The 57,671-nt window shown below is 31.1% G+C and carries 49 protein-coding genes; 34 read left to right on the top strand and 15 right to left on the bottom strand.

Features of this window, described 5'->3' with window-relative positions; all coding sequences use genetic code 11:
• Positions 1-91: 91 nt before the first annotated feature.
• Together OIU80_RS00245 and OIU80_RS00240 are read right to left on the bottom strand one after the other, a co-directional pair.
• Positions 92-1,348, bottom strand: coding sequence for a dihydroorotase (locus OIU80_RS00245; protein WP_264285107.1), 1,257 nt, complete (start codon positions 1,346-1,348; stop codon positions 92-94).
• A 130-nt stretch (positions 1,349-1,478) separates the two neighbouring features.
• Complete coding sequence (locus tag OIU80_RS00240; protein ID WP_264285106.1) at positions 1,479-3,407, bottom strand: vWA domain-containing protein; 1,929 nt, start codon at positions 3,405-3,407, stop codon at positions 1,479-1,481.
• A gap of 183 nt (positions 3,408-3,590) precedes the next feature.
• Here OIU80_RS00240 and OIU80_RS00235 point away from each other — a divergent pair, with 183 nt between their 5' ends.
• Positions 3,591-4,700 (top strand): lactonase family protein, encoded by a 1,110-nt coding sequence (locus tag OIU80_RS00235; protein WP_264285105.1) that lies wholly within the window; start codon positions 3,591-3,593, stop codon positions 4,698-4,700.
• Between the two features lie 201 nt (positions 4,701-4,901).
• Here OIU80_RS00235 and OIU80_RS00230 read toward each other — a convergent pair whose 3' ends face one another.
• The gene (locus OIU80_RS00230) at positions 4,902-6,254 is read right to left on the bottom strand and encodes a DEAD/DEAH box helicase (RefSeq protein ID WP_264285104.1); all 1,353 of its coding nucleotides are present in this window, start codon (positions 6,252-6,254) and stop codon (positions 4,902-4,904) included.
• A gap of 982 nt (positions 6,255-7,236) precedes the next feature.
• Between OIU80_RS00230 and OIU80_RS00225 the strand changes: the two genes are divergently transcribed.
• Entirely contained in the window at positions 7,237-8,376 is a 1,140-nt protein-coding gene (locus OIU80_RS00225) for a helix-turn-helix domain-containing protein (RefSeq protein ID WP_264285103.1), read from the top strand.
• 156 nt (positions 8,377-8,532) lie between these two features.
• Complete coding sequence (locus OIU80_RS00220) at positions 8,533-10,002, top strand: serine hydrolase domain-containing protein (RefSeq protein WP_264285102.1); 1,470 nt, start codon at positions 8,533-8,535, stop codon at positions 10,000-10,002.
• A 70-nt stretch (positions 10,003-10,072) separates the two neighbouring features.
• Here OIU80_RS00220 and OIU80_RS00215 read toward each other — a convergent pair whose 3' ends face one another.
• Positions 10,073-10,837 (bottom strand): TIGR02757 family protein, encoded by a 765-nt coding sequence (locus tag OIU80_RS00215; RefSeq protein ID WP_264285101.1) that lies wholly within the window; start codon positions 10,835-10,837, stop codon positions 10,073-10,075.
• An 82-nt stretch (positions 10,838-10,919) separates the two neighbouring features.
• Entirely contained in the window at positions 10,920-11,582 is a 663-nt protein-coding gene (locus tag OIU80_RS00210) for an ABC transporter ATP-binding protein (protein WP_264285100.1), read from the bottom strand.
• A 289-nt stretch (positions 11,583-11,871) separates the two neighbouring features.
• On the opposite strand from OIU80_RS00210, the gene OIU80_RS00205 reads away from it, so the two are divergent.
• The gene (locus OIU80_RS00205; protein ID WP_264285099.1) at positions 11,872-12,186 is read left to right on the top strand and encodes a hypothetical protein; all 315 of its coding nucleotides are present in this window, start codon (positions 11,872-11,874) and stop codon (positions 12,184-12,186) included.
• Here OIU80_RS00205 and OIU80_RS00200 read toward each other — a convergent pair.
• The 6 genes from OIU80_RS00200 to OIU80_RS00175 all read right to left on the bottom strand — a co-directional run bounded on the left by OIU80_RS00200 (position 12,176) and on the right by OIU80_RS00175 (position 17,397).
• Positions 12,176-12,478 carry a DUF6787 family protein gene (locus OIU80_RS00200; protein WP_264285098.1) on the bottom strand — a complete coding sequence of 101 codons (303 nt, stop codon included), beginning with the start codon at positions 12,476-12,478 and terminating at the stop codon, positions 12,176-12,178. The genes OIU80_RS00205 and OIU80_RS00200 overlap by 11 nt on opposite strands.
• A 32-nt stretch (positions 12,479-12,510) precedes the next feature.
• A complete protein-coding gene (locus tag OIU80_RS00195) occupies positions 12,511-12,942 on the bottom strand; it encodes a DUF6146 family protein (protein ID WP_264285097.1) in 432 nt (143 codons plus the stop codon).
• Between the two features lie 387 nt (positions 12,943-13,329).
• Positions 13,330-13,890 (bottom strand): hypothetical protein, encoded by a 561-nt coding sequence (locus OIU80_RS00190; RefSeq protein WP_264285096.1) that lies wholly within the window; start codon positions 13,888-13,890, stop codon positions 13,330-13,332.
• A 101-nt stretch (positions 13,891-13,991) separates the two neighbouring features.
• Positions 13,992-14,942, bottom strand: a complete 951-nt coding sequence (locus OIU80_RS00185; protein ID WP_129537798.1) for a D-2-hydroxyacid dehydrogenase — start codon at positions 14,940-14,942, stop codon at positions 13,992-13,994.
• A 229-nt stretch (positions 14,943-15,171) separates the two neighbouring features.
• Positions 15,172-16,242 (bottom strand): 3-phosphoserine/phosphohydroxythreonine transaminase, encoded by a 1,071-nt coding sequence (gene serC / locus OIU80_RS00180; RefSeq protein ID WP_264285095.1) that lies wholly within the window; start codon positions 16,240-16,242, stop codon positions 15,172-15,174.
• A 96-nt stretch (positions 16,243-16,338) separates the two neighbouring features.
• Complete coding sequence (locus OIU80_RS00175) at positions 16,339-17,397, bottom strand: acyl-CoA reductase (RefSeq protein WP_264285094.1); 1,059 nt, start codon at positions 17,395-17,397, stop codon at positions 16,339-16,341.
• Between the two features lie 160 nt (positions 17,398-17,557).
• Here OIU80_RS00175 and OIU80_RS00170 point away from each other — a divergent pair, with 160 nt between their 5' ends.
• Both OIU80_RS00170 and OIU80_RS00165 read left to right on the top strand, forming a co-directional pair.
• The gene (locus OIU80_RS00170) at positions 17,558-17,908 is read left to right on the top strand and encodes a 4Fe-4S dicluster domain-containing protein (RefSeq protein ID WP_264285093.1); all 351 of its coding nucleotides are present in this window, start codon (positions 17,558-17,560) and stop codon (positions 17,906-17,908) included.
• Between the two features lie 150 nt (positions 17,909-18,058).
• Positions 18,059-19,222, top strand: coding sequence for a hypothetical protein (locus tag OIU80_RS00165; RefSeq protein ID WP_264285092.1), 1,164 nt, complete (start codon positions 18,059-18,061; stop codon positions 19,220-19,222).
• A 77-nt stretch (positions 19,223-19,299) separates the two neighbouring features.
• Here OIU80_RS00165 and OIU80_RS00160 read toward each other — a convergent pair whose 3' ends face one another.
• A complete protein-coding gene (locus OIU80_RS00160; protein ID WP_264285091.1) occupies positions 19,300-21,966 on the bottom strand; it encodes a TonB-dependent receptor in 2,667 nt (888 codons plus the stop codon).
• Between the two features lie 235 nt (positions 21,967-22,201).
• Here OIU80_RS00160 and ychF point away from each other — a divergent pair, with 235 nt between their 5' ends.
• The 8 genes from ychF to OIU80_RS00120 all read left to right on the top strand — a co-directional run bounded on the left by ychF (position 22,202) and on the right by OIU80_RS00120 (position 33,251).
• On the top strand, positions 22,202-23,296 hold the full coding sequence (gene ychF / locus OIU80_RS00155) for a redox-regulated ATPase YchF (RefSeq protein WP_264285090.1): 1,095 nt from the start codon (positions 22,202-22,204) through the stop codon (positions 23,294-23,296).
• Positions 23,297-23,508: 212 nt separating this feature from the next.
• Complete coding sequence (locus OIU80_RS00150; protein WP_264285089.1) at positions 23,509-24,180, top strand: hypothetical protein; 672 nt, start codon at positions 23,509-23,511, stop codon at positions 24,178-24,180.
• A gap of 381 nt (positions 24,181-24,561) precedes the next feature.
• Positions 24,562-25,473 carry a YihY/virulence factor BrkB family protein gene (locus tag OIU80_RS00145; protein WP_264285088.1) on the top strand — a complete coding sequence of 304 codons (912 nt, stop codon included), beginning with the start codon at positions 24,562-24,564 and terminating at the stop codon, positions 25,471-25,473.
• An 18-nt stretch (positions 25,474-25,491) separates the two neighbouring features.
• Positions 25,492-26,016, top strand: a complete 525-nt coding sequence (locus OIU80_RS00140) for an NADPH-dependent FMN reductase (protein ID WP_264285087.1) — start codon at positions 25,492-25,494, stop codon at positions 26,014-26,016.
• A 23-nt stretch (positions 26,017-26,039) separates the two neighbouring features.
• The gene (gene pncB, locus OIU80_RS00135) at positions 26,040-27,218 is read left to right on the top strand and encodes a nicotinate phosphoribosyltransferase (protein ID WP_264285086.1); all 1,179 of its coding nucleotides are present in this window, start codon (positions 26,040-26,042) and stop codon (positions 27,216-27,218) included.
• A 321-nt stretch (positions 27,219-27,539) separates the two neighbouring features.
• Entirely contained in the window at positions 27,540-29,411 is a 1,872-nt protein-coding gene (locus OIU80_RS00130) for a DNA topoisomerase IV subunit B (RefSeq protein WP_264285085.1), read from the top strand.
• Between the two features lie 18 nt (positions 29,412-29,429).
• Positions 29,430-30,497, top strand: a complete 1,068-nt coding sequence (locus tag OIU80_RS00125; RefSeq protein WP_264285084.1) for a PDDEXK nuclease domain-containing protein — start codon at positions 29,430-29,432, stop codon at positions 30,495-30,497.
• Between the two features lie 30 nt (positions 30,498-30,527).
• Complete coding sequence (locus OIU80_RS00120) at positions 30,528-33,251, top strand: DNA gyrase/topoisomerase IV subunit A (protein ID WP_264285083.1); 2,724 nt, start codon at positions 30,528-30,530, stop codon at positions 33,249-33,251.
• A gap of 170 nt (positions 33,252-33,421) precedes the next feature.
• Here the strand turns inward: OIU80_RS00120 and OIU80_RS00115 are convergent, their stop codons facing one another.
• From OIU80_RS00115 to OIU80_RS00105, 3 genes are all read right to left on the bottom strand, one after another.
• Complete coding sequence (locus OIU80_RS00115) at positions 33,422-33,904, bottom strand: hypothetical protein (RefSeq protein WP_264285082.1); 483 nt, start codon at positions 33,902-33,904, stop codon at positions 33,422-33,424.
• 167 nt (positions 33,905-34,071) lie between these two features.
• On the bottom strand, positions 34,072-35,439 hold the full coding sequence (locus OIU80_RS00110) for a DUF5458 family protein (RefSeq protein WP_264285081.1): 1,368 nt from the start codon (positions 35,437-35,439) through the stop codon (positions 34,072-34,074).
• A 2-nt stretch (positions 35,440-35,441) separates the two neighbouring features.
• Positions 35,442-35,897, bottom strand: a complete 456-nt coding sequence (locus tag OIU80_RS00105) for a type VI secretion system contractile sheath small subunit (protein WP_264285080.1) — start codon at positions 35,895-35,897, stop codon at positions 35,442-35,444.
• Positions 35,898-36,053: 156 nt separating this feature from the next.
• Between OIU80_RS00105 and OIU80_RS00100 the strand changes: the two genes are divergently transcribed.
• The 20 genes from OIU80_RS00100 to OIU80_RS00005 all read left to right on the top strand — a co-directional run.
• On the top strand, positions 36,054-36,473 hold the full coding sequence (locus OIU80_RS00100) for a GPW/gp25 family protein (protein WP_264285079.1): 420 nt from the start codon (positions 36,054-36,056) through the stop codon (positions 36,471-36,473).
• Between the two features lie 8 nt (positions 36,474-36,481).
• A complete protein-coding gene (locus OIU80_RS00095; protein ID WP_264285078.1) occupies positions 36,482-38,242 on the top strand; it encodes a hypothetical protein in 1,761 nt (586 codons plus the stop codon).
• A gap of 4 nt (positions 38,243-38,246) precedes the next feature.
• Positions 38,247-40,679, top strand: coding sequence for an AAA family ATPase (locus OIU80_RS00090; protein ID WP_264285077.1), 2,433 nt, complete (start codon positions 38,247-38,249; stop codon positions 40,677-40,679).
• Positions 40,680-40,682: 3 nt separating this feature from the next.
• A complete protein-coding gene (locus tag OIU80_RS00085) occupies positions 40,683-41,588 on the top strand; it encodes a hypothetical protein (RefSeq protein WP_264285076.1) in 906 nt (301 codons plus the stop codon).
• Positions 41,589-41,622: 34 nt separating this feature from the next.
• Positions 41,623-42,507 (top strand): TssN family type VI secretion system protein, encoded by an 885-nt coding sequence (locus OIU80_RS00080; protein ID WP_264285075.1) that lies wholly within the window; start codon positions 41,623-41,625, stop codon positions 42,505-42,507.
• An 87-nt stretch (positions 42,508-42,594) separates the two neighbouring features.
• Positions 42,595-43,731, top strand: coding sequence for a hypothetical protein (locus OIU80_RS00075; protein ID WP_264285073.1), 1,137 nt, complete (start codon positions 42,595-42,597; stop codon positions 43,729-43,731).
• Between the two features lie 9 nt (positions 43,732-43,740).
• Positions 43,741-44,643, top strand: coding sequence for a type VI secretion system tube protein TssD (tssD, locus tag OIU80_RS00070; protein ID WP_264285072.1), 903 nt, complete (start codon positions 43,741-43,743; stop codon positions 44,641-44,643).
• A gap of 19 nt (positions 44,644-44,662) precedes the next feature.
• A complete protein-coding gene (locus OIU80_RS00065) occupies positions 44,663-45,253 on the top strand; it encodes a DUF6714 family protein (protein WP_264285071.1) in 591 nt (196 codons plus the stop codon).
• Positions 45,254-45,284: 31 nt separating this feature from the next.
• Positions 45,285-45,776, top strand: coding sequence for a hypothetical protein (locus OIU80_RS00060; RefSeq protein ID WP_264285070.1), 492 nt, complete (start codon positions 45,285-45,287; stop codon positions 45,774-45,776).
• A gap of 9 nt (positions 45,777-45,785) precedes the next feature.
• Positions 45,786-46,256: a type VI secretion system transmembrane protein TssO gene (gene tssO / locus OIU80_RS00055; RefSeq protein ID WP_264285069.1), complete on the top strand. Its 471-nt coding sequence runs from the start codon at positions 45,786-45,788 to the stop codon at positions 46,254-46,256.
• A complete protein-coding gene (locus OIU80_RS00050) occupies positions 46,246-47,181 on the top strand; it encodes a PKD domain-containing protein (protein WP_264285068.1) in 936 nt (311 codons plus the stop codon). Before tssO ends, OIU80_RS00050 begins: the two co-directional genes overlap by 11 nt.
• Positions 47,182-47,184: 3 nt before the next feature.
• Positions 47,185-49,509 (top strand): type VI secretion system protein TssR domain-containing protein, encoded by a 2,325-nt coding sequence (gene tssR / locus OIU80_RS00045; RefSeq protein ID WP_264285067.1) that lies wholly within the window; start codon positions 47,185-47,187, stop codon positions 49,507-49,509.
• Positions 49,510-49,518: 9 nt separating this feature from the next.
• Entirely contained in the window at positions 49,519-50,295 is a 777-nt protein-coding gene (locus OIU80_RS00040) for a DUF5457 domain-containing protein (protein ID WP_264285066.1), read from the top strand.
• A 160-nt stretch (positions 50,296-50,455) separates the two neighbouring features.
• Complete coding sequence (locus OIU80_RS00035; RefSeq protein ID WP_264285065.1) at positions 50,456-51,034, top strand: hypothetical protein; 579 nt, start codon at positions 50,456-50,458, stop codon at positions 51,032-51,034.
• 544 nt (positions 51,035-51,578) lie between these two features.
• On the top strand, positions 51,579-51,974 hold the full coding sequence (gene tssD / locus OIU80_RS00030; RefSeq protein ID WP_229986988.1) for a type VI secretion system tube protein TssD: 396 nt from the start codon (positions 51,579-51,581) through the stop codon (positions 51,972-51,974).
• Between the two features lie 87 nt (positions 51,975-52,061).
• Positions 52,062-52,826, top strand: a complete 765-nt coding sequence (locus OIU80_RS00025; protein WP_264285064.1) for a hypothetical protein — start codon at positions 52,062-52,064, stop codon at positions 52,824-52,826.
• A gap of 9 nt (positions 52,827-52,835) precedes the next feature.
• The gene (locus OIU80_RS00020; RefSeq protein ID WP_264285063.1) at positions 52,836-53,774 is read left to right on the top strand and encodes a hypothetical protein; all 939 of its coding nucleotides are present in this window, start codon (positions 52,836-52,838) and stop codon (positions 53,772-53,774) included.
• Positions 53,775-53,800: 26 nt separating this feature from the next.
• Positions 53,801-55,570, top strand: a complete 1,770-nt coding sequence (locus tag OIU80_RS00015) for a type VI secretion system Vgr family protein (protein WP_264285062.1) — start codon at positions 53,801-53,803, stop codon at positions 55,568-55,570.
• A gap of 8 nt (positions 55,571-55,578) precedes the next feature.
• A complete protein-coding gene (locus OIU80_RS00010; protein WP_264285061.1) occupies positions 55,579-56,928 on the top strand; it encodes a hypothetical protein in 1,350 nt (449 codons plus the stop codon).
• Positions 56,929-56,930: 2 nt separating this feature from the next.
• Positions 56,931-57,671 (top strand): DUF6531 domain-containing protein (locus OIU80_RS00005; RefSeq protein ID WP_264285060.1); only part of this gene is annotated, 741 nt, incomplete at its 3' end.

The raw sequence follows: 57,671 nt of genomic DNA, 5'->3' as shown, positions 1-57,671 counted from the left end.
CTATGTGTTAGATAAAATTTTATGTAATCCCAACACGCTCATTAACTAAACTTAATGCCTCATTAATGCCTTAATGGCTTAAATTCAGTCTTTATTTTTTTAATACCAATTGATTCTGATTCATGATTCCATAAACAGAGCCTTGTAATTGAGTTCCCAGAAAAGCAGAATTTTTAGATTTAGATAAAATATTACTTTTTGCGAAAACACTTTCTCCACTAGGATTAAATAACGTAATGTTTGCTTTAGAACCCTCAGTAATTGTATTGTTTTCGATACCGAAAACTGATTTCCCTAATGTTAGTTTTTCGATTACAGTTTCTAAAGGCAATACAGTTGTTAATGCTCCAAAAGCACTTTCCAGACCAATAGTACCATTTTTAGCCATATCAAACTCCATTTTTTTGAATTCAATATCAATTGGGTTATGATCAGATGTAATCATATCTATGGTTCCATCAAGAACGCCATTAAGTAATGCTTGTCTGTCAGTTTCTGTTCGTAATGGTGGTGTAACTTTAAAGCGAGTATCAAAACCTTCTAGTTTTTCATCGGTTAAAACCAAATGGTGTACAGCAACGCTAGTTGTTACATTTAATCCTTTTGCTTTTGCATCTTTAATTAACTGAACCGATTTGGCAGTCGAAATAGTCGGGATATGGAGCTTTCCACCTGTATATTCCAATAAAAATAAGTTGCGGACAATTTGTAATTCTTCAGCAAGATCAGGGATTCCTTTTAAGCCTAATTTTGTCGAAACAATTCCTTCATTAGCAACACCATTTCCTTTAATGTTTTGATCTTGCGAATAAGCAATTACCAAACCATCAAAATCCTGTACATATTGTAATGCGATTTTAAGTAAATTGGCATTGTCAAGGCTTTTATTATAATCACCAAAAGCTATAGCTCCAGTTTTCTTCATGTCGAATAATTCAGCCATATCTTTTCCTTCGCTGGCTTTTGTTAAAGCTCCGATAGGGAAAAGTTCAGTAGCAAAACCATTCGCCTTATTTTTTACAAAATTTACTTGCGATTGGTTATCAATAATCGGGTAGGAGTTGGGTTGTAAAGCAATAGCAGTAAATCCGCTTTTTGCAGCTACGTTCAAACCATTTGAGATTGTTTCACGGTCTTCGTAGCCTGGTTCTCCAAATGAAACACTACTATCAAACCATCCTTGCGATATATGTAAATTATCGAGTTTTATCTCATCGGCATTTTCAGTATTAGGAAGTGAAGTTCCTATTTGTTCGATTAAACCATCTTTAATTAAGATATCTGCAGTCTTATTATGAAATGGACTTTTAGAATCTATAATTTTTGCTTCCCGGATGATTATTTTCATATGTAGATAAATTTATTTTAATTGAAATAATTAAGTTTTAAAAACATTAAAGCTTAATTTATTTGAGCCATTAAGGGATTAAGTTAATAAAGGAAAAACTTAATTTTCTTAATATCCTAATGGTGAAAAATCACTTCACAAACTTGATAATTGCCATTTCTAATGCTAGAAACAACAATGCAAAGATAACAAACCATTTCCAAATCTCATTGTCAGTTCGCTCAGTTTGTAAGGTGTTAAAAATAGTCGAAATCGTATCGGCGGTTTTGTAATCAGAAACTAGATTTGAATTGTTTTGACTTAAATCACTTTCGCTTCGTTTGTAATTAAAACTTACGTTTTCTAATGCTTCTTTTTTATTATAAATGGTATAATTACCAGCTTGTTCAGGGTAATCGTTAAAAACGATTTTTACTTTATTATTTAAAATCTGTTGAATTGGGATAAACTGTTCATCACTACCTCTTACTTCTAATATGGCATCTTTAGACAATAATGCTTCAACAAAATAAGGTTGACTATTACCAATGATTATTGCATTTATTCCAGATTTTTGATTGTTTTGTGCCATTTTATAAAAAACAGGAACAATTAATGGCGATTGCTGAAAGTTAGAATTAACGCTATTTATAGGTGCTGAAAAAACAGAAACTGCCGAAACTTGATTCTGTATCGAAGTTAGAAAAGCACTTTGATCTTCATAGGATAAAGCCGATGAATAAGAACTTGTAATAGGGAATGAAGTCTTTGTTTTTGGATATTGGAAGTTCTTAATTTTATTTTCGAAAACACCAGAGAATATTGGGTGATCAAAGTTGATTTTGGTAATCAGTTTTTCTTTATTTTCAAGCGAACCCATTTGCACTTTACCAAAATTTGATAAAAACGAATTCATATTGGCTACAACCATTTTATCTGATGGAATAATAATAACGTTTCCACCTTTTGATACAAATGATTTTAGAGTGGTTTGTAATGCTTGCGGAATTTCTTCTAGCTCATTCAGGATAATTGCATCTTGTTTGTCCAGACTATTGTAATCCAGCGAACGGATATCAAAATTATGATAATTGAATTCTTCAGCCGTATAAATTCGAGATAAGAAATTGCTTTTTGCAGGATCTCCAATACTAATAACGTTGGTCTTTTTAGGATCAGAAATACTAAAATACAATCGGTTGTCGTATTCTAAACCATTATCTTCAATAGCTAAGTAGCCATGAAAAGCTTGTTTAGGAATGGTAAAATTGACTTTCTTCTTTTTAGTATCAAAATTTACAATGGTTTTAGCGATTAGTTTGTCATTGTTAAATAAAGACATCGATATAGGCTTGAAATTATCACCATAACCAGATAAATTAATACTGATGTCATAGAAATTATCTGAGGTTTGACTGATGAAGACGCTATCAATTGCCACATTGTTTTTTTGCTCTGCTTTCGGAATTATAAAATAGGGAGCGTCTTCAGAGCTAATGTTTTTCAACTGTTTTTTATCTAGTCCAACTGCATCTGTAATAATTATAATGTCTTTTTTAAAGGCCGATTTACGAGCTTTTACCTTTGCTATTATATTATCCAGTTCAAAAGGAGTGGCGCTATAATTTAGACTTTGTAATGAGTTACGAACCGATTTTATGTCGGTATTCCAATAGTTATCAGTGTTGGTAAGTAAAGAAAATTGAGCGTTTTCGGGTGTGTTTTCTAATAACTCCTGAACGGAACGTTTTAGTAATTCACCTTTTTTACCTTTTGCCTGCATACTGAAGGAGTTATCAAGAATGATATACATTTCGTTATTGGCATTTTTACTGTCTTTTGCGGTAAAATAGGGTTGAGCAAAAGCGAAAATAAGGCAAGTAAGTAACAATAATCGTGTAGCTAGTAATAGCCATTTCTTGATTTTGGAACTTTTTCGAGTTTGGATAGAGAGTTTTGCTAAAAGTCGAACATTTGTGAAATATGACTTTTTGAAACGGCGTAATTGAAATAAATGAACCAAAATTGGAACTATCAATAAGAACAGAAAGTATAAAATTTCGGGATGTTTAAAATGCATTCTAAAGTTTAGTTTACTTCACTGATTTTATTTTCAATGGAGCTCATTGAATTTTTCGCTTGTCAAAAATACAAATTTACAATCAGTTTTTACTGATGTTGTTATATTTTTTCGAACAGGAAAATAAATCCTAACCAATATAAGGATATTATGTATTTTAGCATTTCAATAAAATTTTTACAAATGAGAAAATCGTGTGCTGTTTTGCTTTTAACTCTATTCTTTACAGGGATTCAAGCGCAAAACAAAGTCAATTTATTAGTAGGAACGTACACTAATAGTTGTGATAGCAAAGGAATTTATGTATATGAATTCGATACCAATTCGGGCGAGTTTAAATTAAAAAATGTTTCAGAAAGTACGGTGAGTCCAAGTTATTTATCTGTTTCTGCGGATAATAAATTTATTTATGCTGTAAACGAAAATGGAGCAGAAAGTACTGTAAGTGCATTTGGATATGAACCAAAATCAGGGAAAGTTACTTTTTTGAATAAGCAAAAAGCGATGGGAGCAGATCCATGTTATTTAATTAATGATGGTGAAAATGTAATTACCGCTAATTATTCCGGAGGAAACATCTCTGTGTTTAAAAAGACTGCCGAAGGACTTTCGGAAGCAAAACAAGTGATTCAGCATACAGGAAAAGGAGTTAACGCACAAAGACAAGAAGGTGCTCACGTGCATATGGTTTATTTTTCACCAGATAAGAAATATGTTATATCAAATGATTTAGGTCTTGATAAAGTTTTTATATACAAATACAATCCAAAATCCAAAGATGAAGTTTTAACATTAAAAGGAAGTGTTGATGTTAAAGCAGGAAGTGGCCCAAGACATCTAACGTTTAGCAAAGATGGGAAGTTTGTGTATTTAATTCAGGAATTAGATGCTACTCTAACTACTTTTAGTTATGACAAAAACGGGAGTTTAAAATTAATTGCGGAAACAAGTATTCTTCCTAAAGATTTTAAAGGAGGAACAGGAGCAGCTGCTATAAAAATTTCGCCAGATGGTCAGTTTTTGTATGTATCAGATCGTGTCGATGCTAATAATATCTCAGTTTATAAAATTCTTAAAAACGGCGGTTTAGAATTGCAAGAGCAAGTAAGTACGTTAGGAAAAGGACCAAGAGATTTTTCTATCGATCCTACAGGGAATTTCCTTTTAGTAGGACATCAATACACAAATAATATTGTTGTTTTTAAAAGAGATAAGGCTACTGGTAAACTTACAGATACAGAAAAGAGAATTGACCTGTGTGCGCCAGTATGTTTGGTTTTTACGAAAATTTAATTTAAAGGTTCAAAGGTTCAGAGTTACAAAGGTTAACTATCTTGTGCGTAAAATATAAAAGGCTCAAAGATGTAAAGTTTCAAGTTATTAACTTAATTCTACATCTTTGAGCCTTTTTGTTTTTTTAACTTAGTTCCGAAACTTCGGGATCAATACCTTTGAGCCTTTGTAACTCTGAACCTTTGTAACTTAAAGAAAAAACTATTTATTCTTATCTTTTCTTTTCTTATCTCTTGTCTTTAGCATGTTTCTGTTAACAGATCCGTGCGTTTTTTTCTTAGTTTTAGAAGGACCTCCTAAATTGACTTTCTTATTCTTTTTGGCTTTATCATGAAAAGCACCATCTCCATCTAGTTTTTGTTTTTTCATCAAAAACTTAATAGGTTGTCTGTCTTTTTCAGGTTCAATTAATTTTATTGAAACTTCTACTTCTTCAGGGAATTCAGCTATTTCAAGTTCTCTATTCATTAAGACTTCTACTTCTACCTTAAATTCTTCTTCACGAGGAGTGATAAAGCTTATTGCAGTTCCAGTAGCATCTGCACGACCAGTTCTACCAATTCTGTGCATATACAATTCAGGAAACTCAGGAAGTTCAAAGTTGATAACGTGAGTAATATTGGAAATATCCAAACCTCTCGCCATAATATCGGTAGTTATAAGTCCGCGTAGCGTTCCTTCTTGGAAAGCAGCCATCGTACTCAAACGGTAATTTTGTGATTTATTAGAGTGAATTACTCCAAACTGACCTTCGAAATCTTCTTCGATACGATCGTGAAGCATATCCGAAATCTTCTTGTTATTTACAAAAACTAAAACACGACTCATGTCTTCGTTGTTTTGTAATAAGTGTTTCAGTAAGTTTACTTTGGTATTAAAATTAGGAACATTATAGGTAATTTGCTCGATGTTTTCTAATGGTGTTCCAGATGCAGCAAGAGTAACTTCTTCTGGGAAATCAAAAAAGTCATTCAAAACGGCATCAACCTCATCGGTCATTGTTGCTGAGAATAAAATATTTTGACGTTTGGTTTTCATCATTGCCAAAAGCGCTGTTAATTGCGTACGGAAACCTAAATTAAGCATTTCGTCAAACTCATCAATAACTAGTTTTTGAGTTTCATCAAAACGAACTACCGCATCTAATGCTAAGTCCATCGTTCTTCCAGGTGTTCCCACCAAGATATCGATTCCTTCGTAAACGGCTTTCTTTTGTGTATTAATATTGACACCACCAAAAATACCCAATGTTTTAACCGACATGTATTTGGTTAATTTCTCTACTTCTTCAACTACCTGAACAACTAATTCACGTGTTGGAACAAGGATTACAATTTTTGGAGTATTGGTTGGGGTAAATTTATATAGTTTTAATAAAGGCAATAAATAGGCAAATGTTTTACCTGTACCGGTTTGTGCAATTCCCATCATATCACGACCGGACATAATTACAGAAAAAGATTTTTCTTGAATTGGAGTAGGCGTAACGAAGCCTAATTCATCAATTGCTTTTTGTACGGATTTAGGAAGATTAAATGTCTCGAAAGTGCTCATTTGCATTAAATTTTGTGCAAAGGTACATTAAAATAGCGGTTAGTTTGCTAAATTCTTGGAATCATCTGATAATTTAAATAGGTAACATTCTAATATTCAATATTGAAGCTGTTAAAAAACACCTGAATCTAATAAAGCAAAATTGTATTTTACAGGAACTAAAGAACTCATTTGATGAAGATTTAAATCAAGTTCTGTAACTATTATCAAAGCAAGAAAGGTTATGATTAATAGATAATTATAATAGGGTAAATAAAAGATTTATAAAGAATTGTTTTTTATATGTTAGCAAAATAAGTTTAAAAGATGTTAGACCTACTAAGACAAATCAAGATGGATAAGTCTAGTTTTTTAGATATATATGCTTGTCTGTTGTAATTCGAAAAAATAGTCTAATTTCAGTAAATTAATGTTTGTATTTCGCAATAAATTTTATCTTAGCCGAAAATACTCGGTTTCAAAATTCTCAATCTCACTAAGCGTATGAACGTTAGCGGTAATTTTGTAAAACACCACTGCAACCTAAAAAAAATATGAGAAAATACATTTTTAAATTTTGGTTACTAAACTTTTTGTTAACCGCTATATTATTTTTAATTTACTATGTATTAGCCTTTACACAACTAAAATCCAGTAATGGGAATTTATTTGAAACCATTTTGGATTTCTTATTTACGCTCTTTAATTTATACTATACATTGGTATATTCTATTGTAATGGTTGTTTTCTCAACAGCTTTCTTTCTGAATTTACAAAGGACAATTCGAACTAATTATTTCATGTCAGCACTAACTTTTATAGCAATACCTTTAGTTGCGGTGATCTATATTCTAATTGATTTATATCCCTATAGTTCTTTTGTAGTGGTCTGGTGGATTGGTTTTCCTTTGGCTTACTTAATATTTATAATATTTCAATTTTATATATTTAGAAAAAAAATCAATAAATATGAATTGCAGTAATAACAAAAGAAAATAACTAAATGGAAAAGATAGATTTATTAATAATTGTGACTGTAATCTCTTTGTTCATTTCATTATTTCTTGCATTTTTTCTGGTAACAGTTAAAACAAAGCATAAGATAAGTAATTATCTTTTTGCTACTTTTTTAATATTAACAGCAATAGATACCAGCCAAACTTTATTTAACTTAATAGTTGATGGGCCTTCAAATTTCGGAATGTTAAGAGGTTTATTTGCTTTCTTGCAAATTCCTGTTTTTTACCTATATGTATTATCTGTTTGTTACTCTGATTTTAAGCTTAAACCTAAACACTTATTACATCTGCTTCCATTTGTAATCGCAAATGTAATTTTGATACCTCGTTTTTATGCGGTAGATGTCGCGTCTAAAATTAATTTTATTAAAAACTATCAAAATTCGGTTGAAATACAATTCAATCATATTCTTATACATGTTCAGTTAATTGTATATATCATCGCTGTTTTTATGGTATTAAGAAAGGCAAAAAAACTATACCTCGAAAATTGTGCAGGTACAAGTATTAGTTCTTATAATTGGTTGTTTCAGTTTACGGTTGTGTTAACTATTTTGTATTCGGTTGCTCTTTTAAAAAATATCTTCAAGTTTTCTGATTATCCCTATATCTCTGAATGGATAAAAATCGGACTTCTCATATTTCAGTTATTTATTATTTGTTGGTATTTATTTAAAGCCTTAAACAATCCTAATTTATTTAGAAATATTGATTCAAAATTAAAACTGGTTTCCGATATTGTTTTAGAAGAAAAAAATAAAGAGGAATTAGCTGTAAACGAAAAAGAATACAATGAAGATTTATTGAAATTAAAGCAATATATGGCCGAAGAAAAGCCATTTCTTGATCCTTCTTTAACAATTCAAGATGTTTCTAAAGGTATTGCAATTCCTGTTAGGGATCTCTCCCTTTTAATTAATCATAAGCTAGAGCAACATTTTTACGATTTTATTAATACCTATCGTATAGAAAGGGCAATGGGTATTTTAAAAGATGTTACAAAAAGTAAGGTAACCATTCTTGAAATTCTTTATGATGTAGGTTTTAATTCAAAATCTTCTTTTAATACTGCTTTTAAAAAACATACAGGATTTACTCCTACTGATTATCGCAAATCATTGTAGTTTAGTGTTTTGGAATTACTCGTACTTGTGTTTTTAAATATTCGTACTAGTTTTTAAAAACAAATGCGTTCGAATATTTTTACTCGGTCGCGTAGGTTTAACTTCTCCTGCATCTTTGTATCGAAATAAATTCTTAACCTTGAAAATTACGATACAATGAAAAACATTATCTATTTATTACTTTTTATAGTAACAGTCGCAAGTGCTCAAACAAGCAAAAAAGCACAATCAAAAGAAAGAGATTATAGCTTTCTTACAGACAGTTTAAATATCGATAAACAACTAGAAAAGAATAAACTGGCAGGATTTAGTGTTGTTGTTTTCGAAAATTACAAGATAGTCTACTCAAATCAATTTGGTGTAAAATCAATAGATTCAAAAGAGAAAATAGATCAAAACACCGCTTTTTCTACAGCTTCAATTTCAAAACCAATTACGGCGCTTCTTTGTTTTATACTCGAAGAGAAAGGATTGATTAATTTAGACGATCCAATAGATGGCTATCTAAAACGCTGGCATTTGCCAAAAAGTAAGTTTACGGAGAATAATAGTCCAACTTGGAGACAGTTTCTTAATCATACGGCCGGTACAACCCAAAGTGGATTTGCAGATTACTATGAAGGCGATACAATCCCGACAATAAAGCAAAGTCTTTTAGGAAAGATTCCGAGATATGATAAAGAAATTGATTTCTTGTTTACGCCAGGAACAGGTTGGGCATACAGTGGAGGCGGTTATGTAATTGTTCAAATGGCATTAGAAGATACTTTTAATAAACCTATTGGTGAACTTGCTGCAGCATATATTTTCTCTCCTCTTGGATTAAAAAACACTACAATGATACAACCTGATGAAAAAGGATTTCCAACAAATGTAGCTCTCGTTCACGATGAAAATGAAAAGGTAATTAGAACAGGTTTGCCAATCACACCGCAAGTGGGAGCATCAGGAATGTGGTCTACACCTACGGATTTAGCTAAAATTGCTATCGAGATGCAAAATGCCTTGCGTAATAAAAACAATAAAGTGATTTCTTATAATGTTGCAAAAAAAGTAACCGAAGTAACCGCTTTAAAAGATGCTGTTGGCGGGTGGAGTTACGGATGGCAAAAGTCTTTTGGTTATAATAATTATGATTGGTTTATATGTAATGGTTCGAATACTGGAGTAGGAGGTAGTGTTTTTGCTACTATGACAGATGGAAACGGTTTTGTATTTCTAACCAATGGAGAAAAACCGAATCGGTTTCCTGTGATGGGACAGACTCAAAGAAAGCTTCTGACCTTGATGGATTGGAATGGAAAAACACTTAATGATGAAATTCAGGAAATGCCTTCAAGTATAAAAGAAAAACTAATCGGAACTTATGATGATTTTCTTTATGCACAGGGAGTGGAAACCAAAATAGTAGAAAAGAATAACCGTCTTTATGTTGAATCTCCATTATTAGATCATTTTAAAGGGAAAAATGATAATGAGTTGGTATATCTTAAAAATGGATTATTTAAAATTGTTGATTATCCTAATTTATTAAAATTTGATTTCAGCAATGGAAAATTAAGTTCTGTAATCTTAACTAGAGATAAGTTGAGCACTGAAATTCAACTAATTGATAAAGTGAAATAACTACAGTTAAATAAGAATCCCTTAAATAATTCAATTATTTAAGGGATTCTTATTTTAGGTGATAATCATATTAAAAGCCTTCAAAGACACCTAGGCCAAATAATGCAAAATCGTATTTTACAGGGTCTAAAGGATCCATTTTACGAAGATTTAAATCAAGTTCGGCTAATGCTTTACCGTCATTTTGCTTTCGCGAAAGGAGTTCTAATTTTCTAGCTACATTTCCAGAATGTACATCAAGAGGGCAAGAAAGTTTAGCAGGTGAAATATTTTTCCAGATTCCTAAATCGACTCCTTTTGTGTCTTGTCGAACCATCCAGCGTAAGTACATGTTAATACGTTTGGCTGCCGAATTATTTAATGGGTCCGAAATGTGTTTTTGAGTTCTTTGTAAATGTTCTATTTCAAAGAATGCTTTTTTGAATTCGTGGATGCTTTTTTGTAAACTATCTTCCTCTTGATTTTTGGAGAATACAGCTTCAAGACCACCGTGATTTTTGTAAATGTGTTGTAATCCTTTAATAAAACTGCCAAAGTCTTTTCCGTTAAAGGTACGATGCACAAAGTTCTCTAGTCTTGCTATATCATCATCATTATGGCTCATGATAAAATCATAAGGCGTGTTTCCCATTAATTCCATCATTTGATGTGAGTTTTTAATGATCATTTTGCGATTTCCCCAAGCGATTGTGGCACTAAGGAATCCAGCAATTTCGATATCTTCTTTTTGTGAAAATAAATGAGGAATCTGTACAGGGTCACTTTCAATAAAATCTTGATTGTTGTATTGAATGACTTTTTCGTCTAGAAAGTCTTTGAGTTCTGTTTGGGTCATGATTTAAATAAAAGTTCGTAAAATACGTAAGTTTTACCCAGTCGGGATAACTACCCGAGCCAAGCAATAATGCAAATAGCTCCTAATTACTAATTAAGCCATCTACCATTACGAGTTTTCTGTCGGCCATATTGGCTAGTTCTTCATTATGAGTTACGATAACAAAGGTTTGTCCGAATTCGTCACGCAACTGAAAAAACAATTGATGTAAGTTTTCTGCCGAAAGTGTATCTAGATTTCCAGAAGGCTCATCTGCAAAAATAACATCTGGTTTATTAATTAATGCTCTAGCAACAGCAACACGCTGCTGCTCTCCACCTGATAGTTCATTGGGTTTATGATTGATTCGGTGTGATAATCCTAAGTATTTTAGTAATTTTTTAGCTTCAGCTTCAGTTTCAGAAGGTTTTTTGCCAGCAATGTAAGCAGGGATACAAACATTTTCTAGGGCAGTAAACTCAGGTAACAACTGGTGAAATTGAAAAATGAACCCTAAGTTTAAGTTCCTGAATTTAGATAGCGTTTTATCACTTAAATTGAGAACATTCTCATTGTTTATAACCAATGTAGTTGCTTTATCTACTGAAGGTTTATCGAGTGTGCCTAAGATTTGAAGTAAAGTCGTTTTTCCAGCTCCAGAAGCTCCAACGATAGAAACAATTTCTCCTTTTTTAATATGGAGATCAACTCCTTTTAAAACCTCAAGTTGATCGTAGAATTTATGTATATTTTTTGCTTGTATCATTGTGAAACTCTTTTTACAAAGTAACAAAGATTCTGCCGATATAAAAATGTGTTATAACAGAATTTTAGGAACATTTATTTATAAAATTGGATTGTGTGAAACGATATTGTGAAAAATAAATTATGAAAAAGGAGATGTAGAACAAAGTAGTCTCTCTATCAGATAAAATTTTAGGAACGGAATTTGATTAATGCTTATAGAATTAATGAGTTTACTTTGAAAAATAAATTAGTTACTAGTTTAAAATGAATTATATTTGATAGTAACTCAGCTTTTAATATGTATTAAAATGAATGAAAAAACACTTGTAAAAGACGAGAAAATAAAGAAACTTTTGTTAGGATTACTTTTTGATGGTATAGGGATGCTTTCCTTTACAATTCCTTTTTTGGGAGAGTTCTCTGATGTTGTTTGGGCTCCCTTAGCAGGTTTCTTAATGACCTATATGTATAAAGGGCGTGTAGGAAAAGTAGCTGGTATCTTAACTTTTGTTGAAGAAATTATTCCATTTACAGATGTTATTCCATCATTTACCTTGACTTGGATTTATACTTATTTTATTCAAAGGAAAGATAAGAATATAGATAAAGACGTTATTCTTTAAATAAAAACCCTAATCCCATATTTTTGAGCATTTTTTTTTCAAAGTTCCAAAAGAAGCGGAATTGACCAAAAATGGCTCCAATTGCTACAAGTAATACCTGATAAATAGGGAAAATAATTATTAATCGGATAAGTGTAAACCAAAATCCAAAATCTTCTTTTGTAATTCCTAACCAAATGCAAAAGGGGTGAGATAACCAAGCCGAAGTAGAACCGGTTATAGCAAATACAATAAATATGATGGTGAGTTGAAAATTAGAAGTAATTCCCCAACGTTGTTTTAATTTATTCATTCTTATTTATAATAATCACAAATATAGCAACATTATCTTGAAGGGACATATCCTGCTAGTTTTTGTTTGTAAGTATTTTGAAAATAAATCATGTAATTATAGATTAAGTAATTTACCTCGTATCCATAATTAATAGTTGGGTCATAATCGATTCTCATTTCGTATAGATTAGGATTGTAACGTTGTGGCTGTAAAACTCTGCTATTCCATTCTTGTACATATTGGCGGTTTTTATTTTCTAGATATGATTGTGAATAATAATTTCGAGGTAATGCCATTGAAGCTAGCCAGGTGCTAAAACCACTGTCGATTATTATTACTTCGTATTCTAGTTCATCGTTTGCAATACGAACAGTGTCATTTACTGAAGTAGTTGGTTTCTTAGTAACCGCAACGTTTGTTTTTTGAGTAGAGCACGCAATAACAACAAATAGAATAAGAAATATGTAAATACTGTTTTTCATGACCTAAAAATTGAAGTATAAATTTACAAAAAAATCAACGAAGCCTTTTCTTATTTAACAGTTTTTTGAAAAGAGGCTCTGAGGTTCAGAGGTTTTTTTGAAAAGAGGTTCAGAGTTGCAAAGGCTCTAAGGTTCTAAGGTTTCTTATTGGGTTACATAACAGTAGGTCTTTTTAGGTGATTTTTAGGTTTTCTGTAGAGGCGCACCGCAGTGCGTCTTAATTAGGCGTTTGAAAAGGTGATTTTTTCGATAAACATGCTTATAAAAAAAAGCTGTTTACATTTATGTAAACAGCTTTTAATTGTTTTTTTTAAATTATAGATTTTAAGAACCTTAGAGCCTTAGTAACTTTGAACCTTAGTATCTCCAGAACCTTAAAGAAAAAACCTATTTCCCGAACAGTTTTCCTAATAAGCCTCCTATGCCACCGCTTTTGTTTCCTAATGCCATAGCATCACTAACATCAACTTTTCCATCTCCATTTTGATCTAAGCCAAATTGAGTTCCGTATTTAGAAATTGCATCCATAATTCCTGAAGCTTGTCCACCATTGCCTGAAATTGCATTAATAATATCAGAAATCTGGAAACTACTATCATTAGAATCTTTTGCTTTCCCCACAAGAGAGCCTAGAATTTGCGGAATCATACTACTAGCAACACCGCTTGATGCTTCTGTACTTAATCCAAATTTTTCACCAAGATTTCCTGTAAGTTGTTGTGTTAATTGTTGAACAACAGGATTTGAATTATCAATTGGAGAATTTCCTTGAAATAAACTTGCAAGTTGTTCTACACCACCTTCCGATGCTATTTTTTGTAACCCGGAAAGTATAGAACTACTTGTTTCATTCAGTACTGCTTCATTTTGTTCATTTGGTATAGCAGCATTGTTTACAACAGAGCTGCCTCCGTACTGTTGTACTAATTGTGTTAATTGCTCAAACATGAATTTAGGATTTAGATTAGAACTCAAATTTAATAAAAAAAATAAAGGGATTTATTAAACGATGTTAATAAATCCCTTTTAAGTAATTTAATTATAATTGATTAGCTTAACAAAGTAATAATTTGTTGTGCTAATTCTGTACCAATTCTGTCTTGAGCTTCACCAGTTGCTGCACCAATATGTGGAGTCAATGAGATTTTTGTATGCATTAAAATAGCCATTTCTGGTTTTGGTTCGCTTTCAAAAACATCTAATCCAGCAAAAGATACTTTTCCGCTATCTAATGCTTTTACCAAAGCAACTTCATCAATAACACCACCACGAGCGCAGTTAACAATACCTACACCATCTTTCATGATTGCTAATTCTTTCTCACCGATGATGTAACCATCTTGAGCAGGAACGTGTAAAGTAATGAAATCAGCTTCTTTAAATAAAGACTCTAATGATTGAGAAACAATAGTTGTAGTTATTGATTGACCGTCAAAGAATTCAACTTTAACATCTACTTTCGGGATAAAGCTATCAGCAGCGATAACTTTCATTCCTAATCCTAATGCCATTTTTGCAGTAGCTTGACCAATACGGCCAATACCAACAATACCTAGAGTTTTACCTCTTAATTCGGTACCATTTGCATATGCTTTTTTCAAACCGTCAAAGTTTGTATCTCCTTCAAGAGGCATATTTCTGTTTGAATCGTGTAAAAAACGAACACCATTAAATAAGTGTCCAAAAACTAATTCAGCCACAGATTCAGATGATGAAGCAGGGGTATTAATAACATGAATTCCTTTGCTTTTTGCATAGTCAACATCAATGTTGTCCATACCAACACCACCACGACCAATTATTTTTAATCCTGGACAAGCATCGATAATGTCTTTGCGTACTTTGGTTGCACTACGCACCAAAACAACATCTACATTGTTTTCGTTTACAAAATTAGCAACTTGTTCTTGTGCTACTTTTGTAGTTATAACTTCAAATCCACCTTTTTCTAAAGCTAGAATTCCACTTTTAGAAATTCCGTCATTTGCTAATACTTTCATTGTGTCTTTATATTTTTTTTATTGATTAATCGTTTAACTCTTTAATCGATGAACCAATTATTATGATTTTTTTTCTTTTTTTGTTTAGGAGCTAATCCCGCTATTCGTTCCAAATCTTTTTTGTTTTTAAAGAAAAAACAAAAAAGGATTTCCACTTCTATCGGGGCTAGGATTCTAGTAGTCAATTCACGTTTTCGGCTCACTAAAAACTCAAAACCGATACTGAGAACTAAACTTTAGACTCTAAAGCTTTCATTACATCTACTAATACCTGAACGCTTTCTATTGGCATTGCATTGTAAATAGATGCTCTGTAACCACCAACCGAACGGTGACCAGGTAAACCAGAAATGTTAGCTTCTTTCCACATAGCATCAAACGTTGCGGTATGGTCAGGATTGTTTAATAAGAAAGTAACGTTCATTTTAGAACGATCTTCAACAGCTGCTGCACCTTTAAATAAAGGGTTTCTATCAATTTCAGCATAAAGCAAAGCAGCTTTAGCATCATTTAATTTTTCAATGGCTGCAACACCACCTTTTTCTTTAATCCATTGTAATGTTAATAATGAAACGTACACTGCAAAAACAGGAGGAGTATTGTACATACTTTCTGCTTTGATATGTTTTGCATAATCTAGCATACTAGGAATAGTACGTCCATTTTTACCAAGAATTTCTTCTTTAATAACCACTAGAGTAGTTCCTGCAGGTCCCATATTTTTTTGAGCTCCAGCATAAATCAAATCAAATTTAGAATAATCTAAATTACGAGAAAAGATATCAGAACTCATGTCACAAACTACTGGTACATTTGTTACTGGAAAATCTTTCATTTGGGTTCCAAAAATGGTATTGTTACTTGTACAGTGAAAATAATCTGCATCAGCAGGTATTTCGTAACCTTTTGGGATATTGTTGTAGTTTTCTTCTTTGGATGAAGCTATAGTAATAGTTTCTCCAAAAAGTTTTGCTTCTTTTATAGCTGCTGCTGCCCAAGTTCCTGAATCTAAATAGGCTGCTTTACCGTTTTCTTTCATTAAATTATAAGGAGCCATTAAGAATGCTGTACTTGCGCCACCTTGTAAAAATAAGGCTTGATAGCCTTTTCCTTGAAGTCCTAATAACTCTAAAGCAAGGGAACGAGCTTCTTCCATAACAGCAACGAAATCTTTACTTCGGTGCGAAATTTCTAAAATAGATAGTCCTGAATCATTAAAATTTAAAATTGCTTTTGATGCTTTCTCAAAAACTTCTTGAGGTAAGATACTTGGTCCTGCGCTGTAGTTGTGTTTTTTCATGGTGTAGTTAAGTTCCAATATTTTTTAGAAACGCAAATTTCGGGAATAGGAGTCAAAAAATCGTTAAATTATTCGCAATAATTCTAAGATTTTAACTTATGTTATTAACAAAAACGATATAGTATCTACGTTGTCTGCATAATCCCACAGCTCAGGAGTCTGCGTTTTTCCAAATGGTATGCTTTTTTCTATTAAATTATTACTTACAATGCATTGAATTTGCTCGTTTTCAGTCTGTAAACGTTGTTTTAAATCATCGATATTATCATATTTTTCATAAAAAACACTCGAAATGGGAGAGGCATGACTAACATCTTCTTTTAGAGTAAGAAAACCATTGTCTAGTAATTTGAAGTTACTCATCAGGAAAACGGCTTTGTTGTAGTCGTAATTATTAGCATATTTTTCATAATGAATAACATCCTGATATTCGAAAATTGCTTCAAAAAAAGCATCAAATTTATAGCCTTCAGGAACAAAGAGTTTAGAAACATTTCGGCATCCTAGACCAAAATATCTAAAAATATCTTCGCCTAAGGCAATAAGTTGTTCTTTGGTTTCTTTTCCGTTTAATACAGCAACAGAGTTTCTGCTTTTTCGGATAATTGACGGTTTATCTTTAAAATAATATTCAAAATAACGTGCTGTATTATTGCTTCCTGTAGCGATTACAGCATCGAAATTCTCTAATTTTCCATCTACAAAAGTAATGTTATTAGCAAAAATTGGATTAATGGCAATAAGGTATTTAGCTATAAAAGGGAGTAAATGCTGATCATTTGAAGAGGTTTTTACAAGTACATTATGACCCGTAATTAAAACACATAAAAAATCATGAAACCCAACTAACGGAATGTTTCCTGCTAATATTAGAGCTATGTTTTTAGGCTCCTTAATATTTATATCATATGCAGAAAGCCAAGTGTCTATGTTTTCTTCTGTCAATGCTTGAGCCCAAGATTGAATAGCAAAATAAACTTGTTCAGGTGTGTACCAGCCATTATGTGATTGAGATAGCTCAATCAGCTTTATGAAATCATCAAAAAACAAGTCATTACTTAAAACATTATTGTCTTTTTTACAATCATTTTCTAAAAATTGACTTAAAAACTTGCCGAGTTCTATAAAAGATTGTTTTTTTTCGTTTTGTAACATAAGTAATTTGTATATGAATAGTTTTGATTGTAATTTTGCACAAAAATAAGGATAAATAAGTCGAAAGTCAAAAGTCATTTAATCAAAAGATTAAAAAGCTCTTTTTGTTTTTTTTGACTTTACAACTTTAAGGCTTTTAACTTTAAGACTAAGAAAAACAATGGCAATAATTATAACCGACGAATGTATCAATTGTGGTGCTTGTGAACCAGAGTGCCCAAATACAGCAATCTATGAAGGTGCTGATGATTGGAGATACAAAGATGGAACTGCTTTAAAAGGAAAAGTAATTTTACCAGACGGAACAGAAGTTGATGCTGAAGATGCTCAAACTCCTATTTCTGATGAAGTTTACTATATTGTTCCGGGCAAATGTACTGAATGTAAAGGATTTCATGACGAACCACAATGTGCGGCAGTATGTCCTGTAGATTGTTGTATACCAGATGATAATCATGTAGAAGATGAAGAAACGTTATTAAATAGACAAGCGTTTTTACATAACGAATAAATATAAAAGTCTTTTTTTAGATTTTAAACATAAAAAAATCCTGAGTTTGCGCTCAGGATTTTTTTTTTGCACATAACCTTTATTTCGTATTGTGTTGGTTTTTAATGTTTTATTTGTAGTTTTATGGCGGTTAATTTTTTAACAAAGCCTATGAAGAGACTTGTACTTTTATTTATTATGTTTTTTAATGTTGGTATTTTTGCACAAAACAAAGAATATTCTATTATCGTGAAAGATATTGAGACACAGTTGCCTATAGAAGATGCAATGGTGGTTATACTTAAAACCAAGCAAGTTCTATCGAGTAACGAAGAGGGTAAAGTAACCTTTATGCTCAATGGAGCTTCTAGTGTTCAGGTTTCCGAGATAAATTCTGAGAGCGTAACACTTCGTTGGGCAACTTTAAAAGAAAATCAATTTGTTGTTTATTTAAAAAACAAGAATAATAAATTAGATGGGATTGTTGTATCTAAAGAATCCCCACAAAAAACACTTCAAAAAATTGTTTCTAATTCGGCACAAAAACTAACGATGCCTTATCGACTCAAAGTATATGTCAGGGAGTTTTTTATGCTCGACAATAAATATTCTTACTACAATGATGGACTGGTGAATTTTCAGTTTTCAGTAAATCATAAAAAAGCAAAAACAACATTATTAGTAGAACAAAATCGATCATACGGATTACTCGAAACGGATATAAGTAAAGATCTAAGAGGATATAATTTGAATAATATCATGGAGAATTATTCTAATCTAAATTATTTTGGGCCTGTTTTAAATTCTAAAAAGAGAAAAGAATACGATTACATAATAAAGGTGTATCCTGAAAATAAAGACTATTATGTAATGAATATTACTCCGTTGGATAAATCTAAGAAAGGAACAGATAGTTTTGAAGTTATTTATGATCCCAAAAAAAAGATAATTATCGAGTTTACCTGTGTTTTAATACCCGGAACAACTAATAAAATAGAAGAAAAGCCAACTATTGGCTCTAAGAATGTTACAAGATCATTTATAGAAGTACGATACAGAATAGATGGATCGGATTATTATTTATTAAGCTCGGAAGAAGAAATAGCTTATGATCTTGTTATGAAAGATAAGGTGAAAAACATTCAGGTTCGAAATAGTTTTGTAACGACGAATTACAATAAACAAAATTTTACTTATAATGAGAGCGATGTTTTCAAAGAACAAACTCTCTTTAACAAAAAGAATAAAATTCTAACCAATTACTGGGATGTTTCAGGGTTTACTGCTACTAGTAAGGAGAAAGAAATAATAAAATCTTTAGAATCTAAGTTTTAGTTTTTTATAGATTTAAGCAAATAAAAAATCCTGAGCACGCTCAGGATTTTTAGTTTCTATGTGTTTAATGTTTTAGATTAAAATGTAAAACCAAGTCTGGCATAGTAGTACGCTCCGCTAAAACCCATTTGTACAGCATCCCAATATCCACCAGCTTCAGTATTTCCTTGTTCATCTTGTTTTGTTGGGTAAACATTAAATAAATTGTTGCTACCAACACTCAGTTTTAATGATTTGGTTAGTTGGTAACCAAGGGTCAAATCAGTTACTATTCTGTCATGATAAATATCTTCTTCATCTCCGTAATCGACTAAAACGACTTTACTGAAATGTGTAAAAGCTAAACCAGCATCAAATTTTTGTCTGGCATAGTTTAAGTTCAAACCAAATTTATTCTTAGGTGCCGATGCTAATAAAAATGCTCTTTCACGTCTTCCAAAAAAAGTCTCTTCGGGCAGGTTACCATTTTTTACATTATCAATTTTCATATTATTGATGTTTCCTACAAGCGTAGCGCTAAATAGTGATCCTCCAAGTTTTTTCTTCCATGCAAGAACTAAATCTAATCCAGTTGTTTTAGTGTCAACACCGTTTACAAAAAACTGAGCTTCGGCAACACCAATATTTAATGAAGCAGCATCAAAGTAGCCAGTAAGTACAATACGATTTTTAACTTTTATAAAATATCCATCAACTGTAGCTGTAAAATCACCAAAATTTGCAGTAAATCCTAATGAAGCGTTTACAGCTTTTTCTTCGTTTAATTTTTGAATACCAAATGCTTTGGTTACAGGGCTATTATTTGGCGCAAGCAATACTTCGGTAGCACCGCTGGCATTAAAATTTGTAAAATGTAAATTATAGTAAATCTGCGCCAATGATGGAGCACGGAAACCTGTACTTATAGATCCCCTAAAATTTATGTTTTTGCTGGCTTTTAAACGCATTGCTAATTTACCATTGAGAGTACTTCCGAAATCACTGTAGTTTTCAAAGCGAACAGCACCACTTATTAAAAAAGCATCGGTAATATCTAATTCGGCATCAGTGTATAAAGACAGGTTAGTACGACCTTTGTCAACCGTATTCAATGGGCTGTATCCTGGGAAACCTTGAGAACCTCCTGGTCTTGGTATGGTAGGGCTAGAGGTTGGATCTGAAGGGTCGTAATCAGGATTAGGAATGGTAGGAGCATTTTGGGTTGTAGGATCAGTTATAGGTCTTCCGTTTGTGTCGTAAGTCGCGTATGAACCTTCATCGCCTGCAAAAATGGTGAATCTTTCTGTGCGATATTCTGCTCCAAAAGCGATGTTTAATCCACTAAGTACAGAGTCATAGTTTTTAGAAAAATCAAAATTGGTAGTATTTTGTGTTAAGGTATGACCACCAGCATCAAATTCAGTTGGAGAAGCCGCTTCAAGCGAAGCATTAATAGTTCCTTTTATGTAGTAATGAAAAAGATTTTTCCCATAGGTATTGCTAATGTCAATTTTCCAGCCACTTGCAGTTTGAGTTCTAAATCCAGCAGCTAATGAGTTGTCGATAATATTTGAAGTAATTCTCGGGGTATATCCACCGGGATAGATGGATTCTACAACTCTTTCGCCATCATTTCTGGTAAAAGCGTAAGCATCAGTATCTCTGTAGTTTCTTCCTCCAAAGGCATAGAACTCAGTTTTGTCAGATATAGGAACTGCAATATTGGCGAAAAGATTAAAGCTTTGTATTTCGGCATCTCCAAAACCTTTTCTAAAATCATAAGCAGGACGAAGTGTTTTGTTTTTATTAATGTATTCAGTAGTAAAATTAGCAAAACCTCCTTTTTCTCCAATTGCAACGCCATAATTGGCTGCAACCTTTACAGATCCTCCATCAAAAGCTTGGTTTTTTCCGTATGAATTTCCATTTCCGTTTTGATCCAATCTATAGTTTTTAGTATTTGGAGTTCCAGGAAGAAAGTCGCCTTTGGCTTTGGTATTAAAAACTCCGTATGTAACCGAACCGTTTAGTTCGTCTGTATTATCATTTAGTACAATATTAATAACACCAGCAATAGCATCGGAACCATATTGAGCGGCTGCGCCATCTCTTAAGATCTCAATTCTTTTTATGGCTGAAGCTGGAATCGCATTTAAATCAGTTCCAGTGTTTCCACGGCCTCGAGTTCCAAATAAATTCACAAGCGAAGATTGATGTCTTCTTTTTCCATTTATCAAAACCAATGTTTGATCAGGACCTAAACCTCTTAATGAAGCGGGATCAACGTGATCAGCACCATCAGATCCAGACTGTTTATTAGCATTAAAAGAAGGAGCTATGTATTGTAATAATTGGTTAATTTCCAGTTTTCCACTTTGTGTAGTAACATCCTTTATGTTAATAATATCAATGGGTACTGCTGAATTTACAACAGTTCTTTTAGTATTTCTGGAACCTACAATCACAACATCTTTTAAGGTTTGTCCGCCATTTTCGTTCATTGTAATGTCAATAACGCCACTAGTTGCATTTTTTTCGGTATTTGTGTACCCAACGTAGCTAAAAACTAATACAGCACCTTCTTTAACTTTAATGATATAACCACCTTGAATATCGGTAGATACACCATTGTTAGTTCCTTTTTCCATGATGTTTACCCCAGGGAGTACTGCACCATTGTGGTCTTTTACGACGCCGCTGATTTCTTTTTGAGCAAAAAGAAATGTAATATTTAGTATGAATACTAATACTGTAAATTTTTTCATAATTAATTGAGTTTGGTTTTGTTGTTTGGTTGGATGTTTAGTTAAAAGTAGTATTTTTTAACAAAACTTTAGCAGAATGTTTAAATTTTTTTAAGGGTTTGTTTAAAAGTGTATTAATACGCAGTTTTTGTTCGGCAACGAAGTTTTAAATCTTATATTTGCAAACTTTTAAAAGCGAGAACATAAATTTCAGCAGAATTGAATAGCTGAATATAAAAATAAATAGAAACTACATATGAAAGCAGGAATTGTAGGATTGCCAAATGTTGGAAAATCAACATTATTTAATTGTTTATCAAATGCAAAGGCGCAAAGTGCAAACTTTCCTTTTTGTACAATCGAGCCAAATATTGGTGTTGTAAACGTACCAGATCCGAGAATTGAAAAATTAGAAGAATTGGTAAAACCAGAACGTGTTCAAATGGCAACTGTGGATATTGTTGATATCGCAGGTTTGGTAAAAGGAGCAAGTAAAGGTGAAGGACTAGGAAATCAATTTTTAGGAAACATCAGAGAGTGTAATGCGATTATTCACGTTTTACGTTGTTTTGATAATGATAATATTGTTCACGTAGATGGAAATGTAAACCCAATTCGTGACAAAGAAACAATTGATATTGAGTTGCAATTGAAAGATTTAGAAACTGTTGAAAAACGTTTGGAAAAAGTAAATCGTGCAGCTAAAACAGGAAATAAGGAAGCGCAAACAGAAAAAGCACTTTTAGACAGAATTAGAGAATCATTATTACAAGCTAAATCGGCTCGTACTATTGTACCTCAAAGTAATGATGAAGAGATTTTAATGGAATCTTTTCAGCTAATTACAGCAAAACCTGTATTGTATGTTTGTAATGTTGACGAAAGTGCAGCAGTAAACGGTAACAAATACGTAGATCAGGTTCGTGAGTTAGTAAAAGACGAAGATGCTGAGGTTATCATACTTTCAGTAGGAGCAGAAGCAGATATTACAGAATTAGAAAGCTACGAAGAGCGTCAAGTTTTCTTAGAAGATATGGGATTGCAAGAGCCAGGAGCATCAGTTTTAATTCGTGCTGCTTATAAGTTATTGAAACAGCAAACGTATTTCACAGCAGGAGTAAAAGAAGTTCGTGCTTGGACAATCAATATCGGAGCTACTGCACCACAAGCTGCAGGGGTTATTCATACTGATTTCGAAAAAGGATTCATCCGTGCCGAAGTAATTTCATACGAAGATTTCGTTCATTACGGTTCAGAAGCAAAAGCCAAAGAAGCAGGTAAATTTAAAGTAGAAGGAAAAGAATATATTGTAAAAGATGGAGATGTAATGCACTTCCGTTTTAACGTATAATTTTCTTTAGAGGATAGAATAAAGAATAAAGAGAATAGACAAAGCTGCTGAAGAAATTCAGCAGTTTTTTTGTTTAAATTTTTATTTTTAAAGGTAATAAAGAGGTTAATCTGCTTTTATCTGTAAAATCTGCGTTAAAATATTTTTTGTGCTCATTTTGGTTTTTTTTAACATTTGGTTTGAATTTTGGTTAATCTAATTAAAAACAACTTATGAAAAAAATCGCTCTAATTTTAGGAATATTAATTACTCTATCATCTTGTAGAAAAGCTGATGCAGCACCTGCTGATGCCTTTGCTTTGTATTTTGAAGCTCCTCAACCGATTAATGATTCTGAGTTGGATAGGTTCCCTGATAAATTTAGAGGATTATATATGAATAGTGATTCTACATTTTTAAGAATTAATGAAAATGCAATTCGGTTTGAGAATTATAATAAATTTAAAATCCATAAAAATCAATTAGATTCCTTAAAGAAAGAATATGATATTGTAGATGGGAAATTAATAACAAAAGATAGAATTCAAAAATACGATATAACTTCAAAAGGAGATTCAGTAATGCTTATCGAAAAATATGTAGACACACTATTTAGGTTTTCATATTATAATAAGGTAAAAAGGATTGATGGTAAATTGATTTTAAGCAAGCGTGATTCTATTTTCTGGACGCTAAAGATTTTGTCTGTAGAAAATGATATTTTAAGAATTAATCATGTTTTATTAAAACAAGATTTGGGTAAATTAGATTCTATTACAGCTATTAAATCACAAAAAATAGACTCTACTTCTTTTGTAGTTAAACCAACCCGCAGTGAATTCAAAAGTCTATTAAAACTAAAGAGTTTTGGATATGAGCAACAATTTAAAAAAGTCTCCAAATAGTTTAGTTTTACCATAGAAATCAGAAAGAAAATATTGTTGTCTTTTGAAGTATTTTGCTTTTAATTAAGGAATTAAGAAATTAAGAAATTAAGAAATATTAAGTTTAGCCTTAATGAAAATTAATGTCTTAAAGGGGGATTTTTTTAGTACCTATTTCCAGCTTTTCGCTTCAAGATTTTTCGGTAAAACCATTTTTTGTAATATTATAAAAAGAGCTTCCTTCGGTCGCTTTTTTACAGTAACAAAAAAAAGTTTTGCTTTCAAAATGCTTTCCACTGCAATCTGGGGTATTCATGGGAAAAGTGTAATATTTATGGAGAATACCAGAATATTCTTTTTTTATTATTGCTTATATTTGAGAGAATAATTAATTAGAATATTGTGGAAAAACAAAATATAGCATCCAAATCATGGTATTTGTTAAAAACTACTTTTTTAGAATTTAACGATGACAATGCAATAAAATTAAGTGCTGCATTAGCCTATTATACCATTTTTGCACTACCGCCTTTGTTGATTATAATCATTACAATTTGTGGTGTTTTCTTTGGGGAAGATGCTGTAGCAGGGGAGCTTTATGGGCAAATAAACGGATTAGTGGGTGATAGTGCAGCGATACAAATTCAGGAGACAATAAAAAATGTGCAACTTTCAGGAAGTAATGTTTTTGCAACTATTTTTGGAGTTGGGATGTTGTTAATTGGAGCTTCGGGAGTTTTTGCTGAAATTCAGAGTTCTATTAATTTTATTTGGGGATTGCGTGCTAAACCAAATAAAGGACTAAAAAAATTCATTCAAAACCGCTTAATGTCATTTTCTATGATCGTTTCGGTAGGATTCTTAATGCTTGTGAGTCTTTTTGTAAGTACAATTTTAGATTTAATGAGTGCACGCTTAAAGCTGTATTTCCCTGAGAGTACCGTTTATTTATTTAATGTAATAAATCTGTTTATTATCTTGATTAGTATCACCTTGCTCTTTGCAATTATATTTAAGGCATTACCAGATGGAATAATAAAATGGAAAGATGCTTTTATTGGAGCATCCTGTACGGCAGTATTATTTATGATAGGAAAATTTGCGATAGGATTTTATTTAGGAAGTTCTACGACAGCATCAGTTTATGGTGCGGCAGGTTCCGTAATAATAATTCTGGTTTGGGTTTATTATTCGGCAATTATTCTGTATTTTGGGGCTGAATTTACAAAGGTATATGCTAAGTCATTTGGGGGTAAGATTTATCCTAATGAATACTCAGTAGAAATAAAAAAAGAAATCTTAGAAATAGAGTAAATCGTTAAAACTAAAATCATGAAAATCATAGCTTTTGGAGGAAGTAATAGCCAACATTCCATCAATAAAAAACTGGCGACGTATGCTGCAAATCAATTTAGTAATGCCAGCGTAGAAGTGTTGGATTTAAATGATTTTGCAATGCCATTATTTAGTGTTGATGTTGAAAAAGAAATAGGGCAACACCCAAAAGCAAAAGTTTTTCTTGAGAAACTTGCAAAAGCAGATATTTTGGTAGTTTCTATGGCAGAAAATAATGGAAATTATTCCGTTGCTTTCAAGAATGTTTTCGATTGGTGTTCACGTATTGAGAAAGATGTCTTTCAGCATAAGCCTATGTTGTTATTAGCTACATCGCCAGGAGCGAGAGGAGGAGCTTCGGTTTTGGAAATTGCTACAAAATTGTTTCCACGTTATGGTACCGAAATAAAAGCAAGTTTTTCATTGCCGAGTTTTAATACCAATTTTGATGTAGAAAAAGGAGAAATCTCCAATGAAGAATTAAAAGAGCAGTTAGCAACTCTAATAAACTCAAATTTTTAAAATTAACTAGAATAAAATCGCTTATGGTAACAATTTTTTTGAAATCAATATTAGATAACGATTTCTATAAGTTTACAATGCAGCACGCTGTAATTAAGCTATTTCCTAAAGTAAAAGTACGGTATAAATTTATAAACAGAGGAAAACATAATTTTCCTCCAGGATTTGCTGTTTTATTGCGCCACTCAGTTGAAGCAATGGCAAAGTTGCAGCTGACTCAAGAAGAAAAAATATATTTAAAGAAATATTGCCCATATTTAGATCCAACCTATTTAGATTTTTTACAAGGGTACACTTTTGATTCTTCAGAGGTTGAAATAGAACAGGTTGGTTCTGATTTGGATATTACAATCGAAGGATTCTGGTATCGTACCATTTTATGGGAAGTTCCATTGATGGCTTTAATTTCGGAGCTTTTTTATGCATCTCAGAATTTAGATAGGATAGATGATAAAGCGGTTCAGGATATTACCAAAAACAAGATCGAAAGTTATAATGCATTGGGGGCTTCGGTTTTAGAATTTGGTACAAGACGACGTCATTCATACAAAGTGCACACTTTGGTTAATGAAACGCTTGCGACTTTTGGTAATGAAAGTTTTCTGGGTACAAGTAATGTGCATTTGGCAATGCTTAATGGTAAGCGGCCTTTAGGTACACATGCGCATGAATGGTTTATGTTTCATGCGGCGCAATACGGGTTTAAAGTTGCTAATATAGTTGGTTTAGAGAACTGGACACAGGTTTATGGAGGAGATTTAGGGATTGCTTTAACTGATACTTATACAACAGATGTGTTTTTTGAACAATTTGATAAAAAGTACTCAAAACTCTTTGATGGGGTTCGTCATGATAGCGGAGACCCAATTGAATTTGCAAAAAAAACAATCGCACATTACATCAAGTTAGGAATAGATCCTAAGTCAAAAATAATAGTCTTTTCAGACTCATTAAACTTAGAGAAAGTAAAAGTTATATCCGATTTTTGTAAAGACAAAATAAAAATGTCATTTGGAATTGGTACAAATTTCACCAATGATGTAGGTTTGCCGGCAATGAACATGGTTATTAAGTTAACTGAGACAAAGCCAGATTTCACCCATTGGGAAGGGGTTGTAAAACTTTCGGATGAAAAAAATAAAAACACGGGAACTCCCGAAATGATTGCATTGGCAAAACAAGTTTTAGGAATTAAGTCTTAGAGTTTGTTTAAATTTTATTTAATTGCTTTTAACGGATTATTTTCTGCGATATTCCGTTAAAAGTATTCAAAAATAAGCGTATTATTCTTTTAAAATTTGCCTTATCTATCGAGAAATAATTTCATGAAAATCTGAATGTTTAAATTTTAAACAGGCTCTTAAATTTTTGTTTAAAAACCATTTTTTTTATGATTTTAATGAGTTTCTCTTTTTGATTTAAATAAATGCGTTTAAAAGACGCTTTTATTGATAACTTTCAAAAGATTGACTTTCATTTTTTAAGGAGATATAGTACATTAGCAAAAAATCCAAAACTCATTTATGCTAGAGCAAAATCAATATAACGAAGATAATATTCGATCACTCGACTGGAAAGAACATATTCGTATGCGTCCCGGAATGTATATCGGAAAATTGGGAGATGGATCATCACCCGATGATGGTATTTATATTCTGTTAAAAGAGGTTTTAGACAACTGTATCGATGAATTCGTTATGGGGGCAGGAAAAACTATTGAAGTGACTATTAGGGATAAAACTGTATCGGTTCGTGATTACGGCCGTGGAATTCCTCTAGGAAAAGTTGTTGATGTAGTCTCAAAAATGAATACAGGAGGAAAATATGACTCCAAAGCTTTTCAAAAATCAGTAGGGTTAAATGGAGTAGGAACCAAGGCAGTAAATGCACTTTCTAATTACTTTCGTGTAGAATCGGTACGTGATGATAAGCAAAAAGCAGCTGAATTTTCAGCAGGAAATTTGGTTCTTGAAGAAGATGTAATTGATACTACAAAACGAAAAGGAACAAAAGTAACTTTTATTCCAGATGAAGCTATTTTTAAAAATTATAAATTCCGATTAGAATATGTAATAAAAATGGTTAAAAACTATTGTTACTTAAACAATGGTTTGACAATTATATTCAATGGCGAAAAATATTATTCTGAAAATGGTCTTAGAGATTTATTAGAAGAAACAATTAACGCTGATGATTTAGAGTATCCAATTATCCATTTAAAAGATACGGACATTGAGATTGCTTTAACCCACAGTAAAACACAATATAGCGAAGAATATCACTCTTTTGTGAATGGTCAGAATACAACACAAGGAGGGACGCACTTAGCGGCTTACAGAGAAGCAATTGTAAAAACCATTCGTGAGTTTTACAACAAAAGTTTTGAAGCATCAGATGTACGTAAATCGATTGTGAGTGCGATTAGCATCAAGGTTATGGAACCTGTATTTGAATCTCAAACCAAAACCAAATTAGGTTCTATGGATATGGGATCTGATGATGGAACGCCTCCAGTATCGGTTCGTACTTTTGTAAATGATTTTGTAAAGAATAAATTAGATAATTATTTACATAAAAATCCAACAACTGCAGAAGCCTTATTGCGTAAAATTCTACAAGCAGAACGAGAACGTAAAGAATTATCAGGAATTCGAAAACTAGCGACAGATCGTGCTAAAAAAGCCAATCTTCATAATAAAAAATTAAGAGATTGCCGTGCGCATCTTCCAGATACAAAGAATCCTAGAAACTTAGAAAGTACCCTTTTTATTACCGAGGGAGATTCGGCTTCTGGATCTATTACCAAATCACGTGATGTAAATACACAAGCGGTTTTTAGTTTACGTGGTAAGCCTTTGAACTCATACGGAATGACCAAGAAAATTGTGTATGAAAACGAAGAATTCAACTTACTGCAAGCAGCTTTAGATATTGAAGACGGATTAGAGAAATTACGATATAATAATATTGTAATCGCAACCGATGCCGATGTCGATGGAATGCACATTCGCTTGTTATTGATTACTTTTTTCTTGCAATTTTTTCCAGAATTAATAAAAGAAGGACATTTATATATCTTGCAAACGCCACTTTTTAGAGTTCGAAACAAGAAAGAAACAATTTATTGTTATTCTGAAGACGAACGAAAAGCTGCTATCGAAAAATTAAAGCCAAAGCCAGAAATCACGCGATTTAAAGGTTTGGGAGAGATTTCGCCAGATGAGTTCAAGAATTTCATTGGAGAAACGATTCGTCTTGATCCTATTATGATGGATAAAAATACATCGATAGAACAATTGTTGTCTTTCTATATGGGGAAAAACACACCAGACAGACAAGAATTTATTATCAAGAATTTGAAGGTTGAACTAGATGCTATAGAAGAGGAAGTTTAGTTTTTAAAATAAAATATAGTGTCAACTGATTTTCAAAATAAAGTCATATTTCAACAAGTAGTCGAGTTATTGCAAGATGCCCGACAACAGGTTTTACGTACCGTGAATTCAACGATGACACTTACGTATTTTGAAATAGGAAGAATGATTGTTGAAGAAGAACAAAGCGGAAAAGACAGAGCCAAATATGGAAAACAATTATTAAAAGGACTTTCTCAACAATTAACAAAGGAGTTTGGAAAAGGGTTTTCTGTTGAAAACCTTGACCGAATGAGAAAGTTTTATCAGATATATTCAATTTCGTCATCACTGATGACGAAATTGGAAAATCAAAAAACGCAGTCAGTGACTGCGCAATTTGATAAATTAGATTTTCAGACATTATCTTCGTTTTTCAAATTGACTTGGACACACTACATTTTCTTAATGCGGATTGATGATGAAAATGAAAGACGATTTTATGAAATAGAATCAGAGAAACACAATTGGAGCGTTCGAGAATTAAAAAGACAGTATGATTCGGCACTTTATACCAGATTATCATTGAGTCGCGATAAAGAAGGAGTTTTAAAGCTGTCTGAAAAAGGGCAGATTATTGAGAAACCGAAAGACATTATAAAAGATGCATACATACTTGAATTTTTAGGATTGCCAGAATTACATCAATATTCAGAAAGTGAACTTGAAGATGAAATTATCAATAAATTAGAACATTTTCTTTTAGAATTAGGAACTGGTTTTACTTTCGTAGCAAGGCAAAAAAGGATTACATTTGATGATAAACACTTCCGAATTGATTTAGTTTTTTTTAATAGAATTTTAAAATGTTTTGTACTTATTGATCTTAAAATAGGAGAACTAAAACATCAGGATTTAGGTCAGATGCAAATGTATGTTAACTATTATGACAGAGAAATCCGTTTGGAGGATGAAAACAAAACTATTGGAATTGTGCTTTGCCAAAACAAAAGCGACGCAGTAGTAAGATATACTTTACCAGAGAATAATGAGCAAATTTTTGCCAGTAAATATAAAACAGTGTTACCAAGTGTTGAAGTTTTAAAAGAACTGATCGAAAACAAATAGCATTAAATTTATAATTTCGAATATAATTAAATGAAAGACGAAGAAGACGATAACATAATTCCAGATAACGAAGAAAATAATTCGGAGGATACTAATTCTTATGATGACAATCAAGAAGAAGATGAATCTGATGAAATTATCGAAGTAGATGCTAAATCTTTTGAAGGAGGACATTTTTACGATAATAATGATGACAGTGGTGATACCATTACCAAAGTTACCGGAATGTACAAAGACTGGTTCTTAGATTATGCTTCGTACGTAATTCTGGAACGTGCTGTTCCTGCTATCGAAGATGGATTTAAGCCTGTGCAACGTCGTATTATGCACTCTCTTAAAGAGTTGGATGATGGTCGTTATAATAAAGTTGCCAATGTTGTAGGTCACACTATGCAGTATCACCCTCACGGAGATGCGAGTATTGGTGATGCAATGGTACAAATAGGGCAAAAAGATTTATTGATAGATTGTCAGGGAAACTGGGGTAATATCTTAACAGGAGATGGTGCTGCAGCTTCACGTTATATCGAGGCACGTTTATCTAAATTTGCTTTGGAGGTTTTGTACTCTCCAAAAATTACCGATTGGGGTGTTTCATATGATGGTCGTCGTGCAGAACCGAATAATTTGCCTGTAAAATTCCCTTTGCTTTTGGCACAAGGAGCCGAGGGTATTGCGGTTGGACTTTCCACAAAAGTATTGCCACATAATTTTAATGAATTAATTGATGCTTCGATAAAAATTCTTAAAGGAAAATCGTTTACATTATATCCTGATTTTATGACTCAGGGTATTGCTGATATTTCTAATTATAATGATGGTTTGCGTGGTGGACGTGTTCGTGTTCGTGCCAAAATAGCACAATTAGACAAGAATACATTGGTAATTACACAAATTCCATTTTCGACCAATACCACTACTTTAATTGATAGTATTTTGAAAGCCAATGATAAAGGCAAAATCAAAATCAAGAAAATTGAAGACAATACAGCAGCCGATGTAGAGATTTTGATACATCTTTTTCCAGGAGTTTCGCCAGATAAGACTATTGATGCTTTGTTTGCATTTACCGCATGTGAAACTTCGGTAGCACCTTTAGGATGTGTTATTGAGGATAATAAACCATTGTTTATTGGAGTTTCTGCGATGTTGAAAATTTCAACGAACAGAACAGTCGATTTACTTCGACAAGAATTAGAAATTCAATTAGAAGAATTAAAAAATAAATGGCATTTCTCAACTTTAGAGAAAATCTTCATTCGTGAGGAAATGTACATTGATTTCAAATTATATTCTGATAGAGAATCGTTGTATAAATATTTATATGACCGATTTGAACCTTTCAAGAAATCATTCGTAAGAGAAATTCACGATGATGATTTACAGCGTTTGACTCAAATTCCGATGATTCGTATTACTCGTTTTGATTCTGATAAAGCCGACGATTTCATTGCTAAGTTAGAAGATGAAATGAAGGAAGTAGAATACAATTTGGAAAATTTAACAGATTTTGCAATTGCTTATTTTACCAAATTAAAAGAGAAATACGGTAAAGGTCGTGAGCGCCAGACTGAATTACGTATTTTCGATGATATCGAGGCTACTAAGGTAGTTTTAAGAAATACTAAATTATATGTAAACAGAGAAGAAGGTTTTATCGGAACTAGCTTGAAAAAAGATGAATATCTAACCGATTGTTCAGATATTGATGATGTGATTGTGTTTTTACGAGATGGTAAAATGATGATTACAAAAGTTGATGCCAAGACATTTGTGGGTAAAGATATTATTCATGTTGCTATTTTTGATAAAAGCGACAAACGCACGATTTACAATATGATGTATCGTGACGGAAAATCAGGACCTTCGTACATAAAACGTTTTAATGTTTCGGGAGTAACGCGTGATAAAGCGTATGATTTAACAAATGAAACTGCGGGTTCACAAGTAGTTTATTTTTCACATAATCCAAATGGAGAAGCTGAAGTAATAACTATTTTATTACGTCAGGTAGGAAGTATCAAAAAACTAAAATTTGATATAGATTTTGCTGCTTTGGCTATAAAAGGCCGTGGATCTAAAGGAAATTTGGTAACGAAATACCCAATTAAGAAAATTGAGCTTAAAGAGAAAGGTATTTCGACGTTACTACCAAGAAAAGTTTGGTATGATGATACAGTAAAACGTCTAAATGTAGATGCCCGTGGAGAATTATTAGGGGAATTTAAACCAAGTGATAAAATATTAATCATTAGTCAAACTGGTAAATTGAAAGTTATTATTCCAGAATTATCGACCCATTTTGATGAGGATATGATTGTTTTGGAAAAATGGAATCCTAAAAAACCAATTTCTGCAATTTATTTTGAAGGAGAGAAAGAGCGTTATTATATAAAACGTTTCTTAGTTGAGACCGAAAACAAAGAAGAATGTTTTATTACAGAACATCCTAATTCTCAGTTAGAAATTGTAGCTACAGATTATCGTCCTGTTGCTGAATTAGTCTTTGCTAAAGTAAAAGGAGTTCAAAAAGATAATTTATATGTGGATATCGAAGATTTTATCGCTGTGAAAGGCTTTAAAGCATTAGGTAATCAATTAACAAGTGATAAGGTAAAACAAGTCAACTTGTTAGATCCATTGCCGTATGAAGAACCCATAGAAGAAGTTAAGGTACGAACTATCGATAATGAAGATGATTCGGTTGAAACAGAACTTGATGATGATGGTCAAATCGGACTGGTTTTAGACTAGTATTAAGTAAAAATAAGCTATCTAAAAAAGAAAAATCTGTCCTTAGGAATCTGAATAAAACAACAAAAAGAGACTGTTTCTACTAGTTAGAAGTAGTCTTTTTTTGTTATAATAATTTTGTTTATCATTTTTTATTTTATCCAGTTAACTTAAAACCTTACAAAAATCTATTATAGAGGAGATATATAAACTTCTATTTTTGTTCCATCATATTTAAACGTTCCGTCAGAATCACTTTTACCTAAAAAGCATAAATCAGCAGGAGCGAACCATGCTGTTCCTAATGAATGTCCATTGACTGATCTGATTTCTGTTCCGTTTCCAGTGGTTATAGCTGAGTGAAACCAAGTTTTATCAACAAGTCTATAGAAACCTACAGCTTTTCCTTTAGGTAGAAAAGAGTTTCCATTCCATTTTTGTCCTCCAAGGTAATTGAATTTGCTTAACCAATTTTGCCCATAAAACGTTGTTAAATCATTAGGACTTATTTCAGCACCTAGCATATACAATGTATAAGCTACTACATCGTGGCATACACCATTATTATATTTTGAAATATTCTCTAAGCCTGAAAGAAGTGCATTAGCAACACCTAGTTTATCAGATGCAGATAATTGAGCTTTTTTAGCTCCTTCCGCTGTTATAAATGCCATAAATAAAGTTTTAATTATAAAATGATATGCTGTGAAATGTAAAAAATATGTTCTTTGTTTAATTGTTAAACAAATACTTGTTTTTTAATTTTAAAGCTAATAAGGAAAGCCTTAAAAAATACCCCAAAAACATGAATTTTTGGGGTAGAAATTAAGTAAGGATTATATTAAACTTGTTTGTAATCACTATGCCAAACAGCTTCTTCTGGACCATCACCTTTATGTCCGTCTAATTGAATTACGAAACTTTTAGCTGGGAAATAAGGAGTAATATGAATGTCTAATAAAATTCTATCCTTTTGAGTTTTATCTTGTTCAATTTTCATTACAGTAAACTTCTCAATAAGGTTAGTAGGACCTTTAATTCCATCTAAAAATTTGATAATTTGACTTCTTAAATCAGCTTCAGTTCTAGTAGTCCAGTTTTCGAAAGCTCTTCTGTTTAGGAAATCAAAAAGTACTTTTGTAATGTGATCAAATACTCTAACTACTGAATATGTTTGTAAACCTAGGTTATCTCCGTTAAATAATGTTTTAGCAGAGAAAGCCATAATTTTGCTATACTCGTTAACCATTGGTACTAGACCCATTTTTTCAAGTTCTGAAATTTCGCTTTTTTTCAAATCAAAACGAACACTTTCTACTTCATTCAGACCTCCAAATTTTTTACCTGCAACAACTTGAGACATTAGAGTTTTGTATATTTTTCCAGCCAATGAAGTTGATGGCGGAACATATAGATTTTCTTCTTCGCCTACTTCATCATATTTGCTTCTTCCTAATAAATAGTTACAAGTCATGATAGTATTTGACTTATGTACATCTCCTCCTGTATGGTTAGCATTGAAGAAAATATCGATAACATCATCTGGTGTTTCAAGATCTTGAAAGTCAGTTAATAAAACCGATTTGTTTTCATGTGCTATCTTAGACCATTTGTCTAAAACTGCGTTAGAGCCTAAATAACCAGGTACTGAAAGGATAGAATAGTTTTTTCTTAAATCTAATCTATCAAAATTTTGCTTCAATTCATTAGAAACATAATCAAAAAATAAAGTATTATCTAAATCTTTCAATTGAGACATGTCTGCATTTAAGATTGTTACATTCTTAATTTTATCACTTTCGGTGTTTTTATAAAATAAAGCGACACTTCTGTATGAAGTTTCTAATTCTCTAGAAACATTTAAAGCATATTTTAGGTTCTTATTTAGCGTTGAGTCCGCAGAAGTAGCCTTTGCATTAGCAACTTCAATCATAGATTCAACAGAATTATTGTCTTTTAATAAATCCAACCATAATTCGATTTTATTGGTAAGATTTGTTCTCTCATTTTCCCATTGAGCATCGTTAAGAAAAATATTTTTTCTAGCTTTTCTGGTAGGGTTTAAGTTTGATAATCCGTCAATTACGTTTTCTAAAAAGGCAAAACCTCCGTATTCGTTTAATAAGTTTATTTTGCTACTAGGAGATTCTTGTAGCAATTGTTCGTTTGATGAACCTTGACTTTTTTGTTCTTTAGTTTGAGTAGCCATATTTATTGTTTGTTGTTATTGATTTCTTTCTTCGCATTTTCAAGCAATTCTATGATAGCATCTTTAACTGCAGGATCTTGAATAGCCTTAATTAAACCTCTATTACTAGAGAGTTGTCTTACAATTTTATAAGCTTGCTCCTTTTCTGTATTTAATTTATTCAAAAAAGGGCTATTCTCTTTAATTGATTTTGCGCCGAAATCACCTAGGTTTTTAAATGTCATAGATTCACTCAAATCGGAGCCATCTTCAGTAGTAAAATCGAAATCTACGTTCGGTTTGAAGTTTTCGAAGACAGCTTCTACCGTTTGTAAATCATATACTGCTTCGGGTCCTACTGGTTGCTCATTTGTAAGTTTTTGAATCAATAGCGTTCTATTTGAAGGAATTTCTAAAATTGATTCGTTTGCATCAATTTTTACTTCATTACCACCAATGCCATAATTGAACATGCTCATAATTTATAAGTTTTTTAGTTAATTTTGTAAAATTAATAAAAAAAAACTTGTAAAATATAGTGATTTGTAAGTATTTTATTTTCATTTTTGTATTTTGTCTGCAAAGCATATTTTGCAAGCTTAATTTTTATCAGCGTAAATGTAATCTTTTTTAATATGAAATATCTTAAATATCCCATAAATTTCAAGTCTTTACTACATGGTTCACAAGAGAATTTTTGTAAGATTGAAGAATCGATAGCTTACAATATTATGATGATAATTACAACGTCTTTTGGAGAAATTCCAGAGACACCAAGCTACGGAACTATTATTTGGGATTTAGAATTTAATCAACATATCAAGAAAAGAGACTGGGAAGATTTGGTCAGAAAATCATTATATGAATCTATAACTGAATTTGAAAAAAGATTAATTCTAGGAGAAGTTACTATTTCTTTAGATGAAATTGATGACAAGGAGTTAAGTTCAAGCATAAGAAGAAAAGCAATTATAGTTGTTAAAGGTTCCATCATAGAAAGTTTAATCCCATTTAATTTTCATACAAAATTGAATATAAGCCCAATTTCTCAATAATATTAAATATGAAAGACGTCAAGTTTATTGAAATTAAAAATAGAATACAGAAAAAATGTTTAGAAATCTGGGGGATTGAAGATATCCATATGGCGGATCCTTTGGTGACAATGATGTTAGAGGTTTTTGTATATGAGATGTATTACCTGTATCAAGAAGGAGTAGAATCTGATAATAAAATTATCGAGCGTATTGCTCAAGAAATTGTACCGAGTCAATGGAATCTGCCTATGCCAGCTCATACTTTGGCAAGTACAATCGCTACTAAAGGTATTGTTATACTAAATGCAGATACTGAATTTGTGGTAAAATCAAGTATGGCTACTAGTACTGGTTATGATATCCATTTTACCCCTTTTACCAATGAAAATATTGTTGAAGGTGAAATTAGTTTTCAAATGTATAATTCATTTTTGATCGATTCATTAAAAAATGTAGTGCATTTGCCTTCAAAACATAAGGTTGCAGATCATAGTATATGGGTTGGATTAGATGTTGCTAAAGAGAATCTGGAAAAATTGAACTCTTTGAAATTCACATTTATAACAGAAAATTCATCATTAGATGCATTTTTAAAATATGTAACAGTAAAAGATTCTAAAGGGAATATTCTCGAAATCGAAAATGAAAATTTTGAGGAAGTTCAAGATAATAAGCATTATACTGAAACGATAAAATCATTCTATCAGAATTTCATTTACAAATTAAAATTAGATTCAGAAAACTTAGTGTATGAATCTATTCTGGACAAATTTGCAATTGATAAAGAAGTATTAAAATCGAGCAAAAAAAATTCAGAGTTGATTTGGTTAGAATTTGTATTTCCTGAAATTTTTTCTAAAGAAGAATTGGATAAAATTCAAATAAAAATCAACACTTTCCCAGTTGTTAACAGAAAATTAAATCATAGAGTTCATAATGCTCAAATAGAGGGGCGTCTTTTTCCGATGAAAGCTGAATCAAACACTCATTTTCTTGATGTTATGAAAGTTTTTAATGAAAAAAACATTGAATTCATCAATGGTATAAAACAACCTCATATTCTTACCACAAACACATTTACTCTTTTTTACGGCGGATTAGAAAATTACGATTCCCGAAATGCTAAATTTTTCCTTAAAAAATTAGTACGAGCATTAAGAGAAGATATCAGTGCTTTTTCGAATATCAATGCAGATTATATTGATGCTACGATGACAAAAATTAATGAGGAGATTAACATAATCGAAAATAAAATCAGTAGCAGTTATAATCAGGTAAATGATGAAGAAGAAGTGTATGCTTTAATTCATGAAATAGATAAATCTAAAATTATTTATTGTTCATATTGGACTTCAAATGGGCAAATAGCTAATAACTTAAAAAAAGGCACCATTTTAAAACAAACCGTTTTATCAGAACTGGCACAAGATGCTACTGTTTTTGAAGCTACTTCATTTGGAGGTATTTATAGAAACAATAAAGTCGAAAAATTAATTAATCTTCGATATGGTTTCTTGTCGAAAGAACGATTGGTTACCAAACAAGACATAAAGTCAGCTGTACACTATCATTTAAGAAATATTACAAAAGAGGTATTAATAACCGATGGAGTAGGTATTAGTGAGGAAAGAAAAAAAGGTGTATTTAGAACTATTGATGTAGAAGTTATTTTGCAAGATAAATATGCTGCACAGGTAGAAAGCAAACAAAAAATTGGATTGTTCTTAAAAGAAACTCTAGAAAAACAATCAGTTATGAATATTCCATTTCAAATAACAATTAACTAAACTTATGAACGAATTAGATTACAGTCCAAGCTTATTATCTGCAATTAAATCTGCTAAATCATTAGCTATCCAAGATGGGCATAGTACTTATGGAGTTGCTCATTTGGCTTACGCATTATTATTTGAGCCAACTGGATTGGTAGAAGTATTAAGAACGCTGTCAAAAGACATAGAGTATATAAAAGAATGGTTTGATGTGAGAAAAGAAGTATATACTTCTGTTCAAAATAACGGTAATAGCATTATAGCTGATGTTGAAATTGAGCATGTTTTTTCAGAATCAAATTTCAATAAAATCAGGTTGGGAGCTGATTATATCGATGCATTTTGTGTTTTTATTGCCATTATTAAACCAGGATTGGTTTATAGTGACAAGCAAATTGATGGATTAAATTTAAGTGATAAAGAACTTTTGAAACATTTTGGATTGCGAAATACTCAAAAAAGTTTTACTCTGGCAGATGATGGTGAAGAGCAGGAAACGATCGATATCAACTATTGCGATACATTATATAAAAAAAATATAATTGAAGAAGGCAGTAGCATTATTGGTAGAAATAAAGAAGTAAGATTGATCCTTGAGAATATAGAACGATATGAAAATCAAGGTATTTTGTTGATTGGTGAGTCTGGTATTGGTAAGACAAGTATCATAAAAAACCTTATTTATCATTTGCATGAAACAGACCCTAATTTTTTTGAAGAAACCCTAGTATTATCTTTAAACTCATCCAAATTAGTAGCAAATTGTGGAAGTGAAAATGAAATCTCGAAAAAGTTAATTGAAATTTTTGAAAAATTAGCTAAAAACGGAAAAAGCATACTTTTTATTGATGATATACAGGTATTATTAAATTCCTCGAGCTCAAAATCAAATGCTGTAATTAATATTATAAATACACAATTAACCGAAGGAAGCATTAATATTATTGCCACAATTGATTCTGATTCTTATAGAAAATCAATTGAAGGAACTACTATCAACGGAAAATTTGAAAATATTTTCATAGAAGAATTAGACTATTCTTTATTACTCGAATGCCTAGATATTTATAAAGATAAACTAGAAAAACATTATAAAATAGAGATTGAAAATGAAGTTTTAAAAGAAGCAATTCATTTATCAAAACGATTTTATAAAGAAAAAAAATTACCCTATGGAGCTATTGATTTATTAGACAGGACAGCTTCTTCGGTAATTGTTTCAAATGCAAATTCATTAGTTGAAATTATAAGAATAAAAGAGCAAATAAAAGAATGTGATCCTGATGATGAATCAAAAATCAGTTTGCTAAAAAAGGAAATATACAATCGAATAAGCTGTATTGTAACAAGCAAAATTGAAGTTGTAGAGAATTCAAAAAGTGTCAAAAACGAAGTGGTTACTTATGGAGATATTGAGAAGTTATCAATCAATATTGAGGCTATCGCAAAAGAAAAGATAGCTATTGTTACAAAATCTGAGATTTTAGCAGTTGTTTCTAATGCAACTGGAATTCCTTTGGGAAAAATAAGCGCAGGAGAAAAAGAAAAGCTTTTGACGATCGAAGATAAATTACAAGAAAGGGTAAAAGGACAATCACATGCTATAAAAACACTTTCGGAAGCTATTATAGAATCGCGAAGTGGTTTGAGTAATCCTAAGCAACCTATTGGATCATTTTTCTTTTTAGGACCAACAGGAACTGGTAAAACAGAATTAACAAAAACATTGGCTGAATTACTGTTTGATGATGAAAATGCTATGATCCGATTTGATATGTCGGAATTTAAAGAAGAACATTCAGCTGCTTTATTATATGGTGCTCCTCCAGGATATGTAGGTTATGAAGAAGGAGGTATGTTAGTCAATAAAATTAGACAGAAACCGTATTCAGTTGTACTTTTTGATGAAATTGAAAAGGCACATGCTTCTGTTTATGATGTTTTTTTACAGATTATGGATGAAGGTAAGGTACATGATAAATTAGGACGAGAGGGTGATTTCTCTAATGCCATTATCATTTTTACATCAAACATAGGTAGTCAATGGATTCAGGAACAAATAGAAAGTGGTCATTTGCCTACCTCTAATCAATTAATTGATATTATGAGCACTCATTTCAGACCTGAATTTCTGGGACGTTTGACAGAAGTTGTTCCCTTTGCTCCTATAAACATTGAAATTGCTAAAGCAATTTTTAAATTACATCTAAGTCGCTTACAAGAGCAATTAATAAGCATTAAGAATATTTCATTTGATATATCCGATGGTGCTTTAGAGTATTTAACAAACAAAGGATTCTCTAAAAAATATGGAGCCAGACCTATTGCTGGAACAGTAAGAACGTATTTGAAAAAAACTATCTCAAAATTAATTATATCAGAAGCTATTCTTGAGAACGAAACTATTGTTTTGGATATAAAAGATGATGAGTTTATTTGGGAAAAGAAATAAGTTATGGAACAAGATATTGCTGTTTTAAAACAACAAGTTAATTTTAACTTAAGAGGAGAAGTCCTTTTTTATGAATTGCAAAATCTTCTGGAGGACGAAGCAGAAGTTTTTGTTAGACATAGAGGGCTTTCAAAAAGAAATAACTCTAGAGATGCTATTGATATTTCTTCAATGTTATATCAAGAAGGGGCAAGGCTTACAAAAGAAGCACTTGTCTTGCATTTGGCAAAAAACAGTATTTATCATAATTTGCCCGAGTTGCTTTTTCATCCATTGTCGGTTAGTAATCCAACGATGTCTAACAAAGAAATTGTAGAGGCTGTAAAAGAAAATAAAGAAACTGAAAATGAAGCTTTAGATTTTTTTATGCCTTTTGATAACGAGATCTTTTCTGCACATACAGATTCTACTATAAGAAGCCTCCACTTATTTAATGATAAAATAGATTTGTTTTTAAAAATAGCCGACGAATTAGTGGCTATCGAATTTGAATTGTCTAAAATTCAAAAAAGGAACTTGTTTATTTATTTATGTGAGTCAGAAAAGCTAAAAGAAAATCTTCCAGAATTAGAAAAAGTTTTAGAAATGCTTTTGGGGAATGTGGTAAAGTTAAAATACAAAAAACATGTCTTTACAACATCTCCTTTTTTAAAACTAAGCGATGGCATCTTAGGGTTCAATTTAGGACTTTGTGGATCTGTTGAAAGTGAGGTAGATGATGTAGAAGTTACCCTGTATTTTGAAGGAAATATTGACTATTCTATTTTAGAACGCAAGATGACACTTACTCGCAAAATATTAGAGTATTTTATTATTAGTAATAGGAAAATTGATATTGTATTCTTTAATAACTATCAATTGGGAATAAAGTTAAACGAAAACTATTTAGGCATCAATACCATTTTATAATTTTTAAACGATAATAAAGAGAAAACCATTTCAGATGAATACAATACTTCCATTTTTTTTAAAATACCTATTAGCACCGCTTTTGATATTGATTATAACTCTTGTAATGAGTCAATTTTCAAGTATAAAAATTAAAACAAAATCGGCTATAATATTTGTTTTGTGCTTTTCGCTTATAGCAGCTTTACCTTGTTTATTTGCTTTTTTTAATAATGAGTTTATTTGGTTGGGCTTATTATTTTCTGTTTTTTACTATTTAATACTTGGAGTCGGATTACTATATTTTATGGATACTACTATGTTTCAAAATATAGGAATTCAAAATAGTGCACCAGCAAAATTTTTCCTGTTTTTAATTGTAGCAATTCTATCATCTTGGATATACTATTTGGTATTTAATTATATCGCAATATCAAGTTATGCGCATATAAGTATGCTTAATATTCTATGGCTATTTGCACCAATATTTTTTGAAGAATCAAAGAAAAAATATTTACAAATTCCAGATCCATTTTATGAATATTGGAGAGTTGGGAAAGAACGCAAAGATATTGAGTATTGGGACAATATTGATAAGTTCCGTTTAATGCAGGTATCGATAAACATAAAGAAAAAAGTCAATTCTGAATTCTTCTCAAAGTTTGATGTGAAAATTGCTCAAGATGTTAACCTGGGCAATTGGTTTGATAAGTTTATTGAAGATCAGAATTATAGATTCCCAAATGATGCTATCGAATCAAGTGCTGAGAATGAAGATACAGGCTGGATTTTCTATACAGCAAAATATTTTAGTTTCCCGTTGTTTATCAGAAACCTAAGTCCTCTTGATACGATTTCAGAGAGTAAACTAAAAAACAAGCAAACTATTTTTGCAAAAAGAGTTGCTTTGAATAAAAATCAAAGGGAAATAGTAGAATAACTAAGATTAATCATTTTCTTTTAAGCTCATATCAATTTAAAAATAAAAAAAACTAACTAACACTAGAATAAAATAACTTAAGCAATTATGAAATCAAACATACATTTACCAATTAATTGGACAGATGGAGTAAAACTAACCAAAGACCATTTTATCAATAATTATTTCAATTTTATAACAATTGTTAGTGATTATAATAAAGTTCAGTTAAATGATTTTAATTATGGCTGTATCCAGACAGCTGGAGGGAAACCTATAGATATCGACATAAAAATTGAAGGAGGTCAATTAGTCGCCTATTTAAAAAAATGCGAATTGATCGCTAAAAATGGACATTTAATTTCGTTTAATCAGGATGTTTATGGGACAAAACTTCCCGAAGTAAGCATTAATGCAAATGATTTAGATAGAAATTCTTTTGAGCATTATTATGTTATTGTTTCTATAAATCCTTATAATTTAGTTCCAGTAGGTATTCCAGATCCAGAAATAATCCCACTACATCACCCACATGCACTTCCAGAGATAAAATTGCATATTATCAATAAAAAAGAAGTGAATGACAATTTTTTACAAGGATACTTTTTAATTGTCAAAAAAATTGCATTCCAAAATGGAACATTCATAGAGGATGATAAATATATAGCACCAGTTGTAAAAACAAAAAGCAATGAAACTTTAAAGCAATTTCTTTCAAAAGTAAATAACGAATTATACCTATTGAATGATTTTTCAATTAAGATTCATAAAAAAAACGTACAGAGTTCAACCAATAACAGGTTAGTGTCTAACACATTTAGTTTATGTACTAAAATAATTGATTATTATGCTGAGCACTGTTTTTATCTTAAAAATATTGCTTCTGAAGAGTCTCCAGTGCATATGTCTGATAAAATAATTGTTTTAGCAAATCATCTACTTTCTACATTAACTCTAATGGATGACAAAGAGAAAGAAGTTTTATTGCAATATTATTACGAATGGATCGATGTTAAACCTTCAGAATTGTTAGGTGTATTGTTTGAAGCAAAAAGTGCTGTTTACGATCACAATGATATAACACAAACCTTAGAAAAACTGAATCAATTTTTGGGTGTTTTAAAACGCTTATGGCAAAAACTAAGTGAATTAGAATACATTGGAGTTAGAAAAGAAAACATTGTAATTAGTGAAGAAACCAAAACAGCACCACAAAGGAGTAACACATGGTCAATACTTGATTAAAATAAAACGATGACATCAGCTAAATTATTTATTCTAGGTATAGAGCGAGAATTACTTTGGGTAAATACAAATTATTACAGGTTTACTGCTGGTGATGGCTCAATATCCAGTGACGTTAATGGTGGAATACTTACCGTTTGCTTTGTTTCTCAAGAAGGTGATGATTGTTTTATGCATAATATGACAAAAGAAGTTGAGAAAGAAATAGAGCGAATGGAAAAAGGCGAAATTCATTTTTATAATAGGGGAGATGAAGATTCTCCTGTGCGAAAATATAAATTTAGGGATGCTTATTTAGTGGCTCTTTCCGAAACATTTTATGCTTTTGGAACAGACAATATGCAAACAGTTTTAACTATTTCGCCTGCAATTCAGGATTATGGCAAAGAACTCATAAAGCCGTGGCAAGTATCATGGCTATCACCAAATGAGTCAAATTATTATGTGCCACAAAGAGAGGAGAGCCAAAATATAGTAGAAAATGAAAATCCATGCGATTGTACTACTGACGAAAAAGACAGGCTGCAAAGAGATGTAACCAATAAATGTAAAGGAGGTATTATGAAAAAGTGTACTGATGTTGACAATTGCGGTTTATTATTATCGAAAGAAGCTCAATTTCGAGAATGCATGAGTGCTAGGGTGAAAATTAATACGAAGTGTTTTAAAGGAGGAGATGCAGGACATCAATTACAAGTTCAACAGGCAATAAACGGAATGATTAATTGTCAAAATTTAGCGGTACAAAAATGCGCTCCTAAAGAGCCTAAAAAAATTCCTGTAATAGATGAAAGTTTAAAAGCAAAAATATCTCGAGCAACAGGATTAACGGGTACCGCTTTAATAATTTACATAATTATATCAGAGGGAAGCAGATTGTTCCCGCCAAGAAATTTAGTCCCAATACCATAACCAATTGAAATATTTAATAATGGAAAAGAATAATTTAATAGAAAAAATTAAAATAGCATTTGAAAGAGAAAAATACCCAGGCGACAATAACATAGTCTACAATAATTCTAAAGACCATTTTGAATGCAATGATTTGAAAAATCAATTTATTGGAAAAAAATGGAATGAAATAACAAATGATTTATTGTTTGAGAATAAAGATGCTTTGCCCTTTTTCAGCAAAGAAGGATTCAAATATTATTTGCCCTCATTTATGATTTTTATACTTAACGATTATTATGAATCTGATACACTTTCTGATAATTTGATTAGTTTGTTAACATTGCCACAAGAAATTGATCTAGTCGTTATGGCAAAAGACATTAATAAATTTGAACTTGATAAGAAAGTTCCTGAGTTTGATTTTGAATCTTTTTTATATCAACAATTAGAAACTGTAGACGAGAGAGTTAAATCATTTATAACTCAAGTTAAACTATTAAATAATGAACAAAGTAAATTAGTGTTGCAATTTTTAGAATATGTACAAACTAATTTTTCTAATGAATATATAAATAATCCAATTAAGCCTAAAACAGCAATTAATAGGTATTGGTTTCAATTTGAGTAATTTATATATTCATATTAAAAATAACAAAACTATGATACCACTTAATCACATTAAAATAACGGCTGAAAAGCGTAAGTTTTACACCATGTTTTTCATAACATTCGCTTTTATTTTTGGTTGCTTGTACGTTACATTAATAACCGCAAATAAAGGAGTTGCTGAATTGGAGCAAAAAAATAAATACTACAGTGATATTGCAGTAAAACAAGGTGAAATGAATTTGCTTCTTGACGAAGTATTAATCGAAATTAACGATTTAAGGTTTAAAGACAGGACATTAAACGAACGTAAAAATCTTCAATCTTTAATTAATGAAAAGAGATTTGCAATCAATAATGAAATTCAAAAATCTAAAACTAATTTGACAAATTCTTTTGGGTTATACGAAGAGTTTTTGGTTGAACTTCAGCGTATACAGACTAAAATTGATGTATTAAAAGAAGTTGAAACAGGTTACAATATCAATAAAGTTCAGTTAGAAAAGTGTATTGAAAAACACAATCAGGAAAACAAAAAAAAATAATCCATAATTATGAAAAAAGCTATAGAATTGGATGAAACATATTGGAAAAAAATAAAGTTCAATTTAATATTTATCATTAGTGCTTGTGTTATATATATCGGTGTTACAAAGTTTTTATTAAAAACTCCCAATTTTAATAATACTGATATGCTCAATAGAATTAATGATTATGAAAAAATGCAGAAGATTAAAGTAGATTATGCTAATAAATCAAAAGTGATTTTCAAGACAATTGATACTATAAAGTATGATATTAATCAAGTGCAGCGAATAGATGAAGTAAAAAGAAATATATCAGAATATAAGCAATTGTATAAGGATAATGAATTTCATTCGTCATATAATTTTTGCCTAATTGGCGGAAATTTATTGAACGTTTTTTTAGAAATAAATCTTGAAGAAAGTACCGTCAAGAAAAACGATACCCTTATACAAAGAAGTCTTAACGAATGTAAAGCAAATTTTAAAAATGAACGTTAAAAATAAAACAGTAGTTATCCTTTTGCTTAGCATTGCGGTAATCTTAATTATAGTGGCATTACTATTTCCTTTCAATAAAAAGTTAAGCAATCTTGATTTTTCAATAGTAGATGCTAATGATAATCATCAATATGAATTAAATGAAAAATTATCTTTTAAAATAAATGATAGTACCCTAATATCAGATAAAAAAGCTGTTTGGTATTTTGGAAATGGAGATTCAATTGTAAGCAAGAAAAATGTAGAATATACCTATGAAAAAGCAGGTAAGTATCTAATAACATTGAGGATTGACAATAAATTTGATTTTTCAAAACAAATTAATATTGTTAATGGTAGAGCTTTGACGGCAAAAGATTCTATTCCAAAAATATTCTGTGAGGAGTTTGGTTATGTAGGTGAAGAAATTGTGTTTACTGGATATTCTCCAAGTTCTAATAATTGGTATTGGGAATTTGGTGAAACAGGAACTATTGATTCTTATGAAAAACAAGCCATTTATGTTTTTAATAAACCAGGCATCTATACTGTAAAGTTAGAAACCGACAAAACCAGATATCCGATTACAAGAGAAATAGAAATTTTTCAATTGTATGAGCCATTCAAAGAACCAGTAATTGTTGACTCTTCAAGTATTGTACTAAACGATATAAAAAGACGATTGCAAATTATTGCCAATCTAAGTGCAAGAGATACCAGAGCGTATAAAGATCAGGTTAATTACATAAAGAACAAGTATATATGTAATGATTTATCGGATGTGGTAGTAGTGATTAATGAAGAAAAATATAATGATTTTTTAAGTTACTGTCAGGGACTTCATTATTTAGATGGAAATGCTACCATAATTCAAGAAATAAAATTAGATACCATAAAATGCTTTAAGCAAATAAATATTACACAAAAAACTAAAAAAACAAAGTAATATATGAAAATTAGCATTTTACTTAGATATACTTTTTTGATGTGCTTATTGACTACAAATTCTATTTTTTCGCAGGTAAAAAATAGTACAAGTGTTCTCAAGAAAACAGAAAAGACAATTAATACTTATGATAATGAGAAGCAAAAGGAGAGCGAAAAAACGGAGCTTAAATTAGTTTTTTCTGATAGAACTGATAATAATATTTATGAGGAACCTTATAGTTCTAAAGTAAAAAGTAAAGCAACTATTTTGTTCCCGATGTATGTAATCAATCAGGATAAAAATTATTATGAAGTTGTGGTGGCCGATAAAAAGATGATAGGTAAACCAAAAGGAACTTTATCAGTTTTAAGGAGTAAAAAAAATCATTTTTCTAACGCTAAAGAAGTACAATATTTAGGCTGGATTAAAAAAGATAATGTGATTGAATATAGTAGGGCAATGCAAAACCAAGTTAATCTAAAGTATGTGAGGTATTTTGTAGCTTGTAATACATTAGACAATTTGTTTTCCAGTGATAAAAATGTCAAAAAAAAGGCTCTTTTATTAAAAAACGAACCGAATTTAGAAACAGTAGCTAAAAAAAATATCAAGTTAAATGATTTTGTGTATGTATATAAAATAGACAAAACTACTAAATCAGCTTTTGTATCCAATTTTGATGATATTACAACAAAGGATACCCTTAATCATAAATATGGTTGGGTTCCTATGCAATATCTGAATCCAATAGAGGATAATATGGTTGTAAAACTAAGTACAGCCGATAAACTAGAATTATCTTCTGGGAAAATTACTTTTCAGGCAAATGAACTCTATAGAAATACTTTGTTTATAAATGAAAATCAATCGAGTAAGCCAATCAAGTTTGATAATTTAAGCAAGGTTTTGTTGCCAATTAATATTTGGAATCACGACAAAAATAAAATTACAAATTTAAAAGGCGATGATATTAGCATAAAAACAATTGAACAAATTGCTTCTCAAAGCAAGAATATTAATTTTTATTATGTTTTTGAGAATAATAACTCGACAAAACAGCATTTAAAGAAAACACTTTCGGCATTACAAAATCTAAAACTAACTACTAGTGATGAATTATATGCAAATTATAATTTTACTTATTCGTTTATAGCCAAAGGAAAGTCTAAAAGTTATTATTTGGTAAAATCACCTTCTTTTTCAAAGTGGTTTGATTTAATTGAAAAAAGCATTAAAACACCTGAGGAGATTTCTAAGGAAAACATTTTGCCGAACAACAATAATGGAATTAGTCAATTTTTGAGCTCAGAAGCCAATTTTGAGAATAACTTTTTTATTTTGGCAGGTTTAGATAATTCGATAAATTCTACTTTACCAGATAGTTTCAATGTTTTAGCCAAAAATAATGCTAAATTATTATTCATTCTTTTTGGAAATGAAAATACTGCCGATAATCAGGATTTTATTCTGCAAAGCAAAATGTATTTGAATGAAGCTAGTAATGCAAATAAAAGAAATATTCAAAACTACTATGTAGATCCAAAATTGGTTATAAAAAATGATGAGTTTACCTATAATGGAGAATATGATAATGATTACATCTATAACGCTCCTTTAAAAAGTAATTTTAACGGAGGGATTGTATTTCCTAAATTAAATGGAGAACTTACTCCAGAAACGATTAATAAAGCTATTGACAGCGTTATTAGTAAAACTATAAAAACGAATAACACCTTATTAAAATCATTAACACAATATAAAAATGAATTTAGCTTTTTGAGAAGCCAGCCGAGTCAAAAAATAAATAATTTGATTCAGAATTCTTCACAAAAAGATGGGGTAGATACCAATATTACAAAAAATTATAAAGACGAAACTTTTATAATAAATGCAAAAGATACCCTTAATAGTAATTTGGAAGATAAGGTGCATATTTTACTCACCGAAAGTGAAATTAAGGAACTTCTTGAAAACTATAGAGAGTTAATTAGCAAAGAGTACACAAACGAGAATATCGATAAAGTCGAGATCCTTAATTTTAAGGATAAATGTAAAATGTATGCTGGAAATATTAAAAAAACAGAAAAAATAAGAGCTAGAAGTTCTTTGGCTGATTTGCTTTATTTCAAGACAAGAGTATTTGTTAATAGTCCTCAGCTGCATGAAATAAGAATTAAAGATATCAGAAAGTTTAAGAAAAAACGAGAGGAGTTTAGATCACTTTTTACGGCTTTAAATGCAAAGCTTGAAGTTTTAGAAAAAATGCAACGAAACAGTGCTTTTGAGGTTTTTGATGAGGAATCTCAAATTAAATATTATTATATATCAAAGAATCTTTTATTATAAATAGCGATTATGGAGATTATTAAAACAATAGAAATAGCCAAGCCTTTACATGAAATAATTTTGGAATTATTTTATTTTGAAAGTAAAGCGAAACCTTGTGAACTTACCAAAAATGAAATTTTATGGAAATTAAAAGATTCTAGTATTTCCGAATACCAAATGGAAGAAGTGCTTAACTGGATGGTTCATCATAAAAAACTAAATGAGAATTTAGGGCTTTATAGTTTAGACCGCTTTGAACTTATTGATTTAGAAGAAAAATTTAAAACTGAAAGATTGAATAAAGAAAAAAAACAAGAGCCTATTTTTTTTACTAATTATAGTACTATAAATAACATACATAATGCTGCAAAGCCAAAAGTACTGGAGATATTTGCTCAGTATATATTGCCTACTTTTTTACTGTCGTATATCGTTTTTATCTTTTTCCTGATTAATAAACTGAATAATAGCTTTGAAATTAATAATGACAAAATCGAAGATGTAAGTGAACTTACGCTTACAGAGCCTAAAACAGGGGTTATTAGAAAAAAAGAAGCATTATCGGATAAAGAAGTAAAACGATTGTTTTCTAATCAGCATCAAAACATTTTATATTTAAACAGGACGATTGACTCTTTACAGAAGCAAGTGAATAAAATAAATGAAATTCATACGACTGCTACTTTGGATATAAACAAACAGATAAATTCTCTGCAACCCCAAGTAAATGGGATATTCTTGCATATAGCTGTAGTTCTTTTAGGATTTGTTTTATTGTTTTTTATGAAAAATAATATTAATTAGATATAGAGTGATACTGGTTTTAAATTGTTTTATTAAAATGGGACTCATTCTATGAGCAAGTAAGTTAAGAATGGTCAGTCAGTAGATTCGATCCTATAACATCAGTCGGATATTTTTAAAGTTAGATGGAAATTGGAAAAAAAAGTTTGAAATACTAGATGTGAAAAAGAAATTTGAACATACTACATGTAAGGAAAACTGGAGAAAAGAAGCTGATATGAAAAAAAATATCAGCTCACCTTTCGCCATTTATGTGCTAATTTTAGTTTTTATTTATTTACTAGCATTAATATTATTTTTCAAAAATTCATTTTTTGATTTCAGTATGTTTTCCTATTGGATCGGAGTAGGTTCGTGGATGGTGTTTTATATGAATTCTCAACAAATTATAGACAAAAATCAATTTAAGCAATTCACTATATTAAGTTTGCTAATTCTGATTTTAAGTGCACTTTTACTAATCGTTACAAAAAGTAGTTTTTTAAATTTTCTGATGACTGGATTTCCATTCTTTTATATTGTTTATTTTCGTCTGTTACTATTTTTATTCTATAAAGGCTTTATAAACACTTATAAAAAACCAATTATTCTTTTTGCTTCAAAAGGTGGTAATTGGAAACCTGAGAACCCTACACATGCATATAATATTTCCAAAAAAGAAATAATATTTTCCGATTTACTTTTTTTTGGGCCTATACTATTTGCAGGTGTTGTTGCGTATTTTATACTTCAAAAGTAAATTATTACAATCAGTTTGTTTTAAATAACTTGATTTATGTATCTGAAAGAGTATGATTTATCGAATTGTTTTTTAGTTATTGAGAAAATAGCTGCTTTATTTGATAATGAGATAAAGTGATTTTTTTTCTAATTATTGCCATATTTTATATTTAGAATAATACAATTGATGCATTACTGAAACAAATAAATAAAATTTATGCATTTTTTTTTTAGATTAAAAAAATCAGGTAAATTCTCCGCACCCCAAGTAAATGCTGTATTCTTACATATTAGGATTGTTATTTTTAGATTTATTTCACTATTATTTGTGAAAAATAGTACTAATTGATTTGTTTATGTCGCTTTTAGTTGTATATTCGTACAACAAATTGATTGCGAATCCTCCTCATCTTCCTACAAGAAGCAAATCAAAAAAAGTACGTTAGTACAAAAGAGGTATTCTAAAATCAGTTAGAATACCTCTTTTTTTTGTTAATACTAGTCATACAAAATAAAGAGGATTCTAAAAAAAAACAATTTTTAACAACTTAATTATTTTTATTATGGCATTTAAAGCAATTTTAGAATTCGAAGGAAACGAGTACCAAGTATTATTTTCAAAAGTAGATATGTTAAGACATACTGATGGTAAAGGAGCTGTTTCATCTGAAATCAAAGGAGGTAGATTAAACGTAAGAGTGAAATCTACAGACAATACTACAGTTATTGAGCAGGCTGTAAACAGTCAGCACAAACCAGTAAGTGGAAAAGTAAAGTATTTTAAAGCTGATTCTGAGCAAGTAATGAAAGAACTTTCTTTTGAAAATGCTTTTATTGTTTTCTTTAGTGAGCAATTAGATGCTTTGGCTGAAACTCCAATGGTAACTGAGATCACTTTCTCAGCTGAGAAAATTACATTAGGTAATGCAACATTAGATAACAATTGGGCTAAAATCTAATTTTTCCTTATTGAAACAAGGAGCGGTTTTTTTCCGCTTCTTGTTTTTATAATAACATTAAGACATATAATATAATCTCCAAACTGCATGAAAAGATTAAGGAATATCGCCATTTATTATATTGTTTTAGGAATACTATGTTTTTGTTCTTTTTGGCTTTATGGCTTTTGGAAATTATCAATAATTGGAGTCGTTTTACTGGTAGTCTATTTTCTTTTACGATTTGTTTTTAAAATAAAAAATATTGCTTTTAATATATCAAAAAACAAGCTCATCGTTTGGGATTGTTTCCTGTATCTTCTCCCTATTCTTTTTATAACTTTCTCTTTTTGGTATTTGACTAAACCATTCAATCAAACTATTGTATTGCCAAAAGGTTACCAGGGTGTTGTAACTATAGAATATGATCAAAAAGAAGGACAACCAAAAAAATGGATTGGTGAATTTTTAGGCATGGGTGGGGCTCGATTAATAAAAGTAGACAACAATGGTATAGCAAAAACTCAATTTAAGTACGAGGATAAATACATACCACTGCTAGGAACATATTCTCAGGTTTCTCTAGAGGGGATGAAAATTTATTATGAAAGTAACTTAAATGTTGAAATACCACAGTATTCTTATAATGAGAGTGCTGGAACTGAAGACTTTCAATACGAAAAAATAAAACAGAAAAATTTGCCAATTGCCTATACAACAGCAGTGAATAAACAAAAAAATATAATTGTTGTATGCAAAGTAAAAGAGTACAGTAATTATTTCTATACTGAAAATGAAATAAAAAAAATGGAGGAACAAGGTATTTTTTTAGATTCCTGGTCCAATATTTTAAGAGATCACTATTATAAATAAGACCAATCTATGATACCTATTACTATACAATTCAACGCCTATATTCCTAAAAATCTTGGTAAATCATTGTTAAGTTATTTTGAACATGATTCTCGATTTAACCCAAATAAAATGGCTAATTATTATCAGTTTAGGCAAAAAATACAAGAAATTGACGCTAAAGGTTATGCTTGGTTGCCTGAACCAGGAAACTTTGTGTCAGATTATTATTTTTCTACTGATAAGATTGACTTTCATAATAAACATAATGACCATCATAATCGCTTAAGTCTTATTATGAATCTTGATGCGACAAAAACTGGAAATTATTCTTTATTTGACATGAGTACTATTTTTAAGCATAAATGTGGGGCGACATATAAATCGGGACAACATTCTGATGCCTCACACAGGGTTGAAGCACATATTCAAACAGTTCCTATATATTATGGTGGCGCAAAAACAGGGAGTGTCCCTAGCAAAATAGAATATAAAGGGGTTTGCGAAAAAATCTTAGTAGAAACTTCTGATGAAGTTCCATTAGAAGCAAGCATACAAAATACTTTAAGTGGTACTCACATAAGTCGAGTAGGGGCTAAAATCCCTAATAACACCAGCATTATTAAGGCATCTGCTTCTGCGGGGTATCCATTTACTCCAGGTCTTGTAACGCCTAATATTGATTTTACAATAAAAGCAACAATGTATCGAAACGGGAAAACATTACTAATTACCATTAATGGTGAGCACAATCATTTCCCAGCTTATGAATTAGTAATTGATGGAAAATTAGAGTATAACTATAATCCTGTCGATAATGGTTATACTAATGGGCCTACACCTAATAATTTAAGCCAATCAAAAACATTTACTAAAACAATATACAAACAACTAACCGACTGGGATATAAAATCTTTTAACTCTCCAAAGCAGTTTAATTTTTCAAATAAAAAGGCATTTGGATTCTAGATAATAACAATAATAAAATAGCTATTATGACACCACCAACAATAATCTTCGGAATTGACAGTAAGAAAATATCACATTTTACTAGTATCGAATTGGTACAAGAAATAAATGGGCATCATCAATTTACAATTACAGTGCCCCACTCTGTAGTTGAAAGCCCTTTAGCCTACACTCTGGAAAATGCGCAAGGATGGCTAGGTAAGGTGGTGCATATTATACTAGAAGAGAAAAATAACTTTTTGGGAGTTGTTACCAATATTGACTTTGATCAGCAAATGGGACATTCTGGAAATCATATTATTGTATCAGGTTATTCTAAGACAATATTATTGGAATCAGGTGAGAAATTATATTCTTGGGAAGAATTAACTTTAAAAGATATTGTAAAAGAGGTAGTAAAAAATGGAGCAGGTGAGCAATTGCAAAATGAAATTAATCCTGAATATGCTACTAAAATGGATTATCAGAATCAACATCTCGAAACCGATTTTCAGTTTATCCAACGATTAGCAAAACAATACAACGAATGGCTATATTATGACGGAGAAAAATTAATTTTCGGGAAACCTAAAAGCTTCGATGATCCTATATCATTAACTTATAATACAGACATCTCAAAATTAAAGATATCGGTACAGGCAGTGCCTAATAAATTTAGTGCTTTTACTTACAATGAAAGTACTGATAAACGCTATACAGCAAAATCTAAAGACACAGTAGCTGGTTTACCCAAACTGGGTAACGAAGCATTTGCAAGCTCAAAAGAGGTGTTTGCGACTCCTGCTTATACACACGGAATAGTAAGTACAGGAGATGATTTGGTTTTAGAATCCTTCTTAAAAAAGAAACAGGAAAGTGCGGCTTCTAATGCCAACTATATAAACGCAAGTACTAAAAATTCAAAATTAAAAATAGGTAGTATTGTTAATATACAATCGAGCGTTTTAGAAAACGCGAGTATGGTTACGCAAGAAGTAGGTTCTTATATTATTACAGAAATTACACATTATGCTACACATTTGGGTGAGTATGAAAATAATTTTAGAGCCATACCATCAAAAGTACTTGGCTTGCCTGAACCAGATGTGGCGTATCCGATTGCGCAAACACAGCAAGCTGTTGTAGAAAGTAATACAGATCCAAAAAATAAAGGAAGAATTAGAGTGCAAATGCTTTGGCAACAAGGTACTTCGATGAAAACAGCCTGGCTTCGTGTTATGACTCCAGATGCTGGTAGTAGTGATAAAGTAGGTACAAACCGAGGAATGGTATTTATTCCAGATGTGGGAGATCACGTTATGGTACATTTTCGTTATGGAGACCCTAACAGACCTTTTATTCTTGGAAGCGTCTTTCATGGAAAAAGCGGAGGCGGAGGTGGAAAAGATAACAACCAAAGAAGCTTTGCTACCCGAGGAGGAACTTCACTTGTTCTCGATGAAGAAAAAAACACGTTTACAGCTTCAGACCCAAGTGGTAACATGGTGAAACTTAATGGTGATGGAACAATGACTTTTTTTGCTCCAAATAAAATTGATATACAATCTAAAGAGATCAATCTTATTGCTGATGAAAAGGTGAATATTGATGGTGTAAATGAAGTAAATATCAGCAGTAAAAAAGTACTCACTACAGGTACTGACGAAGTTACAGTTAAAAGTGATACTCAAATTACTGATGAAGCACCAAGTATCAATATAAAAGGGAAAAATACCATTTTGGCAGAAGGAATGGTCGTTGATATTGATGGAAAAACGATGACTAATGTTAAGGGAGGAATTGTAAATTTAAATTAAAACAAAAAATGAATAACGCTCACAATCCTATTGCTGTAAGGGTCGAAAATATTCAAAAAATATGGAATAAAACCAGAGCAGATAAGCCTAAAGCGCAACTGTTTAGTATGGTTTGTTTTACTGAAGATTTTCCTTTAGTAGATGGTTTTATTCGGTTAGAATCTTCAGCATATGGTAAATCAGAAGATTCATTTGTTGCTTTTATTCTTGATTTTTATGATAAAAAAGTTTTTTATACCTCAATTATTGAACAATGGATTGTAACGTTTGAAGAAGACTTGAAAAAAAATCCAGGTTGGAACTGGGAAGACTTTGCCGCTTTTAGAGAAGTATTGCCAGAGATTGATAAACTTAGTATTGAAAATCTTAAAGATTTTTATATAAAAATGCTGATAAGCTTTAAAAAATTTGAGGCTAAAACTGGCAATCTTTTAATTGTTAGTTTTTTAATTAAAAAAGTTAGTGATACCAATTTATTAAAGGAAAGTATAAAAGAGCTCTCTGTTTTATTACCAGCCAATATAGGATTTTTGTTTGTTGACTATCAAGAAAGACAGTTGTATAAAGAAATGATAATCTCTATGAAGGAGAAAGGCACTATCATCGAAATTCCAAATCAGAATATCAATAAAGCCTATAAAGAAATTGCGACTCAGGGGAATCCAAATGACCCACAGGTGAAATATAGAAAATGTTTATTTGAAATTGGTGAAGCTGCAAAAAGTAAAAAACAAGAGAAAGTAAAAAAACTAGGTAACGAACTCATTGATATTAGTAGAAGTACAGGAGAAACCAGTTTTTGGGCTTCTTCCTATCTTATTTATGCTAGCTTTTTATTTCAGTTTAAAGATGAAAAAGAGTTAATTCACGAATTACTGGATAAAGGAATAAAAATAACTACTCCTTTTTATAAAGAAAAAGAAGATGTTGCAGGGATTTTATTGCAACTTTTAGCATACAAAGGATCACATTATAGTATTACAGGGAAGTCAGACAGAGCGATACATTATTTTCTAAAACAAGTAGCGATAGCCAAAGAAATAGAGCAGGAAATGCAAGTTATTAATGGGTATAATTATGCTTTATTATTGGCAGCAAAAAAGAGAGATGGGCAATATGCCGAAATTTTGAATGACGCTTTTGAGTATGGGTATGCTTTGACAGATTCGATGCTTAAAATTATCAATTTTACTTTCATTGCTAATAGTTATTTAGAAGATGATCCCAAAATAGATTATGCAGAAAAAGAGGCTATTGCCAACAGAATGGCCATAATTTTTGGGGCTAATTGGCGTGATACCCCTCGTGAGATAGCCAAACAAATACAAGAAGAATATCCATTAAGCAATACTTACTAGCTATGTTATTAACCGATAATCATTTGACCATTGTGGTGGGTATCGACATCCACTTTACGACCTTACCACCATTTAATCCATTTCATCCCTATATAGGAATAGTAATAGATCCATTTGATTATGTTCCTTTTTTAGGAACCAGTGTACATGTAAATGGATTTAAGCGAGGCAACTCAGACACTAGCGGAATAATAATACCACTGGTACATATTCCTCTTTTTTCACCTTGGGTAATGGCACCAATAATCGGGCATGAAAGCATGAATTTTTTTGCATCAGAAACCGTTTTTTCAGACAGCACACGAATGAGCCCCAAAGGACATATGCTAATGACCTGTAATGATATCGGGCTTCCGCTTTCTATGAGTCTTGGTAAAACCAAAGTAGGAAAAAAAATGTTGCCTTTTGCCCCAACATTATTTGCTCCAACTTCATTTTCATTACCAATTCCTACAGGAAAACCCGTTATGGTAGGAGGCCCTTATCCCCCAGACTGGGGCGGGATGCTAACAGGATTAGCAGCGAGTATCGGGTTTAGTACGCTAATGAAAGTTGGAAAAAAAGCATTCAATAAATTCCTTAAAGGAGCAATTGGTCCCAATAAGTTAAGCCGATTGTTGTGTAAAGCAGGATTTGAGCCCGTAAACCTTGTTAATGGCGCAGTGATTTATGAAGGAAGTGATTTTGATATAGCCAGCCCGATACCCCTGAACTGGGAACGAGCATGGTATTCCGATTCAAAA

The sequence above is a fragment of the Flavobacterium frigoritolerans genome, from assembly GCF_025847275.1.
GTDB lineage: Bacteria > Bacteroidota > Bacteroidia > Flavobacteriales > Flavobacteriaceae > Flavobacterium > Flavobacterium frigoritolerans.
This window is presented reverse-complemented; position numbering and strand designations above follow the sequence as displayed.

Excerpts from the sequence above, each read along its gene's own strand:
- OIU80_RS00245 (WP_264285107.1), bottom strand. The coding sequence starts at position 1,348 with ATGAAAATAATCATCCGGGAAGCAAAAATTATAGATTCTAAAAGTCCA.
- OIU80_RS00240 (WP_264285106.1), bottom strand. The coding sequence starts at position 3,407 with ATGCATTTTAAACATCCCGAAATTTTATACTTTCTGTTCTTATTGATA.
- OIU80_RS00235 (WP_264285105.1), top strand. The coding sequence starts at position 3,591 with ATGAGAAAATCGTGTGCTGTTTTGCTTTTAACTCTATTCTTTACAGGG.
- OIU80_RS00230 (WP_264285104.1), bottom strand. The coding sequence starts at position 6,254 with ATGAGCACTTTCGAGACATTTAATCTTCCTAAATCCGTACAAAAAGCA.
- OIU80_RS00225 (WP_264285103.1), top strand. The coding sequence starts at position 7,237 with ATGGAAAAGATAGATTTATTAATAATTGTGACTGTAATCTCTTTGTTC.
- OIU80_RS00220 (WP_264285102.1), top strand. The coding sequence starts at position 8,533 with ATGAAAAACATTATCTATTTATTACTTTTTATAGTAACAGTCGCAAGT.
- OIU80_RS00215 (WP_264285101.1), bottom strand. The coding sequence starts at position 10,837 with ATGACCCAAACAGAACTCAAAGACTTTCTAGACGAAAAAGTCATTCAA.
- OIU80_RS00210 (WP_264285100.1), bottom strand. The coding sequence starts at position 11,582 with ATGATACAAGCAAAAAATATACATAAATTCTACGATCAACTTGAGGTT.
- OIU80_RS00205 (WP_264285099.1), top strand. The coding sequence starts at position 11,872 with ATGAATGAAAAAACACTTGTAAAAGACGAGAAAATAAAGAAACTTTTG.
- OIU80_RS00200 (WP_264285098.1), bottom strand. The coding sequence starts at position 12,478 with ATGAATAAATTAAAACAACGTTGGGGAATTACTTCTAATTTTCAACTC.
- OIU80_RS00195 (WP_264285097.1), bottom strand. The coding sequence starts at position 12,942 with ATGAAAAACAGTATTTACATATTTCTTATTCTATTTGTTGTTATTGCG.
- OIU80_RS00190 (WP_264285096.1), bottom strand. The coding sequence starts at position 13,890 with ATGTTTGAGCAATTAACACAATTAGTACAACAGTACGGAGGCAGCTCT.
- OIU80_RS00185 (WP_129537798.1), bottom strand. The coding sequence starts at position 14,942 with ATGAAAGTATTAGCAAATGACGGAATTTCTAAAAGTGGAATTCTAGCT.
- serC (WP_264285095.1), bottom strand. The coding sequence starts at position 16,242 with ATGAAAAAACACAACTACAGCGCAGGACCAAGTATCTTACCTCAAGAA.
- OIU80_RS00175 (WP_264285094.1), bottom strand. The coding sequence starts at position 17,397 with ATGTTACAAAACGAAAAAAAACAATCTTTTATAGAACTCGGCAAGTTT.
- OIU80_RS00170 (WP_264285093.1), top strand. The coding sequence starts at position 17,558 with ATGGCAATAATTATAACCGACGAATGTATCAATTGTGGTGCTTGTGAA.
- OIU80_RS00165 (WP_264285092.1), top strand. The coding sequence starts at position 18,059 with ATGAAGAGACTTGTACTTTTATTTATTATGTTTTTTAATGTTGGTATT.
- OIU80_RS00160 (WP_264285091.1), bottom strand. The coding sequence starts at position 21,966 with ATGAAAAAATTTACAGTATTAGTATTCATACTAAATATTACATTTCTT.
- ychF (WP_264285090.1), top strand. The coding sequence starts at position 22,202 with ATGAAAGCAGGAATTGTAGGATTGCCAAATGTTGGAAAATCAACATTA.
- OIU80_RS00150 (WP_264285089.1), top strand. The coding sequence starts at position 23,509 with ATGAAAAAAATCGCTCTAATTTTAGGAATATTAATTACTCTATCATCT.
- OIU80_RS00140 (WP_264285087.1), top strand. The coding sequence starts at position 25,492 with ATGAAAATCATAGCTTTTGGAGGAAGTAATAGCCAACATTCCATCAAT.
- pncB (WP_264285086.1), top strand. The coding sequence starts at position 26,040 with ATGGTAACAATTTTTTTGAAATCAATATTAGATAACGATTTCTATAAG.
- OIU80_RS00130 (WP_264285085.1), top strand. The coding sequence starts at position 27,540 with ATGCTAGAGCAAAATCAATATAACGAAGATAATATTCGATCACTCGAC.
- OIU80_RS00120 (WP_264285083.1), top strand. The coding sequence starts at position 30,528 with ATGAAAGACGAAGAAGACGATAACATAATTCCAGATAACGAAGAAAAT.
- OIU80_RS00115 (WP_264285082.1), bottom strand. The coding sequence starts at position 33,904 with ATGGCATTTATAACAGCGGAAGGAGCTAAAAAAGCTCAATTATCTGCA.
- OIU80_RS00110 (WP_264285081.1), bottom strand. The coding sequence starts at position 35,439 with ATGGCTACTCAAACTAAAGAACAAAAAAGTCAAGGTTCATCAAACGAA.
- OIU80_RS00105 (WP_264285080.1), bottom strand. The coding sequence starts at position 35,897 with ATGAGCATGTTCAATTATGGCATTGGTGGTAATGAAGTAAAAATTGAT.
- OIU80_RS00100 (WP_264285079.1), top strand. The coding sequence starts at position 36,054 with ATGAAATATCTTAAATATCCCATAAATTTCAAGTCTTTACTACATGGT.
- OIU80_RS00095 (WP_264285078.1), top strand. The coding sequence starts at position 36,482 with ATGAAAGACGTCAAGTTTATTGAAATTAAAAATAGAATACAGAAAAAA.
- OIU80_RS00090 (WP_264285077.1), top strand. The coding sequence starts at position 38,247 with ATGAACGAATTAGATTACAGTCCAAGCTTATTATCTGCAATTAAATCT.
- OIU80_RS00085 (WP_264285076.1), top strand. The coding sequence starts at position 40,683 with ATGGAACAAGATATTGCTGTTTTAAAACAACAAGTTAATTTTAACTTA.
- OIU80_RS00080 (WP_264285075.1), top strand. The coding sequence starts at position 41,623 with ATGAATACAATACTTCCATTTTTTTTAAAATACCTATTAGCACCGCTT.
- OIU80_RS00075 (WP_264285073.1), top strand. The coding sequence starts at position 42,595 with ATGAAATCAAACATACATTTACCAATTAATTGGACAGATGGAGTAAAA.
- tssD (WP_264285072.1), top strand. The coding sequence starts at position 43,741 with ATGACATCAGCTAAATTATTTATTCTAGGTATAGAGCGAGAATTACTT.
- OIU80_RS00065 (WP_264285071.1), top strand. The coding sequence starts at position 44,663 with ATGGAAAAGAATAATTTAATAGAAAAAATTAAAATAGCATTTGAAAGA.
- OIU80_RS00060 (WP_264285070.1), top strand. The coding sequence starts at position 45,285 with ATGATACCACTTAATCACATTAAAATAACGGCTGAAAAGCGTAAGTTT.
- tssO (WP_264285069.1), top strand. The coding sequence starts at position 45,786 with ATGAAAAAAGCTATAGAATTGGATGAAACATATTGGAAAAAAATAAAG.
- OIU80_RS00050 (WP_264285068.1), top strand. The coding sequence starts at position 46,246 with ATGAACGTTAAAAATAAAACAGTAGTTATCCTTTTGCTTAGCATTGCG.
- tssR (WP_264285067.1), top strand. The coding sequence starts at position 47,185 with ATGAAAATTAGCATTTTACTTAGATATACTTTTTTGATGTGCTTATTG.
- OIU80_RS00040 (WP_264285066.1), top strand. The coding sequence starts at position 49,519 with ATGGAGATTATTAAAACAATAGAAATAGCCAAGCCTTTACATGAAATA.
- tssD (WP_229986988.1), top strand. The coding sequence starts at position 51,579 with ATGGCATTTAAAGCAATTTTAGAATTCGAAGGAAACGAGTACCAAGTA.
- OIU80_RS00025 (WP_264285064.1), top strand. The coding sequence starts at position 52,062 with ATGAAAAGATTAAGGAATATCGCCATTTATTATATTGTTTTAGGAATA.
- OIU80_RS00020 (WP_264285063.1), top strand. The coding sequence starts at position 52,836 with ATGATACCTATTACTATACAATTCAACGCCTATATTCCTAAAAATCTT.
- OIU80_RS00015 (WP_264285062.1), top strand. The coding sequence starts at position 53,801 with ATGACACCACCAACAATAATCTTCGGAATTGACAGTAAGAAAATATCA.
- OIU80_RS00010 (WP_264285061.1), top strand. The coding sequence starts at position 55,579 with ATGAATAACGCTCACAATCCTATTGCTGTAAGGGTCGAAAATATTCAA.